At 70.2% G+C, this 56,086-nt stretch carries 51 protein-coding genes, 1 tRNA gene and 1 pseudogene (1 of these 53 running past the window's edge); 14 read left to right on the top strand and 39 right to left on the bottom strand.

What is annotated here, in order from left to right; all coding sequences use genetic code 11:
• On the top strand, positions 1-2,026 hold the 3' portion of the coding sequence (locus JJQ90_RS27540) for an ATP-binding protein (RefSeq protein WP_216878422.1). The gene continues 971 nt to the left of window position 1, outside the view; 2,026 of the gene's 2,997 nt are visible here — the last part of the coding sequence; the start codon falls outside the window, past its left edge; the stop codon is at positions 2,024-2,026.
• 56 nt (positions 2,027-2,082) lie between these two features.
• Positions 2,083-3,093: a MerR family transcriptional regulator gene (locus tag JJQ90_RS22030; protein ID WP_216878421.1), complete on the top strand. Its 1,011-nt coding sequence runs from the start codon at positions 2,083-2,085 to the stop codon at positions 3,091-3,093.
• Positions 3,094-3,223: 130 nt separating this feature from the next.
• Here the strand turns inward: JJQ90_RS22030 and JJQ90_RS22025 are convergent, their stop codons facing one another.
• The gene (locus tag JJQ90_RS22025; RefSeq protein ID WP_216878420.1) at positions 3,224-3,856 is read right to left on the bottom strand and encodes a TetR/AcrR family transcriptional regulator; all 633 of its coding nucleotides are present in this window, start codon (positions 3,854-3,856) and stop codon (positions 3,224-3,226) included.
• Between the two features lie 88 nt (positions 3,857-3,944).
• On the opposite strand from JJQ90_RS22025, the gene JJQ90_RS22020 reads away from it, so the two are divergent.
• From JJQ90_RS22020 to JJQ90_RS22000, 5 genes are all read left to right on the top strand, one after another.
• Positions 3,945-4,367: an ABA4-like family protein gene (locus JJQ90_RS22020; protein ID WP_216878419.1), complete on the top strand. Its 423-nt coding sequence runs from the start codon at positions 3,945-3,947 to the stop codon at positions 4,365-4,367.
• Positions 4,364-5,137: a hypothetical protein gene (locus JJQ90_RS22015; RefSeq protein WP_216878418.1), complete on the top strand. Its 774-nt coding sequence runs from the start codon at positions 4,364-4,366 to the stop codon at positions 5,135-5,137. The genes JJQ90_RS22020 and JJQ90_RS22015 overlap by 4 nt, the downstream gene beginning before the upstream one ends.
• Positions 5,138-5,168: 31 nt before the next feature.
• The gene (mdoH, locus tag JJQ90_RS22010; RefSeq protein WP_216878417.1) at positions 5,169-6,881 is read left to right on the top strand and encodes a glucans biosynthesis glucosyltransferase MdoH; all 1,713 of its coding nucleotides are present in this window, start codon (positions 5,169-5,171) and stop codon (positions 6,879-6,881) included.
• Between the two features lie 169 nt (positions 6,882-7,050).
• Complete coding sequence (ahcY, locus tag JJQ90_RS22005; protein ID WP_216878416.1) at positions 7,051-8,460, top strand: adenosylhomocysteinase; 1,410 nt, start codon at positions 7,051-7,053, stop codon at positions 8,458-8,460.
• 172 nt (positions 8,461-8,632) lie between these two features.
• The gene (locus JJQ90_RS22000) at positions 8,633-8,956 is read left to right on the top strand and encodes a hypothetical protein (RefSeq protein WP_216878415.1); all 324 of its coding nucleotides are present in this window, start codon (positions 8,633-8,635) and stop codon (positions 8,954-8,956) included.
• A gap of 67 nt (positions 8,957-9,023) precedes the next feature.
• On the opposite strand, the gene JJQ90_RS21995 is transcribed toward JJQ90_RS22000, so the two are convergent.
• The 7 genes from JJQ90_RS21995 to JJQ90_RS21965 form a co-directional block, all read right to left on the bottom strand.
• Positions 9,024-9,887 carry a hypothetical protein gene (locus JJQ90_RS21995; RefSeq protein WP_230410882.1) on the bottom strand — a complete coding sequence of 288 codons (864 nt, stop codon included), beginning with the start codon at positions 9,885-9,887 and terminating at the stop codon, positions 9,024-9,026.
• A gap of 49 nt (positions 9,888-9,936) precedes the next feature.
• Positions 9,937-11,064, bottom strand: coding sequence for a glycosyltransferase family 4 protein (locus JJQ90_RS21990; RefSeq protein WP_216878414.1), 1,128 nt, complete (start codon positions 11,062-11,064; stop codon positions 9,937-9,939).
• Between the two features lie 22 nt (positions 11,065-11,086).
• The gene (locus tag JJQ90_RS21985; protein ID WP_216878413.1) at positions 11,087-12,769 is read right to left on the bottom strand and encodes a heparinase II/III family protein; all 1,683 of its coding nucleotides are present in this window, start codon (positions 12,767-12,769) and stop codon (positions 11,087-11,089) included.
• A complete protein-coding gene (gene rpe / locus JJQ90_RS21980) occupies positions 12,766-13,434 on the bottom strand; it encodes a ribulose-phosphate 3-epimerase (protein WP_216878412.1) in 669 nt (222 codons plus the stop codon). The genes JJQ90_RS21985 and rpe overlap by 4 nt, the downstream gene beginning before the upstream one ends.
• Positions 13,435-13,446: 12 nt before the next feature.
• Positions 13,447-14,541: an acyltransferase family protein gene (locus JJQ90_RS21975; RefSeq protein ID WP_268958691.1), complete on the bottom strand. Its 1,095-nt coding sequence runs from the start codon at positions 14,539-14,541 to the stop codon at positions 13,447-13,449.
• A gap of 64 nt (positions 14,542-14,605) precedes the next feature.
• Positions 14,606-15,073: an Lrp/AsnC family transcriptional regulator gene (locus JJQ90_RS21970; RefSeq protein WP_216878410.1), complete on the bottom strand. Its 468-nt coding sequence runs from the start codon at positions 15,071-15,073 to the stop codon at positions 14,606-14,608.
• An 86-nt stretch (positions 15,074-15,159) separates the two neighbouring features.
• A complete protein-coding gene (locus JJQ90_RS21965; RefSeq protein WP_216878409.1) occupies positions 15,160-16,485 on the bottom strand; it encodes an RsmB/NOP family class I SAM-dependent RNA methyltransferase in 1,326 nt (441 codons plus the stop codon).
• 49 nt (positions 16,486-16,534) lie between these two features.
• Between JJQ90_RS21965 and JJQ90_RS21960 the strand changes: the two genes are divergently transcribed.
• Both JJQ90_RS21960 and JJQ90_RS21955 read left to right on the top strand, forming a co-directional pair.
• Positions 16,535-18,214 carry an ArnT family glycosyltransferase gene (locus JJQ90_RS21960; protein ID WP_216878408.1) on the top strand — a complete coding sequence of 560 codons (1,680 nt, stop codon included), beginning with the start codon at positions 16,535-16,537 and terminating at the stop codon, positions 18,212-18,214.
• Complete coding sequence (locus tag JJQ90_RS21955) at positions 18,211-18,813, top strand: DedA family protein (RefSeq protein WP_216878407.1); 603 nt, start codon at positions 18,211-18,213, stop codon at positions 18,811-18,813. The genes JJQ90_RS21960 and JJQ90_RS21955 overlap by 4 nt, the downstream gene beginning before the upstream one ends.
• Here the strand turns inward: JJQ90_RS21955 and JJQ90_RS21950 are convergent.
• The 14 genes and pseudogenes from JJQ90_RS21950 to dnaK form a co-directional block, all read right to left on the bottom strand.
• Positions 18,761-19,111 (bottom strand): hypothetical protein, encoded by a 351-nt coding sequence (locus JJQ90_RS21950; RefSeq protein ID WP_216878406.1) that lies wholly within the window; start codon positions 19,109-19,111, stop codon positions 18,761-18,763. The two genes, JJQ90_RS21955 and JJQ90_RS21950, sit on opposite strands and share 53 nt — an antisense overlap.
• A 128-nt stretch (positions 19,112-19,239) precedes the next feature.
• Positions 19,240-19,578: a 30S ribosomal protein S15 gene (gene rpsO / locus JJQ90_RS21945; RefSeq protein WP_216878405.1), complete on the bottom strand. Its 339-nt coding sequence runs from the start codon at positions 19,576-19,578 to the stop codon at positions 19,240-19,242.
• Between the two features lie 21 nt (positions 19,579-19,599).
• Entirely contained in the window at positions 19,600-20,586 is a 987-nt protein-coding gene (truB, locus tag JJQ90_RS21940) for a tRNA pseudouridine(55) synthase TruB (RefSeq protein ID WP_329959496.1), read from the bottom strand.
• Positions 20,583-21,122, bottom strand: a complete 540-nt coding sequence (gene rbfA / locus JJQ90_RS21935; RefSeq protein ID WP_216878404.1) for a 30S ribosome-binding factor RbfA — start codon at positions 21,120-21,122, stop codon at positions 20,583-20,585. The genes truB and rbfA overlap by 4 nt, the downstream gene beginning before the upstream one ends.
• A 123-nt stretch (positions 21,123-21,245) precedes the next feature.
• Positions 21,246-24,227 (bottom strand): translation initiation factor IF-2, encoded by a 2,982-nt coding sequence (gene infB / locus JJQ90_RS21930; RefSeq protein WP_216878403.1) that lies wholly within the window; start codon positions 24,225-24,227, stop codon positions 21,246-21,248.
• A gap of 184 nt (positions 24,228-24,411) precedes the next feature.
• Entirely contained in the window at positions 24,412-25,083 is a 672-nt protein-coding gene (locus JJQ90_RS21925) for an RNA-binding protein (protein ID WP_216878471.1), read from the bottom strand.
• 196 nt (positions 25,084-25,279) lie between these two features.
• Positions 25,280-26,854, bottom strand: a pseudogene (gene nusA, locus JJQ90_RS21920) (transcription termination factor NusA); the annotation flags it as partial.
• A gap of 10 nt (positions 26,855-26,864) precedes the next feature.
• Positions 26,865-27,509 (bottom strand): ribosome maturation factor RimP, encoded by a 645-nt coding sequence (gene rimP, locus JJQ90_RS21915; RefSeq protein WP_216878401.1) that lies wholly within the window; start codon positions 27,507-27,509, stop codon positions 26,865-26,867.
• 263 nt (positions 27,510-27,772) lie between these two features.
• Positions 27,773-29,389 (bottom strand): imm11 family protein, encoded by a 1,617-nt coding sequence (locus tag JJQ90_RS21910; RefSeq protein ID WP_216878400.1) that lies wholly within the window; start codon positions 29,387-29,389, stop codon positions 27,773-27,775.
• Between the two features lie 200 nt (positions 29,390-29,589).
• On the bottom strand, positions 29,590-30,303 hold the full coding sequence (trmB, locus tag JJQ90_RS21905; RefSeq protein ID WP_216878399.1) for a tRNA (guanine(46)-N(7))-methyltransferase TrmB: 714 nt from the start codon (positions 30,301-30,303) through the stop codon (positions 29,590-29,592).
• Between the two features lie 124 nt (positions 30,304-30,427).
• On the bottom strand, positions 30,428-31,615 hold the full coding sequence (gene metK / locus JJQ90_RS21900) for a methionine adenosyltransferase (protein WP_216878398.1): 1,188 nt from the start codon (positions 31,613-31,615) through the stop codon (positions 30,428-30,430).
• Positions 31,616-31,750: 135 nt separating this feature from the next.
• A complete protein-coding gene (gene dapB / locus JJQ90_RS21895) occupies positions 31,751-32,524 on the bottom strand; it encodes a 4-hydroxy-tetrahydrodipicolinate reductase (RefSeq protein WP_216878468.1) in 774 nt (257 codons plus the stop codon).
• A 295-nt stretch (positions 32,525-32,819) separates the two neighbouring features.
• Positions 32,820-33,977 carry a molecular chaperone DnaJ gene (gene dnaJ / locus JJQ90_RS21890; protein WP_457851894.1) on the bottom strand — a complete coding sequence of 386 codons (1,158 nt, stop codon included), beginning with the start codon at positions 33,975-33,977 and terminating at the stop codon, positions 32,820-32,822.
• Between the two features lie 98 nt (positions 33,978-34,075).
• Positions 34,076-36,004, bottom strand: a complete 1,929-nt coding sequence (dnaK, locus tag JJQ90_RS21885) for a molecular chaperone DnaK (RefSeq protein ID WP_216878396.1) — start codon at positions 36,002-36,004, stop codon at positions 34,076-34,078.
• A gap of 260 nt (positions 36,005-36,264) precedes the next feature.
• Between dnaK and JJQ90_RS21880 the strand changes: the two genes are divergently transcribed.
• Complete coding sequence (locus JJQ90_RS21880) at positions 36,265-37,602, top strand: DUF3422 family protein (RefSeq protein ID WP_216878395.1); 1,338 nt, start codon at positions 36,265-36,267, stop codon at positions 37,600-37,602.
• Here JJQ90_RS21880 and JJQ90_RS21875 read toward each other — a convergent pair.
• From JJQ90_RS21875 to ribA, 4 genes are all read right to left on the bottom strand, one after another.
• Positions 37,568-38,164 carry a hypothetical protein gene (locus tag JJQ90_RS21875; protein WP_216878394.1) on the bottom strand — a complete coding sequence of 199 codons (597 nt, stop codon included), beginning with the start codon at positions 38,162-38,164 and terminating at the stop codon, positions 37,568-37,570. The two genes, JJQ90_RS21880 and JJQ90_RS21875, sit on opposite strands and share 35 nt — an antisense overlap.
• A 110-nt stretch (positions 38,165-38,274) precedes the next feature.
• A complete protein-coding gene (locus tag JJQ90_RS21870; RefSeq protein ID WP_230410880.1) occupies positions 38,275-38,781 on the bottom strand; it encodes a L,D-transpeptidase family protein in 507 nt (168 codons plus the stop codon).
• Positions 38,774-39,136 carry a hypothetical protein gene (locus JJQ90_RS21865; protein WP_216878393.1) on the bottom strand — a complete coding sequence of 121 codons (363 nt, stop codon included), beginning with the start codon at positions 39,134-39,136 and terminating at the stop codon, positions 38,774-38,776. Before JJQ90_RS21865 ends, JJQ90_RS21870 begins: the two co-directional genes overlap by 8 nt.
• A gap of 86 nt (positions 39,137-39,222) precedes the next feature.
• Entirely contained in the window at positions 39,223-40,410 is a 1,188-nt protein-coding gene (ribA, locus tag JJQ90_RS21860) for a GTP cyclohydrolase II RibA (RefSeq protein WP_457851893.1), read from the bottom strand.
• A 301-nt stretch (positions 40,411-40,711) separates the two neighbouring features.
• On the opposite strand from ribA, the gene JJQ90_RS21855 reads away from it, so the two are divergent.
• Entirely contained in the window at positions 40,712-41,431 is a 720-nt protein-coding gene (locus JJQ90_RS21855; protein WP_216878391.1) for a response regulator transcription factor, read from the top strand.
• 21 nt (positions 41,432-41,452) lie between these two features.
• Here the strand turns inward: JJQ90_RS21855 and JJQ90_RS21850 are convergent, their stop codons facing one another.
• The 10 genes from JJQ90_RS21850 to JJQ90_RS21805 form a co-directional block, all read right to left on the bottom strand.
• Positions 41,453-42,256: an undecaprenyl-diphosphate phosphatase gene (locus JJQ90_RS21850; RefSeq protein WP_216878390.1), complete on the bottom strand. Its 804-nt coding sequence runs from the start codon at positions 42,254-42,256 to the stop codon at positions 41,453-41,455.
• 103 nt (positions 42,257-42,359) lie between these two features.
• Positions 42,360-43,448, bottom strand: a complete 1,089-nt coding sequence (locus tag JJQ90_RS21845; RefSeq protein WP_216878389.1) for a TRAP transporter substrate-binding protein — start codon at positions 43,446-43,448, stop codon at positions 42,360-42,362.
• Between the two features lie 138 nt (positions 43,449-43,586).
• On the bottom strand, positions 43,587-44,006 hold the full coding sequence (locus JJQ90_RS21840) for a DUF4149 domain-containing protein (protein ID WP_216878388.1): 420 nt from the start codon (positions 44,004-44,006) through the stop codon (positions 43,587-43,589).
• A gap of 60 nt (positions 44,007-44,066) precedes the next feature.
• Entirely contained in the window at positions 44,067-44,849 is a 783-nt protein-coding gene (locus JJQ90_RS21835; RefSeq protein ID WP_216878387.1) for a succinate dehydrogenase iron-sulfur subunit, read from the bottom strand.
• A gap of 17 nt (positions 44,850-44,866) precedes the next feature.
• Positions 44,867-46,684 carry a succinate dehydrogenase flavoprotein subunit gene (gene sdhA, locus JJQ90_RS21830; protein ID WP_216878386.1) on the bottom strand — a complete coding sequence of 606 codons (1,818 nt, stop codon included), beginning with the start codon at positions 46,682-46,684 and terminating at the stop codon, positions 44,867-44,869.
• Positions 46,685-46,757: 73 nt separating this feature from the next.
• Positions 46,758-47,165, bottom strand: a complete 408-nt coding sequence (sdhD, locus tag JJQ90_RS21825; RefSeq protein ID WP_216878385.1) for a succinate dehydrogenase, hydrophobic membrane anchor protein — start codon at positions 47,163-47,165, stop codon at positions 46,758-46,760.
• 11 nt (positions 47,166-47,176) lie between these two features.
• Positions 47,177-47,617, bottom strand: coding sequence for a succinate dehydrogenase, cytochrome b556 subunit (gene sdhC / locus JJQ90_RS21820; RefSeq protein ID WP_216878384.1), 441 nt, complete (start codon positions 47,615-47,617; stop codon positions 47,177-47,179).
• Between the two features lie 163 nt (positions 47,618-47,780).
• Positions 47,781-48,803 carry an aspartate-semialdehyde dehydrogenase gene (locus JJQ90_RS21815; protein WP_216878383.1) on the bottom strand — a complete coding sequence of 341 codons (1,023 nt, stop codon included), beginning with the start codon at positions 48,801-48,803 and terminating at the stop codon, positions 47,781-47,783.
• A gap of 217 nt (positions 48,804-49,020) precedes the next feature.
• Positions 49,021-51,252 (bottom strand): HAMP domain-containing methyl-accepting chemotaxis protein, encoded by a 2,232-nt coding sequence (locus tag JJQ90_RS21810; protein ID WP_230410894.1) that lies wholly within the window; start codon positions 51,250-51,252, stop codon positions 49,021-49,023.
• Between the two features lie 289 nt (positions 51,253-51,541).
• Positions 51,542-52,534 carry a TAXI family TRAP transporter solute-binding subunit gene (locus JJQ90_RS21805; RefSeq protein ID WP_216878381.1) on the bottom strand — a complete coding sequence of 331 codons (993 nt, stop codon included), beginning with the start codon at positions 52,532-52,534 and terminating at the stop codon, positions 51,542-51,544.
• Positions 52,535-52,662: 128 nt separating this feature from the next.
• On the opposite strand from JJQ90_RS21805, the gene JJQ90_RS21800 reads away from it, so the two are divergent.
• Entirely contained in the window at positions 52,663-53,088 is a 426-nt protein-coding gene (locus JJQ90_RS21800; protein ID WP_216878380.1) for a DUF1489 family protein, read from the top strand.
• 181 nt (positions 53,089-53,269) lie between these two features.
• The gene (locus JJQ90_RS21795; RefSeq protein ID WP_216878379.1) at positions 53,270-53,779 is read left to right on the top strand and encodes a hypothetical protein; all 510 of its coding nucleotides are present in this window, start codon (positions 53,270-53,272) and stop codon (positions 53,777-53,779) included.
• 40 nt (positions 53,780-53,819) lie between these two features.
• Here the strand turns inward: JJQ90_RS21795 and JJQ90_RS21790 are convergent, their stop codons facing one another.
• Both JJQ90_RS21790 and JJQ90_RS21785 read right to left on the bottom strand, forming a co-directional pair.
• Positions 53,820-54,470, bottom strand: a complete 651-nt coding sequence (locus JJQ90_RS21790; protein WP_216878378.1) for a CoA transferase subunit B — start codon at positions 54,468-54,470, stop codon at positions 53,820-53,822.
• A 12-nt stretch (positions 54,471-54,482) separates the two neighbouring features.
• Entirely contained in the window at positions 54,483-55,304 is an 822-nt protein-coding gene (locus JJQ90_RS21785) for a CoA transferase subunit A (RefSeq protein WP_216878377.1), read from the bottom strand.
• A gap of 59 nt (positions 55,305-55,363) precedes the next feature.
• Between JJQ90_RS21785 and JJQ90_RS21780 the strand changes: the two genes are divergently transcribed.
• Positions 55,364-55,439: transfer RNA gene (locus JJQ90_RS21780), tRNA-Ala, on the top strand.
• Positions 55,440-55,782: 343 nt separating this feature from the next.
• Here JJQ90_RS21780 and JJQ90_RS21775 read toward each other — a convergent pair.
• A partial coding sequence (locus JJQ90_RS21775) for a hypothetical protein (RefSeq protein ID WP_216878376.1) occupies positions 55,783-56,086 on the bottom strand: 304 nt, incomplete at its 5' end.

The raw sequence follows: 56,086 nt of genomic DNA, 5'->3' as shown, positions 1-56,086 counted from the left end.
GGAGGGACTGCTCGCCTCGGTGCAGGAGGGGGAGGCGCGGCTGCGGCTGGCCGAACAGGCCGGGCGGATCGGGCTGTGGGACTGGGACCTGCGGGAGGGCCGGCTGGCCCTGATCGGAGATGTGTTCGGCGAATGGGGCCTGCGCACCCGCCGCCGCATCACCGCGCGCGCCGCGCTGCGGGGCGTGCTGGCGGAGGACCGGCTGGGCCTGGCCGCGGCCCTGACCGCGGCGGTGCGGGGCGAGGTGCCGCTGGAGGCCGAATTCCGACTGGCCCCCGCACGGCCCCCCGCACGCGCCCCCGCACGGGCCACGCCCAAGCCGGAACGGTGGATCGCGGTGCGGGCGGAGGTGCGGCGCGGGGTCGATGGCCAGCCGCGCCGGATGCTCGGCATCGCCCTCGATGTCACCGACCGGCGGCAGAAGGCGGAGGCGCTGGCGGAGGCGAATGCCACGCTGGAGCGCCGCGTGGCGGAGCGCACCGGCGCCCTGGCCGATGCCAATGCCCGGCTGCGGGAAGGGGAGGCACGCTTCCGCGGCATCTTCGATGCCACCTTCCAGTTCATCGGCCTGCTCTCCCCCGACGGCACGCTGCTGGAGGCGAATGACGCCATGCTGCGGCTGGCCGATGTGCGGGCGGACCAGGTGATCGGCCGGCCCTATTGGGACGCCCCCTGGTGGCCGGAGGAGGCCGGCATTCGCGCCGCCGTGCGCGACGCCGTCACCCAGGCCGCGGCCGGCCATTTCGTCCGCCGCGAACTGGCGATGCGCCGCCCGGATGGCGCCGCTTTGGCGATCGACTTCTCGGTGAAGCCGGTGCGGGACGAGGATGGCATCGTCTCCCTCCTGGTGCCGGAGGCGCGCGATGTCTCCCCCCTGAAGGCCGCCCAGGCGCAGCTGCTGGAGGCGCAGAAGATGGAGGTGCTGGGCCGGCTGACCGGCGGCGTGGCGCATGACTTCAACAACCTGCTGATGACCGTGCTGGGCAATCTGGCGCTGGCCCGGAAACGCATGGGGGAGGCCGCCTCGCCGCAACTGCTGCGCCACCTGGACGCCGCGGCGCTGGGGGCGGAACGCGGCGCGCAGCTCACCCAGCGGCTGCTGGCCTTCGCCCGGCGGCAGGACCTGAAGCCCCAGGCGGTGGATCTCGGCCAGCTCCTGGCCGGGCTTGGCGATCTGCTGGGCCGCTCCGCCGGGCCGCAGGTGCGGATCGAGGTTGCCGCGCCGCCCGGCCTGCCGCCGGCGCTGGTCGATCCGCATGCCCTGGAACTGGCGCTGATGAACCTGGTGGTGAATGCGCGGGACGCGATGCCGGAGGGCGGGCGGATCGCGGTGCGGCTGGATGCGCGGACGGTCCCGGGCGGGGGGGAGGCGCCGGCGGCACTGGCGCCCGGCGCCTATCTCCGCATCGCCGTCCGCGATACCGGCCACGGCATGGATGCCGCCACCCTGGCGCGGGCGGTGGAGCCCTTCTTCTCCACCAAGGGGCCCGGGCAGGGCACGGGACTCGGCCTGTCCATGGTGCATGGGCTGGCCCTGCAATCCGGCGGCGCGCTGCAGATCGACAGCGTCACCCGCCAGGGCACCACGGCGACACTGTGGCTGCCGGTCTCCACCGAGGCGCCGCGCGCCGCCGATGCGGGGGCGGAGGTGGAGGCGCCGCGTGGCAGCGGGCTGGTGCTGCTGGTGGATGACGAGCCGATGGTGCTGGAAAGCTCCGCCGCGCTGCTGTCCGACCTGGGCTATGAGGTGCGCACCGCCGATTCGGCCGATGCGGCGCTGGCGCTGCTGGCGGAAGGGATTGCGCCGCGCGTGATGGTGACGGACCACGCCATGCCCGGCATGACCGGGGCGGCGCTGGCCGCCCGCCTGGCGCGGGAAAGGCCCGGCCTGCCGGTGATCCTCGCCACCGGCCATGCCGGCCCCTGGGCAGAGGGGGAGGGTCCGCCGCGGCTGGCCAAGCCCTATACGCAGGTGCAGCTCGGCCGGGCGCTGGCGGCGATCCTGGCGCGGGCGGATGGGGCTTGACCCGGCCCAAGGGGCCGCCTGGATAAGGTGGGCGGTCCATTGCTTGAAGGTGCCGCATGAGTCCGTCCGACCGCTTTCTCAACCCCGCCGAGGCCGCGCGCCGGCTGGGTGTCTCCGCCAAGGCGCTGCGGCTGTATGAGCAGCGCGGGCTGATCCGGCCGGCACGTTCCGCCGCCGGCTGGCGCGCCTATGGCCCCGCCGAGATGGCCCGCGCGGTGGAGGTGGTGGCGCTGCGCGGCCTCGGCCTGAGTCTCGCGCAGGTGGCGCGCGTGCTGGGCGGCGATCCGGCCGGGCTGGAACCGGCGCTGGCGGCGCATCAGCGGGTGGTGGAGGCGCGGATCGGCGTGCTGGCCGAATCGGTGGGCCGGCTCGGCGCGCTGCGGGCGGAGCTGGCCCAGGGGCGGGTGCCGAGTGCGGGCAAGGTGGCGGCGCTGCTGGCGCCCCAGGCCCCGCCGATCCGCTTCGACCTGCCCTGGCCCTGGGGCGGCGAGGCCTTCGAATGGCCCGCCGCCCGGCCGCTGACCTGGATCATCGGCCCGCTGGGCAGCGGCAAGACAAGGCTGGCGATGCGACTGGCGGAGGCCGTGCCCGGCGCGGTCTTCCTGGGACTCGACCGGCGGGTGGCGGAGGCTGATCCCGCGCGGATCGCGGCGGCCCTCGCCTGGCTGGTCGAGGAGGGCGCCAGCGATTCGCCCGCGCTCCGCGCCCTGCTGGCGGCGCTGGAGGCACCCGCCACGCTGGTCGTCGACATGGTGGAACAGGGGCTGGACGAGGCGACGCAGATGGCGCTGGCCGCGCATCTGCGCCGCACCGCACGGGCCGAGCGGCCGCTGTTCCTGATGACCCGATCGAGCGCCATGCTGGATCTGGAGGCGGTGGGGCCAGGCGAGGCCCTCCTGCTCTGCCCCGCCAATCACAGCCCGCCGCGCGAGGTTTTGGCCTTCCCCGGCACCCCGGGCCATGAGTCCGTGGCGACCTGCCTCGCCCCGCCGGAGGTGCGGGCGCGGACCGAGGGGGTGGTGGCCCGGCGGCCGGAGGCGGCTCATACCAACGGCCCTATCGCGTGACCGCTCCGGGCCGCCCTCAAACGCCGGGCGGAAACCTACGGTTTCCTTGGCTTCGCGGCATAAGCCGCGGCGCCCGTTCGGGCGCTCGGACCGGTCAAGAGACCGGTCCGCCGATATCAGCCGGCCGTTCTCACCCCGGACCCGGTGGCAGGCAGGCGGCGACGAGCAAGGCGAGCAGATCGGCCTCCACCTCCGCGCCGCGCGGTTCGGGATGCCAGAGGTCGCTGCGCGGGGCCTCCGCCCGCAGGGTGCAGAAGCCATGCACCCCGGCCCAGGCCAAAGCGATGCGCGCGCGCAGGGCGCGGGCGTCGGCGGCCGGCGCGACCGCCTGCATCGCCGCGTCCAGCGGTTCCCGCGCGCGGCGCGCGGCCTCGGACCAGGCCGGGTCCTCGGGGTCGATCAGGTCGGTGCGGAACATCAGCCGGAAATGCGCGGGGTTCTGGCGCGCGAAGGCCATGTAGCCGCGCCCGGTGGCCGCCAGGCGCTCGGCCGGGCTGGCCCCGGGCGGCAGGGCGGCCAGCGCGTCCTCCATCGCGGCGCGCAGGCGCAGCGATTTCTCCGTGGCGAAGGCCGTCATCAACCCGCGCTTGTCGCCGAAATGGGGCGTGGCGGCGGAATGGGAGACGCCGGCGCGGCGGGCGCATTCGCGCAGGGAGACCGCCTCCGGCCCCGATTCCTGGACGATCTCCGCCACCGCATCCAGCAGGGCGCGACGCAGGTCGCCGTGATGGTGGCGGCCACGGGTCTTCGGGGTGACGGACATGGGCGTAAGTCTGCGCCGCGCGAATGAACTTGACAATGGTCAGATCGACTTGCGAGAAACTGACCATCGTCAAGTTTGAGGTCGCGCCATGACGCTCGAAGCCATCTTCTCCGCCGCCGGCAGCCTCGCCATAGCCGGCTGGCTCGCTTTGCTGGTGGCGCCGCGACGACGCTGGGCGAACTGGCTTGTCGCCGGCCTTGCCATCCCGGCGCTGCTGGCCGCGCTCTATAGCGTGCTGCTGGCCTCGCATTGGGGCGGGGCGGAGGGCGGCTTCGGATCGCTGGCGGAGGTGGCGGCGCTGTTCCGCACGCCGGGCCTGTTGCTGGCCGGCTGGGTGCATTACCTGGCCTTCGACCTGTTTCTCGGCGCCTGGATCTGCCGGCGTGGCGCGGCGGAGGGGATGAACCCCTGGCTGGTCCGCCTCTGCCTGCCGCCCACCTTCCTGGCCGGGCCGGCCGGGCTGCTGCTGTTTCTCGGGATGCGCGCCGCCTTGGGGGCGGTGCGGCGATGAGCGCCCTTGTCGCGGAGCTGCACCGGCGGCAGCGGGCGCTGGCCTGGGCCGGCTGGGTGGCGCTGGGCTGCCTGCTGCTCAGCCTGGCCGCCATGGCGGTGGACTCCCGGCAGATCTACGGCGTCTCCGTCTGGACCAAGCCGGCGAAATTCGCCGCCTCCTTCATCCCCTGGTTCTGGACCCTGGCCTGGGCATGGGGGGTGCTGGCGCCCGCGGCGCGGCGGGGTGCGCTGGCCGGGCTGGTGCTGTGGGGGACGCTGGCGGCCGCCCTGTTCGAACAGGGCTGGATCAGCTTCCGCGCCGCCGCCGGCCTGCCGAGCCATTTTGCTGGCGATCCGCTCGGGCAGGTCATGTTCACGCTGATGGGGATCGGCGCCACGGTGCTGGTGGCGTTGGCCGGGCTGCTCGGGCTGCTGGTGCTGGCCCGCGGCGATGCGGCGCAGCCGCGGCCCTGGCGGCTGGCGGTCGGGCTGGGACTGTTGGTGGCCGGGGTGCTGGGCGGCGTCACCGGCTTTGCCATGGGCAACGCCGGCAGCCCGCTGGTCGGCGGCAGCGGCATGCCGGGCTTTCCGCCGTTCTTCTGGTCGCGCGATGGCGGCGACCTGCGGGTGGCGCATTTCCTCGCCATCCACGCCATGCAGGCGGTGCCCGGATTCTGGCTGCTGACCCGCGCCGGGGCCTGGCCGGTGGGGCTGGTGGCGATGGGCTGGACTGGCGTTTCGGTGGCGGCGCTGTGGCTGGCGCAGGCGGGCGTGCCGCTCTCGCCGTAAGCGCGCCATCTTCGGGCGTCATGGGGGGCGGGTGACCCATGAATCGTCCCCTGAATCGCCGGTCCTCCGCCGGTCCCTTTTCGCCCTGCTGGTGGCGGCGCTGGCCGCATTGCTGCTGGTGTTGCTGTGGCGGGCGCTGGCGCCCGGGGGCATCGGCGCGCTGGAATGGGCGATCCTGGCCTGTGTTGTCCTGACGACGCCCTGGGCGGCGCTGTCAGCGGCCAATTCCCTGGTCGGGCTGGTGATCCTGCTGCGCGCCGCCGACCCGCCCGCCGCCGTGCTGCCGGCCCTGGCCCAGGCGCGCCCCGGCCCCCCCAAGGCCCTGACCGCCCTGCTGGTCTGCCTGCGGAACGAGCCGATGGAGGCCGTGCTGCCGCCGCTCGCCACGCTGCTGCAGGGCCTGGAACAGGCCGGCGCCGGCGACCGATTCCGCCTGTGGCTGCTCTCCGACACCCAGGACCCGGCGGCGGTGGCGGCGGAGGAGGCGGCGATCCGGGCCTTCCTCGCCGCGCACCCCAATGCCCGCTACCGCCGCCGCGCCGACAACACCGGCTACAAGGCCGGCAATGTGATGGAGGCGCTGGACCATCACCTGACGGAGGAGGCATTCTTCGTGACGCTGGACGCCGACAGCGTCATGACCCCGGCGGCGATCCTGCGCCTGGTCGCGGTGATGGAGGCCGATCCCAGGCTCGGCATCGTGCAGCAGCTCATCGTCGGGCGGCCCGCCACCGCCGCCTTTCCCCGGCTGTTCCAGTTCGGCATGCGCGCCGGCATGCGCGCCTGGGCGACCGGCCAGGCCTGGTGGCAGATGGATGCCGGCCCCTATTGGGGCCACAACGCCATTTTGCGGGTCGCCCCCTTCCGGGATCACGCGAAGCTGGAGGCGCTGCCCGATGGCAGCCGCATCCTGAGCCACGACATGGTGGAATCGGTGCGGCTGCAATCCGCCGGCTGGGCGGTGCGCTGCCTGCCGGCAGAGGATGGCAGCCAGGAAGCCAACCCCCCTGCCCTGCCGGAATTCCTGCGCCGCGACGAACGCTGGGGCGCAGGCAACATGCAGTATTTCTGGCTGTTCCGTCTGCCGGGGATGACCTGGCTGGGGCGGCTGCAACTGGTGCAGGCGATCCTGCTGTTCCTGGGCGCGCCGCTCTACGTGCTGGCCCTGCTGCTGGCGGCGGCGAATGGGCTGACCGGCGGCGGCGCCGGCACGCCGATGGGGGCGCTGGCCCTGGCCATCCTGGCGCACTGGCTATGCTACTTCGCGCCGAAGCTGGCGGGCTATGCGCAGGTGCTGATCCAAGGCGAGGCCGCCGCCCGCCATGGCGGCCGCGCCGCCTTCGCCCGCGGGGCGCTGGCCGAACTGCTGTTCACCCAGTTGTTCGAACCCCTGTCCAACCTGAACAAGGCGATCTTCCTGGCCCGGCTGCCCTTCGGCGCCCGGCCGGGCTGGCTGCCGCAGAACCGGGCCGACCGGGGCGTGTCCTGGCGCGACGCCACCCGGCTGCTCTGGCCGCATACGGTGACGGGCCTGCTGCTGACGGCCTGCTTCGCGCTGGTCTCCTGGCCCGCGCTGCTGCTGGCGCTGCCCTTCACGGCCGGGATGATCCTGGCCGTGCCGCTATGTGTGGCCACCGCCGATCCGCGCCTCTCCGCCTGGCTGCGCGGCAGGGGCATCGCGGCGGTGCCGGAGGAGCTGGCGGCTGCCTCGGCGGACATCGCCGCCACCCCGCGACCGGCATAGCCAAGTTTTTTGCCGCTACCTGGATATATAAAGATATCTTTATAGATATGCGAATATCTTGGCTGGTGGAGATGCCGGTGCTAAGACGCCGGGCCAGATCACGACCGCAAGCGCGGCCGGGACGAATCAATCTTGTTTCTTCCCCAGGCCGAATATCAGAGGATTCCCCATGCCCGACGCCGCCGGCCAGGACTTCATCGTCAAGGACCTTTCCCTCGCAGCCTGGGGCCGCAAGGAAATCAACATGGCCGAGGATGAGATGCCCGGCCTGATGGCCGTGCGCGCCGAATACGGCGAGGCCCAGCCGCTGAAGGGCGCCCGCGTCGCCGGCTGCCTGCACATGACTATCCAGACCGCGGTGCTGATCGAGACGCTGAAGCATCTCGGCGCCGATGTCCGCTGGTCCTCCTGCAACATCTTCTCCACCCAGGACCACGCCGCGGCCGCCATCGCCGCCGCCGGCACGCCGGTCTTCGCCATCAAGGGCGAGACGCTGCCGGAATACTGGGACTACGTGCAGAAGACACTGGAGTGGGGCGATGGCGGCACGCCGAACGTGCTGCTCGATGACGGCGGCGACATGACGCTGCTGGTGCATTACGGCCTGCGCGCCGAGCAGGGCGACGTCGCCTTCCTCGAGAAGCCGACCAATGAGGAAGAGGAAGTCTTCTACGCCCTCATCAAGAAGCTGGTGAAGACGAAGCCCGGCTGGTTCGCCGAGCTGGCGAAGTCCATCGTCGGCGTCTCCGAGGAGACCACCACCGGCGTGCACCGCCTGTATGTGATGGCCAAGGAAGGCAAGCTGCTGTTCCCGGCGATCAACGTGAATGACAGCGTCACCAAGTCGAAGTTCGACAACCTGTATGGCTGCCGCGAATCCCTGGTGGACGCGATCCGCCGTGGCACCGACGTGATGATGGCCGGCAAGGTCGCGATGGTCGCGGGCTTCGGCGACGTGGGCAAGGGTTCGGCCGCCAGCCTGCGCAATGCCGGCTGCCGCGTCATGGTCTCCGAAGTCGATCCGATCTGCGCGCTGCAGGCGGCGATGGAAGGCTACCAGGTCGTCACGATGGACGATGCCGCGCCGATGGCCGACATCTTCGTCACCGCGACCGGCAATGTGGACGTCATCACCGCCGACCACATGCGCGCCATGAAGCACCGCGCCATCGTCTGCAACATCGGCCACTTCGACAGCGAAATTCAGGTCGCCGCGCTGAAGAACTACAAGTGGGACAATGTGAAGCCGCAGGTCGATGAGATCGAGTTCCCCGACGGCAAGCGCATCATCCTGCTGTCCGAGGGCCGGCTGGTGAACCTGGGCAATGCCACGGGCCACCCCTCCTTCGTCATGTCCGCCTCCTTCACCAACCAGACGCTGGCGCAGATCGAGCTCTGGGCGAATCCGGGCAAGTACGAGAAGAAGGTCTATGTGCTGCCGAAGCACCTGGACGAGAAGGTCGCCGCGCTGCACCTGGCCAAGGTCGGCGCCAAGCTGACCAAGCTCTCCGCCCAGCAGGCCGGCTATATCGGCGTGCCGGCGCAGGGTCCCTTCAAGGGCGAGCAGTACCGCTACTGAGGACGACGGCGGCGCCGCACGGCGCCGCCACAGTCCCAAAAAATCCGTCAGGGCGCAGGCCCTGGCGGATTTTGCTTTTGCGGGCACACCGCAAAGCCCTTGCACGCCCGCCTGCCCTGGCCGCAAATGCGCGGCAACCGCATGATGCGGTATCGGTCAGGGGTAGAGCGGCATGTGGGTCTGGATCGTCATCGCGGTGCTGTTCATCTATCTGTTCGCCAGGACGGTGCAGGAGAATGCCAGCAGCACGCGGTCGCCCGCCGCCGCGCTGATCGGGTCCATCGCCGATGGGTTCGGGCTGATCGCGCTGACGCTGGGGGTGTTCGGCCTGCTGATGGCCCTGGTGCTGGGGGTGCTGGTCGATGTGGGACCGCGCCTGGCCGGCGAGAGCCTGACCGCGACGCTGCTGTGGAGCGCCGCGCTGATCGCCATCGGTGTCCTGCTGATCTTCGCCAGCGGCGGCATCCGCCGTATCGGTGGGCGCGCGCGGGCCTAAACCCTGATCGCGCCTGCCCAGGAAGACTGCGGCGCCATCGCCATGCGATGACGCCGCGAACCCCTGTTCAGGCCGCGTAGCGGCGCGCCAGCAGAAGCGTCTTCCGCGTGCCGGCCTTGGCACCGAGCACGGAGGCCGCCGCACCCAGCAGCAGGGTGGCGAACAGCCAGAAGGCCCCGATGGAAGCGGCGCGCGCCGCGGCATCGGCAGCCTGCCGTGCCTCCGTCTCCGCCGCCTGGGCCACCCGGGTCGCCTCGGCCTCCAGCGCGGTGATGCGCTGGTTGGCTTCCTCCGCCGTGATCTCGAACTCGGCCGCGGCCAGCGCCGCCAGACGCTCACGTGCCGCGGGCGGGAAGTTGCCCGCGCGGGCGCGCTCACCGATCAGCCGGGCCATCTCCGCGCGCCGCTGGTCCTCGGTCAGGTTCGCCGGATCACCGCCGCCCTGAAGGCTGGCCTGGAGACGCTCCACCAGCGCCTCCGGATCGCTGATCTCCGGAACCGCATCGACGGCGGCGGAGGTCACGGCCTCCGTCGCGCCCTGCATCAGCCCGCCCACGCCGCGCGCGGCGCCGGAGACGACATTGCCGAGCAGCACCGCGGAGACCAGGAAGGCGATGGCCCAGACGGACAGGCCGTGCAGCACGCCGTCCGTGTCATCGGCCGTGCCGGACAGCCGCGCCGCGACATAGCCGCCGCAGGCCAGGCCCAGAAGATTGGCCACCAGCAGCCAGATGGCGCCGGCCACGCCGAAGCTGCCCGCTTCCGGCGTCTCGCCGACCACCAGCGGGTCGATGGTGCTGGCGCCGATGGCGACGCCGAGGATGTTGAACATGGCGCCCACCGCGACGGCGACGAGGCCGCCGGCAAGGATGGCGCCCCAGGAAACGCGGGAAGGCACTTTATCGGTGGAGACGGCAATGGCCTGCGACATGTCTTGATACTCCGGAGACGCCGCCTCAACGCCCGGAAGTGTTTGAAGTTCAGGATAAAACCGGGGGCGATTCCAATAGCGCGATGGTCCGCCGCAGCACCTTCGCCTCATCGAAGCGCATCAAGGCCCGCGCCCGGCCGGCCACACCCATCGAGCGCCGCAGCGCAGCACTTCCGGCCAGGCGGGACAGGGCCGCGGCCAGGGGCTGGACCTGCATCGGCGGCACCAGCAGCCCGGTTTCCTCCGGCACCACCTGTTCGCGCGGGCCGCGGATATCGGTGGCCACCACCGGCAGCCCGGCCAGCATCGCCTCGATGATCGACATCGGCAGGCCCTCGAAATGGGAGGGTAGCGTGAAGACATCGGCCGCCGAGAGCAGCGCCGGCACATCCTCCCGATAGCCGAGGCGGACGAGGCGCCGGCCGAGCGTGGTGGCGGCGCGCTCGAAATGTGGTTCCAGATCCTCGCCGTGGTCGCTGGCCAGCCTTTCGCCCGCGACCCAGAGCACGCAATTCGGCGGCGTGTCGGCCATGGCCGCCAGCAACTCGCAAAATCCCTTGTGGCGAACGAGGCGGGAGATGGCGATCACCACGCAATCCCCCTCCCCGGCCCCGAGTTCGGCACGCAGCCGGGTGCGGGCCGCTGGATCATGGGCGAAACGGCCAGGGTCGCGGCCATTCAGCACGGCGACGGGGCGCGGATGGATGCGCAGGCGCTTCGCATCCGCCGCCTCCTCCTCGCTGACCGTCAGATAGGTGTCGGTGATGCGCCCGGCGGCGCGTTCCAGGGTCAGCGCCAGGCGGCCGCGCCAGGCGGGGCCGGGCTGGTTGAACAGGAAGCCGTGGCAGGTATAGGCGATGCGCGGCACCCCGGTGATGCGCGCCGCCGTGCGCGCCAGCAGCCCGCTGATCGGCATATGGGCATGCACCATGTCGGGTCTTTCGGCCCGCATCAGCGCCACGAGCTGGGCCAGGGCACGGGCCTGGCGCAGCGGGTGCAGGCTGCGCGACATGGCGATGGGCTCAATGCGGAAGCCCTCGGCGCGCGGCGCTTCCAGCAAGGGGCCTTCGGCACAGGCGCCCACCACCTCATGCCCCCTTGCCCGCAGGCCGCGCATCAGCGGCAGCAGGAAGTGGCGCATCGCGAAGTCCACATTGGTGACTTCGAGAATCTTCATGCGGCGGCGGGCGGGCCGGCGATCACCCCGGCTGGGGCTCTGTCGTGGGCGCCGGCTGGCCGATGCGCGACAGCGCCCAGTTCACCGTGTCCACCCCGGCTTCGACATGCAGCGCCACCTGCTGGCTGCGGCGCGGCTCGCCGCCCAGATAGATGCTTTCCTCGATCGCCACCCGCACATCCCGCCCGGCGCGCAGCCGCCAGCCGGCGCCGGACGGCAGGCGCAGCAGCGCCCCCTGCTCATCCTGCTGGAGGCTGGCAGTCACGGAAGGATGCAGGTGGAAGCGCAGGGTGCAGCCGGGCAGCGCCGCTTCGCGGGTGGTCTCCAGCAGATCCTCCCCGATCAGGCTGTCGCCGGATTCGGACAGGAACAGGCGGCGGCGATGGCGCAGGCCGAACTGCTTCACCCAGCCATCATGGGTCGCATCCAGCCAGAGCTTGCCGTCCTCCTCGAAGCGATCGGTCGTCACCCCCTCCACCCGACGCCCCAACCCCTCGGGTCGGAGTTCGGAGGAGTTGGTATCGGCCAGCACCAGGGTGGAATGGGCCGCGGTGGCGCGCATGGCATCGCGCCATTCGCCCTCGGCCGCCGGGGCGGCGCCGCAATTGACGATCAGCCGTTCCCGGCCCACCGACATCTCGAAGGCCAGGGTGCCGGCATGGGCGTTGCGGTCGGCGCCGCGGGGCAGGCCACCGGGCGCGGCATCGCGCCGCGCGGCCGGCGGCGCGCCGCAATCCATCAGCACCAGGGTCCGGCTGGCGGCAAGCCGGTGAAAGCCCGTCTCCGGCAACTGCATGGGCGCGCGGCCGCGCGACTGGCCCTGGGTCAGCACCAGGTCGATGAAGGAGGCCGGCTCGTCCCGCGTGCCGTTGAACAGCGCGAGTCCGCCATCGGCATGGCGCAGCATGCGCAGCGCCGGCGCCACGCGGTCCAGCGTCGCGGCGAGCTGCGGCGGCGCCTCCACCCCCGCGCCATGCAGCAGGTTGCGGATCTCGATCAGGTCCTGGAGCGCGGCGAGCTGCACGCCCGGGCTGCGTTCCACATGGCCGCCATCGGGGCGGAACTGCCGTTCCAGCTCCTGCGGCAGGAAGCGCACGCAGCGGGCGAGCCAGGTTTCCTCCTCCAGCGCCACGGCGCCGGCCATGCCGCCCTTCAGCGCCACCAGCGCGCCGCGATGCGCGGCCTCCGCCGGCAGGCCGGCCACCACGCCGCGGGCATCCTGCGCCAGGCGCTGCATCAATTGCCGGCGAAAGCCGTCCTCGGCCGTCGCGGCCAGGAAGTCCCAATGGCCGAGCCAGGCGGAAATCCGCGCCCCGGCGACTTCCGGCGCCTCCGCCAGCGGGTCATGCGCGCCATGCGCCAGCCAGTCGGCGGCCAGCGCCCGGCCGCGCAGCCGGGCGGCGTCGGTGCCCAGGGCGCGCAGGTCGCGAAGCCAGGCGAAGCCATGCGCGGCGGCATACCAGGCCTGGCTGCCGCCGGGCTGGGCCGGGGTCCAGTCCGTGCGGGTGGGCGCCGCATCCCCCTCCGGCGCGCGCAGCGGGCGCGTGGTGCCGAAGGCCTCGAACTCGCCGCGCAGCAGCCGCGCGCCGCGCGCCGCATCGCCGGGCCAGAGGTCGCGGAAGGAGCGTGCCGGCCCGTCCGGCACCTTGATCGGCTTGAGGTTGGCGAGGATGCGGCGTGCGCCGCGCAGGACCCCCTCGATCATGCGCGCGCCCCCCCGCCCCGCAGCGCGGCGATGGCCGCCGCATAATCCGTGGCGCCGAACACGGCGGTGCCGGCCACCAGCACATCCGCCCCGGCCGCCAGGCAATCCGGCGCCGTGGCGGCGGTGACGCCGCCATCCACCTGAAGCGCGATGCGCCGGCCGCTGGCATCGATCATCGCCCGCAGCGCGGCGATCCTGGCCAATTGGCTGCGGATGAAGGACTGCCCGCCGAAGCCGGGATTGACCGACATGACCAGCACCAGGTCGCAGAGATCGAGCACCGGGGCCACAACCTCCAGCGGCGTGCCGGGGTTGAGCACCACGCCGGCCTGCTTGCCCAGCGCGCGGATGGTCTGGAGCGAGCGGTGCAGATGCGGCCCGGCCTCGGGATGCAGGCTGATGAGCTCGGCGCCGGCCTCGGCGAAGGCGGCCAGGTAGGGATCGGCCGGGGCGATCATCAGATGCACGTCGAAGAACAGCTTCGACTTCGGCCGCAGCGCCTTCACCAGGGCCGGGCCGAAGGAAATGTTGGGCACGAAATGCCCATCCATGATGTCGAGATGGAGCCAGTCGGCCCCGGCGGCCTCGATGGCGGCGACTTCCTGGCCGAGCCGTGTGAAATCGGCGGCGAGCAGGGACGGGGCGATGCGGATCTGTTCGGACATGTCCCCGCGGTTCTAGCCGCCACCGCCCCCCTGGGGAACAGGGGTTGCGACCACGACATGCGAATGGCGGCCTGCGGAGGGCCGATTCAGCAGCGCCCGCACCGGCCGTTCGAACAACAGGAAGACCGCGACCGACAGAAGCACGGCCGCGAGCACCGCCAGCGGCAGGGCGATGGCGGCGCCCAGCCCCGCCAGCAGCGGGTCGATCAGCCGGAACAGCATGTGATGCGTCATGTACAGGGCGAAGGAGGCCTCCCCCAGCAGCACCGGCAGGGGCCGGGACAGCAGCCGGGTCAGCGGGCCGTCCCAGGCGAAGCCCAGGATCAGAAGGCCGAAGGGCGCCAGCAGCAGCAGGTTGCGCAGATGCGGCGGCATGGCCGCGCTGGCCGGAACCAGGGCCAGCAGCAGCAGGATGGCGCCGATCTGCGTGATGGTGGCCACCCGCTCCCCCGGCCGCCAGTGCCGCCAGACAGCGTGCAGCGCCATGCCGACGGTGAATTCCAGCAACCGCCCCAGCGGGTGGAAATGGAAAGATCCCGGAAAGGCCCTTTCCAGCCCCGCCGCCGCCGCATCGGGCAGCAGCAGGACCGCCAGGGCGCAGGCCGCGAAGACCCCTATGGCCCGCCCGCCCACCAGCAGCAGCGGAAACAGTGCGTAGAAGACCAGCTCGACCGAGATGCTCCAGGACACCGCATTGTAGCCCAGGGTGTAGAGCGGGCCGCTGAACAGGGCATGGATCACCAGGAGATTGGCGACACCGCTGTTCACCTTCTCGCCCAGGCTGTTGCCCCAGCTCGCGAAGAACAGCCAGGTCCAGAGGATCAGCGTGGCGTAGTGCAATGGCAGCACCCGCGCCGCCCGCCGCCGGTAGAAGGTCAGCGGGCGAAAGCCCTCCGGCGCATGGGCGTGGCGCAGGATGAAGCCGGAGAGCACGAAGAAGAAACTGACCCCGAGCGCGCCCTCGGACAGCGGAACCAGTCCGACGGAGGCCGGTAATACATAAGGCACATGAAACAGAACCACCGCGGTTGCAGCCAGAAATCGCAGGGACGTCAGCGCGGGAAGCTGGACCGCGGGCGGATTCTTCTCACGCTTTGAAAATGACATCCCTGCGGCATTGGACCGTTGCCCGATGAAGGGCAATCAACTTCCATGTCATCGGCATATTTGATCAAATCGGCAGGGCGGTGGTGCTCTTCACCCGTTCCATGGCGAAACGCCCGGTGACCTTGCGCAGCGACGGCACGGCGGCGACGAAGCGGCGGTAGAAGGCGTCGTAGCCCGCCATGTCCGGCACCACGACGCGCAGCAGATAATCGACGTCGCCGCCCAGCCGCCAACACTCCACGATCTCCGGCAGGCTGGCCACGGCCTCGGCGAAGCGGGCGATCCACTCGCCGGAATGGTCGCCGGTCTCCACCGCCACGAAGACCGAAATGGGCAGGCCGACCAGCGCCGGATCCACCAGGGCGACCCGGCCGGTGATAACGCCCGCCTCCTCCATCCGCCGGATGCGCTTCCAGCAGGGGGTCGGGGTCAGCCCCACCTCCTGCGCGATCTCGGCGAGGGAGCGGGCGGAATCCCGCATGATGAGGCGCAGGATTTCGCGATCGATACGGTCGAGTTCAGCCACAGCCATGGTGAGGACATCCCGATTATACGGAATGTCTAGCACAATCCTCTCCGCCGCCAAGGCAGGGGCGGCGCTGGCGAAAAACCCTTCCCTCACGCCTTCCGGAAGCGCGCCGCGAAGAAGCCGTCGATGCCGCCCTGTTCGGCCCACATGTCGGGGCGCGTGCGCATGGTGCCGCCGCGGATCAGGGCGGTGCGCAGCCCCGGCAACTCGGTCGGCGCGATCGGGTCGGGCAGCAGGCCGAGCGCGGCGGCGCGGGCGACATGCGCCTCCCCCTCCTCCGGCTGCAGGGAACAGGTGGCCAGCACCAGCCGCCCGCCGGGCCGCAGCAGCTTCGCCGCCTGGGCCAGCAGCCGCGCCTGTGCCTCCACCAGCGGGGCGATGTCCTTCGGCCGCTTCAGATGCGGGATGTCGGGGTGCCGGCGAATGATGCCCGTGGCGGAGCAGGGCGCGTCCAGCAGCACAGCGTCGAAGCCGGCCTCGGTCGGCATCCAATGCGCGGCGTCGGCTTCCTCCACCGTCACCGACAGCTTCAGCCGGGCGAGGTTCTCGCGCAGCCGGGCGGCGCGCTTCGGGTCGCGCTCCACCGCCGTGACGATGCCGCCCGCCGTGGCGAGCTGCGCGGTCTTGCCGCCCGGCGCGGCGCAGAGATCGGCCACACGCTCCCCGGGCTTCACGGCCAGCAGCCGCGCCGGCAGGGCGGCGGCGGCGTCCTGCACCCAGAAGGCGCCCTCGGCCAGTCCGGGCAGGTCGGTCACGCGGGTGCCGGCGGGCAGGCGCCAGGACCCGGTCGGCAGCTCCACCGCGCCTTCGGGCGGTGCGGCGCCGGGGGCCAGGGTCAGGTCGAGCGGCGCGGCCGATTGATGCGCCCTGGCGATGGCGCGCACGCCGGCCGCGCCATAGGCGGCGTGCCAGGCGGACCAGAGCCAGGGCGGCGTGTCCAGCCTCTCCCGGTCCAGGCTTTCGTAGATCTCCGCCCCCTCGGTTGCGACCTTGCGCAGGACGGCGTTCACGAGGCCGGCGAAGGGGCGCGGCACCACGGCGACGGTCGCCGCCACCGCCGCATGGGCCGGCGTGCCGAGCACCAGAAGCTCCGCCGCCCCCATCCGCAGCGCGGCGCGCACCACCGGCGGCGGCTCCCGCCGCAGATGCGGCTCCAGCACGGCGTCGAGGCTTCCGGCATGGCGCAGCACGGCGGCGGCCAGCCGATGCGCGGCGGCGCGGTCGCGCGGCTCCAGCGCCGCAGGAAGCTGGTCCAGCGCCTCCTCCAACGGCCGGCGGCGGTCGAAGACGGCGGCCAGCAGCAGCAGCGCGGCGGAGCGCGTGCCGGGCGGCGGCGCGCCACGATGGGCGCGGGCGTTCGGGGGCTTGGCGGTGACCCGCTTCGTGGCCGGATCGGAGGGATTTGCAGGGGGCATGTGGCCGGGTTTATGGCCGCCCGCCGCGCCACATGCTAGGGCCACGCGCATGCAGGCGCTCCGCGATTTCCTCGACCGGCTGCCGGAGACGCGGCGTCCGCTTCCCTGGCTGGCCTTGCTGTGCCTGCTGCTCTGGCTGCCGGGCTTCTTCGCCTTGCCGGCCGGCGACCGCGACGAAAGCCGTTTCGCCCAGGCCAGCCGCCAGATGGTCGAGACCGGCGACCTGGTCCGCATCCGCTTCGGCGAGGTCGAGCGCAACAAGAAACCCGCCGGCATCCACTGGCTCCAGGCCGGATCGGTGCGGGTGGTGGAGGCCTTCCGGCTCGGCGATCGCGGCGACATCTGGGCCTATCGCATTCCCTCCCTGGCCGGTGCCTTGCTGGCGGTGCTGGCCACGGCGCATTTCGGCCGGGCGCTGGTCGGGCGGCGTGCCGCCTTCCTCGGCGCGGCCATGCTGGCGGGCTGCTTCGTGCTCGGTGTCGAAACCCATATCGCCAAGACCGATGCGGCGCTGCTCGGCGCCATCGTGGTGGCCATGGGGTTGATGGGGCGCGCCTATGTGGCGCCGGCAGGCTTTGGCGCCGGGGCGGCCGCCACCTTCTGGCTGGTGCTCGGGGCGTCGGTGCTGCTGAAGGGGCCGATCGGGCCGCTGGTGCCGCTGCTGGCGGGCCTCACGCTGTTCGCCGCCGACCGGGGCTGGAAGACCGGCGCCCCCTGGCTGCGCGCGCTGCGCCCGGGCTGGGGCGTGCCGCTGATGGTGCTGGCCGCCGCCCCCTGGTTCATCGCCGTGACCATCGCCACCGAGGGCCGTTTCCTGACCGAGGCACTCGGCGGCGACATGCTGAGCAAGGTGGGCGGCGCCGATGAGAACCACTGGGGACCGCCCGGCTACTACCTGCTGAGCTTCGGCATCGCCGCCTTCCCCGCCGCCTTCCTGGTGCTGCGCGCCGCCCCCGGCGCCTGGGCGGACCGCCTGCAACCCGGCACGCGCTTCCTCCTCGCCTGGGCCGTGCCGGTCTGGCTGATGTTCGAGGCGGTGACCACCAAGCTGCCGCACTACGCCATGCCGACCTATCCGGCGCTGATGCTGCTGGCCGCCGCCTGGGCGCTGGACCCGCTGCGCCAGGCGCCGCCGCGCTGGCTGGCCTGGCTTTCCAGCTTCGGCGCGGTGCTGACGGCCGCCGGGCTCGGCATCGCCTCCGCCCTGCTGCCGGTGCTGGCGGATGGGCACGTCGACGCGCTGGCGCTGCTCGGCCTGCCGGCGGCGGCGATCTTCGCCTGGGGCCTGCTGCGCATGCTGCGGGAAGGCGCGCCGGCCCGCGCCGCACTGCTCGCCGTGCTGCTGGCGGTGCCCTTGCAGGCGGTGGCGCTGGGCGCCGTGCTGCCGCGGCTGGAGGCGCCGTGGATTTCCCCCCGCCTCGCCGCGCTGGTGCGGGACAGGGCGCCGGGCCTGCCGGATGCGCGCTTCGGCGTGGTCGGCTATCACGAACCCTCTCTGCTGTTTGCGCTCGGCGGCGACATCCGGCTGCTGCGCGACGGCGCGGCGGCGGCGGCGTTCCTGGCCGATGAGGCGGGGCGGGTGGTGGCCATCGCCGACCGCCAGGAAACCCCCTTCCGCGCCGAGGCCACCACGCGCGGCCTGCCCCTGCGCGAGCTGGGCATGGTGGCCGGCTTCAACTATTCCCGCGGCCGCAGGGTCGCGATCACGCTGTACGGGATTGAGCCATGATCGAATGGGTGACGGGCGTGGTCGCCGCCGGCGGCTGGCCGGGCGTGCTGGCGCTGATGTTCCTTGAGAACCTGTTCCCGCCCATCCCGTCGGAGGTCATCATGCCGCTGGCCGGCTTCGTCGCCGCGCGCGGGCAGATGTCCCTGACCCTGGCGCTGATCGCCGGGGTGGTGGGCACGCTGCTGGGCAATGTTTTCTGGTACGAGCTGTCCCGCGCCATCGGCGCCGACCGCATCCGCCCCCTGGTCGGCCGTTACGGCCGCTGGTTCGCGGTCGGCGAGGAGGATCTGCGCAAGGCGGAAGCGACGCTCGAAAAATACGGCCCCTTCGCTTTGTCCTTCGGCCGGCTGCTGCCGGGCATCCGCACCGTCATCTCGATCCCCGCCGGGCTGATCCGCATTCCGCGCGCGGTGTTCTACCTGTGGACCGCGCTGGGCAGCGCCGTCTGGATCACCTTCCTGACCTTGGCCGGCTATTTCATGGAAGACCGCTACGACCAGATCGAGGGCTGGCTGGAACCGCTGGCCTATGTCGTCGTCGGCGGCTTCATCGCGACCTACGTCTGGCACATCTGGACCACGCGGGTGCGTAAGCGCTGAGCGGTCCGGCAACCCAGAGGTTTGGTATCCCCCGGCCGCGCGGCGGTGGCCTGGGCGGTGCCTCCGCCATCAGGGCGATGGCCACGCCGATCTGCACGGCGGTGAAGGTCGAGCCCAGAAAGCCCCAGAGCAGCACCACCGGCCACCAATGCCCGGCCGCGCGCAGCAGCAGCGCCCGCGCATCGCCCGGGTCGGCGACCAGAAGGCCCAGCACGGCCAGGCCGGCAAGGCCGAAGCCCACCAGCATCTGAACCAGCAGAAAGCGGATCAGCCCAGGCAAGCCTTGCCAGTGTCGCATGGCGGGCGCCTCCGTTGGCGAGGGTCAGCCCGTCCAACGCCGCGCCCCGGGCGGCGGTTCGGCCCGCAAACGAAAAGGGCCAGGGAGTTTCCTCCCTGGCCCTTTCGCAGGCGCGATCTCGCGAAAGATCAGCGGCGCAGGCCGAGGCGCCCGATCAGGGTCTCGTAGCGCTTCTGGTCCTTGCGCTTCACATAGTCCAGCAGGCCGCGGCGCTGGCCAACCAGCACCAGCAGGCCACGCCGGCTGTGGAAATCCTTCGGGTGGGCCTTCAGGTGTTCCGTCAGCATGGTGACGCGGGCGGAGATCAGGGCGACCTGAACCTCCGGGCTGCCCGTATCGCCCGGCTTCGTGGCGTATTCCTTGATGATCGCGGCGCGCGCCGCATTGTCCGTCGCCGCGATGATCTTGGGCGCGGGCTTGGCGGCCGGCGCGGCGGCGGGCTCGGTGGTCTCGGTCGTCGTCGACATCATCTATCCTCCGGATCGGGGTTAAGCCACGTCCGCGGTCAGTTGCCCGGAATCGAGCTGGATCAGCCTTTCGGGCTGCATCCAACCATTCTCCAGCCGGCACAGGCCGAGCAGACGCTCCCCCGCCATCGCGCGCAGCAGGCCCCCTTCGGGATCGGCTTCACGGGGAACGCGCCCCATCAGGTCCACAAGGCTGATCGCCTGGCCCTGATGAAGGCGTGCGGCCTCCTCTGCCGTGACGGCCAGTGCCGGGATGTCGGCCAGCGCGGTCGTCACCGGAAGCAGGAGGTCCGGGGAAGGGGGAGGCGTATCGCCGGTTACGAGCAGCGAGTCCAGGGGAATCGCATGTTCCTCCCGGAAAGGCCCGACCCGCAGGCGACGCAGGGCTGTGATATGGCCGACCGAGCCCACCGCCTTCGCCACGTCCCGCGCCAGGCTGCGCATATAGACGCCCTTGCCGGATTCGACGTGGAAGATGGCGGTGTCCGCATCCGGGCGGCTGATCAGGTCGAAGCGGTCGATCCGCGCCGGGCGGGCGGCGATCTCGAAGACCTGGCCCTCACGCGCCAGGTCATAGGCCCGCTCCCCGCCGATCTTGATGGCGGAATAGGCCGGCGGCACCTGCATGATGTCGCCGCGGAAGCCGGGCAGCACGGCCTCGATCTCGGCATCGGTCGGGCGGACATCGCTGGTGGCCACGACCTGGCCATCGGCATCGTCGGTGTCCCGCGCCTCGCCGAATTTCAGCGTGAAATGATAGGTCTTGGTGCCGTCCATCACATAGGGGACGGTCTTGGTCGCGGCGCCGAAGGCCACCGGCAGCAGGCCGGTCGCCAGCGGGTCCAGCGTGCCGCCATGCCCCGCCTTCTGCGCATCGAAGGCGCGCTTCACCTTGTTCACCACATCGGTGGAGCCGATGCCGGAGGGCTTGTCGACGATCAGCCAGCCATCCAGTTCGCGGCCCTTGGGCTTCTTGGAACGATGGCGGTGGCGGTTGGGCTGGTTCACGGTTCTTCGGAGTCCTTGGTGGCTTGCGCGGTCCCCGCGGGGGTCGGTTCGGCAGGGGTCGGTTCCGCGGGCTTCGCCAGATCCTGCTGGACCACGGGTTGCTGCATCACCTTGCTGATATGCATGGCGTATTCGAGCGCGGTGTCGGGTTGGAAATGCAGCTCCGGCGCCGTGCGCAGCCGCACGGCCTTGGCCACCTGGCTGCGCAGGAAGGGCTGGATGCGCTTGAGGCCGGCGAGCTGCGCCGGCGACAGGTCGCGTCCCAGCCCGCTGACGAAGGCGGTCATGTGCTGGAGGTCGGGGGAGGCGCGCACCTCCGTCACCGTCACCTTCAGATCGAACAGGTCGGGGTCGCGAAACTCCTCCCGCGCGAAGATGGCGGACAAAGCGTGGCGGATTTCCTCCGCCACGCGCAGTTGGCGCTGGCTCGGCCCCTCCGCGCCGCCCTTGCGGGGGGCGGACTTGGTGGCGCGAGGCAGCGCGGGTTTCTTGTCGCGCCGCGGGGCATCCGCGGCATCGCGGGTCTTGCGGGCCATGTCGGGCAGTTCCTTGGATCGCGTGATTCAGACTTTTCGGTGTGTCCACCTCAAGTCATCACGCTTTAACGAGAAAGGGGCGCGGCCTGTCGGCCGCGCCCCCCATCTGCGGCCAGTGGAGCGTCAGAGCGTGCCGGCGACCGTCTCGGTCTCGTAGCACTCGATCTGGTCGCCGACGCGGATGTCGTTGTAGTTCACGAAGGACATGCCGCATTCGTAGCCGTTGGTCACTTCCTTCACATCGTCCTTGAAGCGACGAAGCGTGGAAAGTTCGCCCTGGTGGATGACGGTGCCGTCGCGCAGCAGGCGCACGCCACAGCCCCGCTTCACGACACCCTCGGTCACGCGGCAGCCCGCCACATTGCCGATGCGCTTGACCTCGAACACCTGGAGGATCTGGGCGTAACCCAGGAACTTCTCACGCTGCACCGGCGCCAGCTTGCCGCGCACCAGGTCCTCGATGTCGTCCGCCACCTCATAGATGATGGAGTAGTAGCGGATTTCCACGCCGTCCCGCGTCGCCAGGTCGCGCGCCTGGGTCGTAGCGCGGACGTTGAAGGCGACGATGACGGCGTTGGACGCCTTGGCGAGCTGGATGTCGCTTTCGGTGATCTGGCCGACCGCCGAATGCAGCATGCGCACCCGCACCTCGTCATTGCCGAGCTTGCCGAGCGTGACGGAAATCGCTTCCGCCGAGCCCTGCACGTCCGCCTTGACGACGACGGCCACTTCCTTCTGCGCGCCCGCCTGGATGCGGGCCAGCATGTCGACCAGGCTGCCGCGGCCGGCGGAAACCGCCGCCACCTGCTTCTCCCGCAGTTTCCGGGTCCGGAACTCCGAGATTTCGCGCGCCTGCGTTTCGTCCTTCACCGCGACGAAATTCTCGCCCGCGGTGGGAACGCCGGACAGGCCAAGCAGCTCGACCGGCAGGGACGGGCCGGCTTCCTTCACCTGGCGGCCCTTGTCGTCGAGCATGGCGCGAACCTTGCCCCACTCGGCGCCGGCCACGACGATGTCGCCGGTCTTCAGCGTGCCCTTCTGCACCAGCACGGTGGCCACCGGGCCACGCCCGCGGTCCAGCCGGCTTTCGATGACGGTGCCCTCGGCCGCACGGTTCGGATTGGCGCGCAGGTCGAGGATTTCGGCCTGGAGCGCGATGCCTTCCAGCAGCTTGTCGAGGTTGAGCTTCTTGGTCGCGGAGACCTCGATCTCCTGCGTCTCGCCGCCCAGGCTCTCGACCACGATCTCGTGCTGCAGCAGTTCCTGCTTCACGCGCTCCGGCCGCACGCCTTCCTTGTCGATCTTGTTGATCGCCACGATGATCGGCACATTGGCCGCCTTCGCATGGCTGATCGCCTCGATCGTCTGCGGCATGACGCCGTCATCGGCCGCCACCACCAGCACCACCATATCCGTCACGCTGGCGCCACGGGCGCGCATGGCGGTGAAGGCGGAGTGGCCCGGCGTGTCGATGAAGGTGACCTTCTGCCCATCGGGCAGCGTCACCTGATAGGCGCCGATATGCTGGGTGATGCCACCGGCTTCCCGCGCTGCCACATCGGCCTTGCGCAGCGCATCCAGCAGGCTGGTCTTGCCGTGGTCGACATGGCCCATGATGGTCACGACCGGCGGACGCGGCAGCATGTCGGTATCGACATCCACCTCGCCCTCCAGGCCGATTTCCACGTCGCCTTCCGCCACGCGGCGGATGCGGTGGCCGAATTCCTGCACCACCAGCTCCGCCGTATCGGCGTCGATGGACTGGGTCAGGGTGGCCATGACGCCCATGCGGAACAGGGCCTTCACCACTTCGCCGCCACGCGCGGCCATGCGGTTCGCCAGTTCCTGCACGGTGATGGCTTCCGGCACCACCACGTCGCGCACCACCTTCTCGGCGCCCGAACGCAGGCGCTGCAGCTCCTGCTGCCGGCGCTCACGTTCGCGGGCACGGCGGACGGAGGCGATGGAGCGCGTGCGCTCATCCTCGCCCTCGATCGCGGCGGAGACGTCGATGCGGCCGTCGCGGCGACGATCGCCACCCGGCACCAGCGACTTCTTGACCGGCGGCATGACCGCCTTCTTCACGGCACCGGCCGGGCCGGGCATGCCCGGGCGGCGCACGACGCCGCGCGGCGCCTCCTCATCCTCGGCGGAAGGCGTGCGGGCCTTCAGCGTCAGCTTGGCGGCAGGCGTATCGCTGGCCGGCGCGGCGGCCGGCTTGGCGCTGGCCACGGCGCCCGGCGGACCACCGGCGGCACCCTGGGGCGCGGCGGCGGGCGGCGGGGCGGCGCGACGCGGGGTGAGCGCGGTCGGCACCGGCCCGGGGCGGCCGCTGCGCAGCGGCTGCGCCATCGGACGCGGCAGCACGGGCATGCCCGGCCGACCGGCCGGCCGCGCCGGCTCGGCGGCGCGGGGCGCATCCGGGCGGCGCTGCGGCGCGGGCGCCTCGGCCCGCACCGGCGGGGCGGCAGGCTGCGCCGTGACGGGCGCGGCGGGCGGCGCGGGCTCCGCGGCCTCGATGGCCGCCGACTCCTCAGCCTCCACGGCCGGCGGTTCGGCCTTCGGCGCGTGCCGGGCTTCCTCGGCGGCGCGGCGCGCGGCCTCGGCGGCGGCTTCCGCGGCCTCCTCGGCCTCACGGCGCTCATCCTCGGCGCGGCGCGCGGCTTCCTCGGCGGCGGAGCGGAGCTGAAGCGCCTGGCGCTCGCGCTCATCCCGCTGGCGCTGCGCCTCGGCGCGGCGCTGCTCCTCGAGCACCCGCTGGCGGGTGGCGAGTTCGGCCTGGGTCAGCGGCCGTCCCGCCGCGGCAGGCGGCTTGCCCGCCGGGCCGGAGACCTGGGGCCGCAAGGTGGCGCCCGCGGGGCGGGGCGCACCAGCGGCGCGCGGCGCGCCGGGGCCTGCCACACCGGGCTTGGCCGGTGTCGGTGTCGCCGCCGCGGGGGCGGGCGCACGCTTCTTCAGGACCTCGACCTGCACCACCTTGCTGCGGCCATGACTGAAGGACTGGCGCACACTGCCAGCATCCACCGTCTTGCCCAGTTCCAGGCGCCCCCCCGGTCGGAGGGAAAGCCGGCCCTTGGCCGCATCCTGGTCGTTCTGGTCGCTCATCCGCCGATCCGAACCTGATCTTTCGTCCGTCATGTCCAGCCGCGCATTAAACGCGACACCCTGTGCTGCCGCGCGAACGCGGGTGAAGTCGTAACCGCACCCCGTAACCGTGGAGCACAGCGATCAAAGGACCCTTGGCCAAGACCAAGCATCCATCCCCGGTCGCCGCCGGGGGGCGGTCCGCCTAGGGCAGCGCCGGAGGAACTCCCCCTGCTGGCGCCCTGCCCTTGCTCCCGGCTGCGGCGGCGACGCCCGCGAGCCGTGCGGCTTCCGCCGCGATCGCCAGCGCCAGTTTCCCTGGCGCCACCGCAACATGCACCGCCTGGTCGCGCCCGAACAGCGCCCCAAGCTCCGCGCCGGTCAGCGGGGTTACCGCTGGCACCTGCCGGAGCCCCACCAGACGGGCCCTTTCCGCCGCGCTGCCGTCCGAAGCCTGGACCAGCAGCGCCACGCGCCCCTTCTGCAGCCATTCGAGGGCTGCCTGCCACCCGCTCACCGCCTGACCGGCACGCCGCGCCAGACCGACAAGATCGCGGACCCGCCCCTGCAGGCCGGTCTCGATTCGCGCGCGAAGGTCGGGGGGCACGTGCACCGCACCACGCGCGGCCTTTGCGAAGGCCCCACGGGTTGCGGCACGTTCTAACACATCGGCCCGGGCGCTCAACCACATTCCCCGGCCGGGCAGCCTTGCGCTGAGGTCGGGGACCACTTCACGCGCCGGCGACAGCACGAAACGCAGCATCACTTCCTTCGGCAACCGCTCCCGCGTCACCATGCAGCGGCGCAGCGGGCCGGTCTCCGGCTCCTCCACCGCATCCTCGGCCCCGTCCGCCTCATCCAGCGGCGCGGCCGGCAAGGGCCGCAGCAGGGTCGCGATGTCGGGCGCGGGCGGCTGTGCGGGCGCGTCAGGTGCGGGCTGCGTCGTCCGGCTCTCCCCCGGCTTCGCCAGACTCCGCTTCGCCAGACTCGACTTCGCCGGATTCGCCTTCGGCTTCGCCGAGGGATTCCGCCGCGTCTTCGTCGCCTTCGCCCTCGGTCCCTTCTGCGTCGTCAGCCGCTGCTTCTCCATCTTCGTCATAGCCATCCTGCGCGGCGGCCAAGGCGCCGACCACATCCTCATCGCCGAACCAGCCGGCGGATTGCCGCGCGGCGAGGATCACGGCATTCGCCGTATCCTCATCCACCGCGTCGCTGCCGAGGATTTCCACCAGCTCGTCACCGGCCAGGTCCGCGAGGTCCTCCAGCGACTTCACACCCTTCTCGCCCAGCGCCACCAGCATGGCGGGAGAGAAGCCGCCGACCTCGGCCACCGCATCCTCCACGCCCAGCTCGCGGCGCTTGTCGTCCATCTCGCCTTCGCGCTTGTCGAGGAAGGCCTGGGCGCGGCGCTTCAGCTCCGTCGCCACATTCTCGTCGAAGCCCTCGATCTCGGCGAGTTCCTCATCATCGACGTTGATGATGTCCTCGATCGAGCCGAAGCCCTCGGTCACCAGCAGCCCGGCGATGACGTCATCGACGTCGAGGCCCTCGACGAACAGCCCGCTGCGCTTGCGGAAATCTTCCTGCCGGCGCTCCGATTCCTCGGCCTCGGTCAGGATATCCACATCGTAGCGCGTGAGCTGAGATGCAAGGCGCACATTCTGGCCGCGGCGGCCGATGGCCAGCGAGAGCTGGTCGTCCGGCACCACCACCTCGACGCGCCGGGCGTCGTCGTCCAGCACCACCTTGGTGACCTCGGCCGGGGCGAGCGCGTTGACGATGAAGGTGGCCTGGTCGGGCGACCAGGGGATGATGTCGATCTTCTCGCCCTGAAGCTCCTGCACCACCGCCTGCACGCGCGACCCGCGCATGCCGACGCAGGCGCCGACGGGGTCGATGCTGCTGTCGCGGGAGATCACGGCCATCTTGGCGCGGCTGCCGGGGTCGCGCGCCACCGCCTTGATCTCGATGATGCCGTCATAGATTTCCGGCACTTCCTGCGCGAACAGCTTGGCCAGGAAGCCCGGATGCGTGCGGGACAGGAAGATCTGCGGCCCGCGCGGTTCCTCACGCACGTCGTAGATATAGGCGCGCACCCGGTCGCCATTGCGAAAGGCCTCGCGCGGGATGGTCTCGTCGCGGCGCAGCAGGGCCTCGGCCTTGCCAAGCTCGACCATCAGGTTCCCGTATTCGGTGCGCTTGACGACGCCGTTGATGACCTCGCCGACGCGGTCCTTGTATTCCAGGTACTGCTTGTTGCGCTCCACCTCGCGCACGCGCTGCACGATCACCTGCTTGGCGGTCTGCGCGGCGATGCGGCCGAAATCGATCGGCGGCAGCGGGTCGATGATGAATTCGCCGGTCTTGATGCCCGGCTTGATCTTCTGGGCGATACGCAGGCTGAGCTGCGTCGCCTCATTCTCCACCGGCTCGGCATCGACCACTTCGGTCCAGCGGGAGAGCTTCACCTCACCGCTCTTGCGGTCGATGACGGCCCGGATGTCCTTCTCATGGCCATACTTGGCGCGGCCGGCCTTCTGGATGGCCTGCTCCATCGCCTCGAGCACCTCGTCGCGCTCGATCATCTTCTCGCGGGCGACGGCATCCGCCACCAGCAGCAGTTCCGGGCGCGCGATCGCGACATCCATCGCCATGGCGTCAGTTCCTCTTCGGGGTTGAGCGGCGCCGGGGCGGGGCGGGCGGGGCTTCCTCCTCCTCCACCTCCGGCACTTCAGCGGAATCATCTTCCAGAACCGGCGGCTCCAGCGCCGCGCGGCGGGCATCGGCGACGGCGGCGAGCGCCGCGCTGTGCTCGATCAGCGCATCGGTCAGCACCAGCTTGGCACGGCGGATATTGCCCCGCGGCACCACCACCTCCGTGCCATCCTCCAGCCGGAGGCGGGCCTCATTGGCATCGGCGCCGAGCACGATGCCGCGCAGCCGCCGGCGATTGTCCTGCGGCACCTGGAGATCGACGCTGGCGAGCTGGCCGGCATAGCGGTTCCAGTCCTTCGCCCGGGTCAGCGGCCGGTCGATGCCGGCGGAGGAGACCTCCAGCGACCATTCGCTGCGAATCGGGTCCTCGACATCCAGCACGGCGCCGACGGCGTGGCTGATGATCTCGCAATCCTCGACCCGGAACGTCGCCTCATCGGCCCGGTCGGCCATGATCTGCACCACCGGCCGTTCCTTGCCGCTGACCTGCACGCGCACCAGCTCATAGCCGAGCTGGCCCAGCGTGGGCAGGATCGCCGTGGCGATGCGGGCCTCAAGGCCCTCGTGATGGGGTTGGTCGTCGTCCATTGGGTCGGTTCCAGGCCGACGAGCCCGGGGGCCGGGGAGCGGCCAACAAAAAAGGCGGCCCGGTTAGGGGCCACCTCCCGGACAGGTCGGAAAGCGATCTCGTGGTTCTCATATAGCCGCCGGCCTGGGTGGCTGCAAGCGGAGTCAGGCCAGCCAAGACGGGGGCAAGGCCGGGGAGAAGGTATTCTCCCCGTACCCCTCATCTATTTTTGTGGATTGCGGCGGAAGATCCACCAGATGGGTGGCGCGCGGCCTGGGGAACGTCACGCCTCCTTCCCCCGTTTGCGCTGCGGCTCCAATGACATCGTGTGCCAGCCGCGATCGCCCCAGGCGAAGCCGGGGCCGGTGATGCCTTGCGCAACCATTGCCTCCCGCAATGCATTCGAAACCCAGATCGGACCGCCGCCGGGCAAGCGGCGGTCACGGAACAAATGCGTGCTGTCGGGCAGCACCTCGTCCCGGAGAAGATAGCGGGGCACATCGTTCCCGTCGGGCTTGGTCCATTCCAGGCGGAGGACGCCTTGCCAGCCAGATATCCAACGCCAGCCGCTGACCTCGAGGTCCACGGCCGGGATGTCGCGCGTGGCCTCGAACAGGTGGAAGCTGCCTTCCAGCACCACCTCTCCCGTCGCGAGCGTGATTTCAACGGGATGGGTATCGACGCCCTCAGGCTCGAATTCCCGCATCAACGCCGCGGCCTTGTTGGAGACGATCACCATGGTCCCAAGGAATGTGGACCCTATGACATCGCCTATCTGCTCCGCCCTACGCGCGCGGGACTGAAAGCGGATGGGCGTACCCATGGCCTCTGGTGTGCGCAGCCTGTCCCAGCCCCGCCCGCCGCCCCATCCGGCCTCTCCAAAATCACCACTCAACGGCGGATGCGCCGGGTTGGCGCGAGCCGGGTAGGTCAGCGCCGGCTTGTCGCCGCGCAAGCAGGTTGAAGAAAGCGAGACGAGCATTTTGGAATAGCGCCGCATCGCCGTGCCGGCATGGCGTGCATCGGCTGCGGCCCGCTCTGCTCGGTACGCGACGCCCGGGTTGGTCGAGGCGGTTGCAGTCGTCGCGGTTGGCTTGGCCTCATCCACCTCCATCGTCAGGCGATAGACCAGTCCAGGCATGCCGGGCCAGGCGCCCAGCCGGACCCGGCCGCGCTCCGTCTCGCTGAACCCCACGATATCTCCATCCCGCAAGGTCGGTATCTGCCGCATCAGACGGTCTGCAACGTGCATCGCCCGCCAATGCAGGTCTTCCGGTGGCACGACATTGGTTGGCTCTACCACCAGATCATGCCCGATAAGAGCATCCAGCCCGCGCAATACGATCCCAAACGCCTGTCCGGGTCCGCCGAACAGGTGCGGGTGTAGCCAAAGCCTATTGTAGGCCAAGGCTCCTACAAAATCCGCCGCCCTTGCCGCGGGCTGAAGGACGCCGGAGGTCGGCCAGTAGACGGCGATTGCGCTCGGCATCGCGGCAACCACGGCCGCGGCGATCTCGGTCAGCGTGAAGGCGACGGTAAAGCCGTCTCCACGGGGGCTCTCATCGGTGGGCTCGACGGGGGCGATGATGAGGTGCGCGGCGTGCCGTCGGGTGGCCTTACCCGCCTCCGGCCACCAACTGGCTTGCGCGGCAGCGGCCTCGATGACGCTGTCGGGCACCGGGTGGTCCACACGAAGGATCGTGTATGGGATATTCATGTATAGAAGGACGAGGGGATTGCCAGATTTCCGCGTGCCTGGAGCAAGCCTGGCTGGTCGGCCATTGCGGAAAGAAGACGTGATCCGCCCCGCCGGGAGGCTGGCTGTTGGCTCGGACAAGATCACTACGGCGTGGATGCGGAACATGCGTCGTCGATCTTCTTGCCCATCAGGCGCCGACATCAGACGGTGCTTATACGGAACATTCGACATCATGGGGCAGCGCTACGGCGGCGTCGACACCCCGCCATGGACTGACCCGCCGGCAGCCATGCTCGTGGAGCGGCAGCTCTCCTCAAGCAGCCAAAGATCCTAGGCCGGCGCCCCGTCGCAGCTTGCAGAAGCGAGCGGTGAACGTGGGCCAATGGCAATCGCCGCGCTGCTCAGACCCTCTGGAAAATCCACCAGATCGGCTGCCGACCCTCGCGCCGCGCCTTCGCCTCATACCGCGTGCCAGGCCAGCCCGCCGGCCGTTCCGCGTCGTGGCGCTCCGCCTGGGTGAACAGGGACTGGTCGGCAAAAACCTCCGTCACCCAGGCCTGGTAGGTCGGGTCGTCGCTGGCGATGCGCCATTCGCCGCCCGGGCGCAGCACGCGGGCGACCAGCGGCAGCATCTCGGGATGCACGAAGCGGCGCTTGGAGTGCCGGGATTTGGGCCAGGGGTCGGGGAACATCAGCATCAGGCGGTCCAGCGCGCCCTCCGGCAGCAGGCCCAGCAGGTGGCGCGCATCCTGCGGCCACAGCTTCAGGCTGGGCGGCAACGGCCCGGTCGCCTCCTCGCCATCCGGCACCAGCCGGGTCAGCAGGGAACACAGCCCGTTCTCAAAGACCTCCGAGGCGATGTAGGCCACATCCGGATGCGCCCGATGCTGCTCGAGCGCATGCTCGCCGCCCCCGAACCCCACCTCCAGCCACAGTTTCGCACCCGGCATGCCGAAGGCGGCCAGGGGGTCGCTGGCCATCTCGGGCAGCAAGCGCAGCCGCGGCAAGGTGGCGTCCAGCAGCAATTGCTGGCGCGGCCGCAGCTTGTGGCCGCGCTGGCGGCCATAGAGCCGGTCGGGCACGCCCTCGGCCAATGGCGGACGGTCTGCGGTCATCGGGGCCTCAAACGAAAAGGGGCGACGGGCCTGCGCCCGCCGCCCAACAGACAAGACCGGCCGCGCCAAGGCGCGGACGGGGCAGGCAGGACCGGCCCACGCCAAAGCGCGGGCCGGCCGAAAGTTACCGGTTGAAGGCGCGGCGGATCTCGTCGGCGAGGTCCGTCTTTTCCCAGGTGAAGGTGCCCTTCTCGGCATCCGGCGTGCGGCCGAAATGGCCGTAGGCGCTGGTCACCGCATAGATCGGGCGGTTCAGATGCAGATGCTCCCGGATCCCGCGCGGGGACAGGTTCATCAGCCCGTCCATCACCTTGGCCAGCTTCACCTCGTCCACATCCTTGCCCGTGCCATGCAGGTCGAAATAGACCGACAGCGGCTTGGAGACGCCGATCGCGTAGCTCACCTGGATCGTGCACTTCTCCGCGAGGCCGGAGGCGACGACGTTCTTCGCGACGTAGCGCGCCGCATAGGCGGCCGAACGGTCGACCTTGGTCGGGTCCTTGCCGCTGAAGGCGCCGCCGCCATGCGGGGCCGCGCCGCCATAGGTGTCGACGATGATCTTGCGCCCGGTCAGGCCGCAGTCACCATCGGGGCCGCCGATGACGAAGGTGCCGGTCGGGTTCACATACAGCTCGTTGTCCGGGCACATCCAGCCCTTGGGCAGGCTGCTCTCGATGATCGGGCGGATCATCCGCTTGATCTCGGCCTGGTCGAGGCGTTCCTCGTGCTGGGTCGAGACGACGACGCTGGTGGCACCCACCGGCTTGCCGTCGACATACTTCAGCGTCACCTGGGACTTGGCGTCCGGCAGCAGCCCTGCCACGGCCACGTCACCGGCGCGGCGCATCTCGGCGATGCGGCGCAGGATCAGATGGGCGTAGTACAGCGGCGCCGGCATCAGTTCCGGCGTCTCGGTGCAGGCATAGCCGAACATGATGCCCTGGTCGCCGGCGCCCTCATCCTTGTTGCCGGCCGCATCCACGCCCTGCGCGATATGCGCGGACTGGGCATGCAGGTGGCATTCGATGTTGGCGTTCTGCCAGTGGAAGCCGTCCTGCTCATAGCCGATGTCGCGGATCGCCATGCGCGTCAGATGCATCAGCAGGTCGGGGGTGACGCTGCCGGGGCCGCGCGTTTCACCGGCCAGCACCACGCGGTTGGTGGTGACCAGCGTCTCGCAGGCCACGCGGGCATAGGGGTCGGCCGAGAGATAGGCGTCGAGAACGGTATCCGAAATGCGGTCCGCCACCTTGTCCGGGTGGCCTTCGGAGACGCTTTCAGACGTGAAAAGGTATTCGCCCTTGTCGCGCATGGCGTGGTTCGGCCTCTTGTCGCGTGAGGGCCGGTTCGCCCCGGCCTGGCTCGTTCGACCCGGCGGATCCGGGATAGGGCCGTATTGCAGTGCGGTGTGGCGGGGTCAAGGCAGACGGTTACTGGCGTCCCGCCTTCAGCGCATCCCCAGCACATCCATCATCGAATAGAGCCCCGGCGCCCGCCCGTGCAGCCACAACGCCGCCCGGATGGCGCCGGAGGCATAGGCGCGACGGTCGAAACTGCGATGGGTGATGGCGATCTGCTCGGTGCCGGCGGCGAAGATCAGCGTATGCTCGCCCACCACCTGGCCGCCACGCAGCGCGGCGAAGCCGATGGCGCCGGTGGCGCGCGCCCCTGTATGGCCATCCCGCCCACTTTCCATGCCAGCCGCTTCCAGCGTCGTGCCCCGGCCCTTCGCCACCGCGCGGCCCATGGCCAGCGCGGTGCCGGAGGGGGCATCCACCTTCTGGCGATGATGCATCTCGACGATCTCGGCATCGTAGCTCTCGGGCGGCAGGGCGGCGGCCAGCTTCTCGGCCAGGGCCAGCACCAGATTGACGCCGGGCGCGAAATTCGCGGCATGCAGGATCGGAACGCGCGCGGCGGCCTCCGTCACCGCCCGTTCCTGTGCCGGCGAGAGGCCGGAGGAACCGAGCACCAGCGGCTTTCCGTGGCGCAGCGCGCAGGTGGCATGGGGCACCGCCTCATCGGCGTGGGTGAAGTCGATCACCACGTCACTGGCGGCGAACAGCGCATCGGCATCGGGCAGGATGGAAAGGCCCAGGGGTGCCGCGCGGGTGCTGCCCGGGCGGAGTGTACCACCCGCGAGGCTGGCACCGGCCTGGGCAACTTCCCCCACCAGCAGGCTGCCCATGCGCCCGGCCATGCCGGCAATGCCGATTCGGATCATACCGCCCCCCACGCGAAAAACCCGGACGCTGCGCGCAGCATCGGGTCAAGGTCAAGATTGAAGGAGGGGGGCAGGCGGCCGCGCGGATGGGACCTTGGGGGGGGTAACGCGCCGCCGCCTGCCTCTGGCCGATCGCAGGGGGGGACTTGCGATGGGTTGCAGGACAAACGGCGCGCACCTGCCCGGGTTCCTGGCGGGGATCAAAAAAACCGGGACTGTTGCCGCGGCGCCGCTTTTGGCGCCCTGCCCGCCCCATTCGCGGCACCTCGCAGCGATTGGGGCGGACAGGCTCCTAGCGGCCCAGCCCGTCCCAGAACTCCTTCACCTTGGCGAAGAAGCCCTCCGTTTCCGGGTTGGAACGGCCGGTCTTCTCGCTCTCGGCCTCGAACTCGGCCAGCAGTTCCTGCTGCTTCTTCGAGAGGTTCTGCGGCGTTTCCACCGCCACCTGCACATACATGTCGCCCCGCGCGGCGGAGCGGAGGACGGAAAAGCCCTTGCCGCGCAGGCGGAACTGGTCGCCGGTCTGCGTGCCGGCCGGGATGGTGACGCGCGCGCGGCCGCCATCGATCACCGGCACCTCCACCCCGCCGCCCAGGGCCGCCTGGGTCATCCGCAGCGGGACGCGAACGAAGATGTTGGCGCCATCGCGCTGGAAGATGGCGTGCTGGCGCACTGCCACATCGACATAGAGGTCGCCGGAGGGCGCACCGCGCAGCCCGGCCTCCCCCTCGCCGGACAGGCGGATGCGCGTGCCGTCCTCGACGCCCGCCGGGATGGTCACGGCCAGGGTGCGGTCGCGCTGCACCCGGCCCTGGCCGGCGCAGACCTTGCAGGGGTTCTTGATGATCCGCCCGCTGCCGGAACAGGTGGGGCAGGTGCGCTCGATCAGGAAGAAGCCCTGCTGCGCCCGCACCTTGCCAGCGCCGTTGCAGGTCGGGCAGGTCTGCGCGGCCTGCGCCGCCGGCCCTTCGCTGCCGGTGCCCTTGCAGGCCTCGCAGACGACCGATGAGGGCACGCGGATGGTCTTCTTCACCCCCGCATAGGCCTCCTCCAGCGAGACCTCCACCTGGTGGCGCAGGTCGCTGCCACGGCCGGCGGCGGCACGCGCGCCGCCCCGGCCCCGGCCCAGGCCGCCGAACATCTCCTCGAAGATATCCTCGAAGGCGCCGCCGAAGGGGTTGCCGCCCATGCCGGCGCCCCCGCCGCCGCCACCGCCGCCCTGTTCGAAGGCGGCGTGGCCGAAGCGGTCATAGGCGGCGCGCTTCTCGGCGTCCTTCAGGATGTCGTAGGCCTCGTTGGCCTCCTTGAACTTGGCCTCCGAGCCCGCATCGCCCTTGTTGCGATCCGGATGATGCTGCATGGCGAGCTTGCGGTAGGCCTTCTTCAGGTCCTCCTCGCTCGCATCCCGGGCGACGCCCAGAACTTCGTAATAGTCGCGCTTGGCCATGATCCCGTGGGTCCTCGCGGGGCGGCGTGGTCAACATGGCAGCGCCCGGCTTCTTGCGAAGCCGGGCGCGCCGCTCAATCAGATCCGAAGAAGACCTGGCGTCAGGAAGGCTTCTTCTTGGTCGGGTCGACTTCCTCGAACTCGGCGTCCACCACCTTGTCGTTCGGGTTGCCGCCCGGGCCGCCCGCCGCGCCCTCGGCACCGCCGCCGGCCTCGGCCTGGGCGGCCTGCGCCTTGTAGAGCGCCTCGCCCAGCTTCATCGAGGCCTGGGACAGGGTCTCCTGCGCCTTGGTGATGGCCTCCACATCCTGGCCTTCCATCGCGGTGCGGGCGGCGGCGATGGCCGATTCGGCCTCCGCCTTCTCGGCCGCCGGCAGCTTGTCGCCATTCTCGCGGATCGTCTTCTCGGTGGCATGCACCAGGGCGTCCAGGCCGTTGCGGGCCTCGACCGCCGCGCGGCGCTGCTTGTCGGCCTCGGCATTCGCCTCGGCGTCCCGCACCATCCGCTCGATATCCGCGTCCGACAGGCCGGACTTGGCCTGGATGCGGACCTGCTGCTCCTTGCCCGTCGCCTTGTCCTTGGCGCTGACGGAAACGATGCCGTTGGCGTCGATGTCGAAGGTCACCTCCACCTGCGGCACGCCACGCGGCGCCGGCGGCAGGCCGGTCAGGTCGAACTGGCCGAGCAGCTTGTTGTCGGCGGCCATCTCGCGCTCGCCCTGGAACACCTTGATGGTGACCGCGGACTGGTTGTCGTCGGCCGTCGAGAAGACCTGCGACTTCTTCGTCGGAATGGTGGTGTTCCGGTCGATCAGCCGCGTGAACACCCCGCCCAGCGTCTCGATGCCGAGGCTCAGCGGCGTCACGTCCAGCAGCAGCACATCCTTGACGTCGCCCTTCAGCACGCCGCCCTGGATCGCGGCGCCGATGGCGACCACCTCATCCGGGTTGACGTTGCGCGCGGGCTCCTTGCCGAAGAACTGCTTCACCAGTTCGATGACCTTCGGCATGCGGGTCATGCCGCCGACCAGGATCACCTCGTCGATCTCGCCGGCGGTGACCTGTGCATCCTTCAGCGCCTGCTTGCAGGGCTCCAGCGTCTTGGTGATGAGATCATCGACCAGCGCCTCCAGCTTCGCGCGGCTCAGCTGCATCACAAGGTGCTTCGGCCCGGAGGCGTCGGCGGTGATGAAGGGCAGGTTCACCTCGGTCTGCTTGGAGGAGGACAGCTCGATCTTCGCCTTCTCGGCGGCTTCCTTCAGGCGCTGCAGGGCGAGCTTGTCGCCGCGCAGGTCGATGCCCTGCTCCTTCTTGAACTCGTCCGCCAGGTAATCGATCACCCGGGCGTCGAAGTCCTCGCCGCCGAGGAAGGTGTCGCCATTGGTGGACTTCACCTCGAAGACGCCGTCGCCGATCTCCAGGATCGAGACGTCGAAGGTGCCGCCGCCGAGGTCGTAGACCGCGATGGTGCCGCCCTTCTTCTGGTCCATGCCATAGGCAAGCGCGGCCGCGGTCGGCTCGTTGATGATGCGCAGCACCTCGAGGCCCGCGATCGCGCCGGCTTCCTTGGTCGACTGGCGCTGGGCGTCGTTGAAATAGGCCGGGACGGTGATGACCGCCTGCGTGACCTTCTCGCCGAGATAGGCCTCGGCGGTCTCCTTCATCTTGGTCAGGATGTCGGCGCTGATCTGCTGCGGCGCATAGGCCTTGCCGTCTGCCTCGACCCAGGCGTCGCCATTGGCGGCGCGCACAATGGAATAGGGCACCAGGCCCTTGTCCTTGTTCACCATCGGGTCGTCGAAGCGGCGGCCGATCAGGCGCTTCACGGCATAGAGCGTGTTGGTCGGGTTGGTGACGGCCTGGCGCTTGGCGGACTGGCCGACCAGACGTTCCCCGTTCTTGGCGAAGGCGACCATGGAGGGGGTGGTACGCGCACCCTCGGCGTTCTCGATGACCCTGACGTCCTTGCCTTCCATGATGGCGACGCAGGAATTGGTGGTGCCGAGGTCGATGCCGATGACCTTGCTCATCCGAGTCTATCTCCTATGCGGCGGACGGGGGCGGCCCATGGATCGAACGACCCTTCGGCACCGCACCCGCCCCCTGATCCGTGACGGATGCGGGTTGGGTGGTATTGCGGCCAGACCGGGGACGCCCCGGAATTCCGCGCAACCGTCATGTATTCAGGCGGAGCGGGGTGGACAAGACCCGAGGGCGATCCGCGCCCTGGAAAGACTCGGCTTTTTGCCCGAGGCATCGGGCGGGCTTTGCGGTAGGATGCGCCAGCGACATGATCCAGCACCTCCCCCCCCATCCGCAACGCGACCTGCTGACAGGCGAATTGCATGCCCGCCCAGCCCTGCCACTCGCCACGCCCGTGGCGATCAGCCGGCTTGCCATGGTGGGGGCGCCGGGCGGGGATCGGGGCGCGGCCATCGCCCATCTCGCGCTGCTCTGCCGGCGCTATGGCGTCACCCCGCCCGCCGTGGGGGCCGATTTCGTGCTCGCGGATTTCGGCGCCTTCCGCCTGCGCTATGAGCGCCACACCGAATTCGACGGCTGGACCTTCCTGCGCCCAGTCTTCGAACGCCCGGTCTTCGAGGCGGAGGCGGAGGATCCCTTCGCCACGACCGCCATCGCCGCCGTGCCGACCGACTGGCTGGCCGCCCTGCCCGGCCACACCCTGGTTGCCGCCCATATCGCCGTGCTGCGCGGCGATGCGGCGCCGGAGGCGCCGCCCCCCGGCTGCTTCACCGAGGACAATCTGGCAGGCGCCGCCCTGGCCGGCGGGGCCGCCACCGCCTGGACGGATTTCCGCGCCGGGCCGGACGGCTTCAGCCGCATCCTGCTCCAGGACCACGGCCTGACCCCGGCGCTGGCGGGCCGCCTGGCCCAGGCGTTGTGGGAGATCGAGACCTACCGGCTGCTCGCCTTGCTGGCCCTGCCCCCGGCCCGCGCCGCCTCCGCCGAGCTGGGCCGCGCCTCTGAACGCCTGGCAGCGCAGACCGCCCGCCTCTCCGGCCTGCATGAATTGCAGGCGGAGCGGGAGGCGCTGGAGGAACTCAGCGAACTCGCCACCGGCATCGAGCAACTGGCCGCCGCCACGGCGGATCGCTTCTCGGCCTCCCTCGCCTATCACGCCTTGGTCGGGCAGCGGCTGCAGGGATTGCGGGAGGAAAGGCTCGCCGGGCTGCCGACGCTGGCCGAATACCTGGAACGCCGGCTGGACCCCGCCCTGGCCACGGTCGCCGCCACCGGGACGCGGATCGCCAGCCTGTCGGTGCGCTGCGGCCGGGCGGTGGACCTGCTGCGCGCCCGCGTCGCCGTGGCGCAGGAGGCGCAGACCCAGAAGCTGCTCGCCGCCATGGCGGAGACCGGCCATGCCCAGCTCCGGTTGCAGGAGACGGTGGAGGGGCTGTCGGTGGCCGGCATCAGCTATTACGTGCTGTCGCTGGCGGCCTATGCCCTGAAGCCGTTGCCCTGGCCGATCGGCAGCGTGCAGGTGGAGCTGGCGCTGGCCGTGCTGGTGCCCGTGGTGGCGGCTTTGGTCTGGCTGCGGATGCGCCGGCGGCGCCGCGGCGGGGCGGCACCGTTCAGCGCAAAGTCATCCGCAGCCCGAGACCGATGAAATCCGACCCGCTCCGCTGCGGGGCGATGACGCCGAAGATGCCGGAGCGATGGTGCAGCCGCGGCACCAGGGCGAGATCGGGCAGGGCGGCATGGGTGAATTCTGCCTCGAAGGCCAGGTAGTTCAAGAATTTGCGCCGGCGCAGCCCATTCACCGCCCCCTCATGCGCCGGGCGCGCCAGGGCGTAGGAGACACCTTCCGCCACCGCCAGATTCAGCCGCATCGGACCGGGCAGCGACAGGTCCGGCGAACGCCAGGCCAAGGCGAGCGTCGCCTCCGTGTGATGTTGCAGGCCGGCATGCAGGCCGAGCTGGCCCTCCAGCTCCAGAGACCCGCCATCCAGAAGCCGGCCCAGCAGCGGCAGATCCAGGCGCAGTTCCGGCAGCAGCACATGGCTGACCGCCAGCGAGGTGAAATGCGCGTCCTGCACGTCGAAATCGCCGCCGATCAAGCCGCGGGGCGACATCCATTGGCCGCGATAGGCCGTGACGAACCAATCGCGGTCCCTGGTAGTCATGGCCGCCGCCGGCGCAGCCGCACCGAGCAGGGCCGCGAGGCTCACGCCCATCACCCCAAACCGCACCATGCCACCCCCTGCCCCATCCCGATGACAAAGTCTGGGATGGCCGGGGGTCGCAGCGGCGATCTTCACCTGTCCGCGAGCAGGGGGCGCTACAGGACCGCGATTCCCCGCAGGCCGCGCGCCAGCACGGCCCGCAGGTCCCGCCCCTCCAGCGCGACACAGCCCTCGGTCGGGGAAAAATCCGGGCGGGCGAGATGCAGGAAGATGGCGCTGCCGCGGCCGCGCTCCACCGGCTCGTCATTCCAGCCCAGCACGCCGATCACGTCATAGACCGCATCGTCGCGCCACAGCACCTCATGCCGCCCACTGAAGGGCAGGCGCACCGGGCGGTTATAGGCGCGGTCGGCGGCGTCGTCGCACCAGCCATCGGCCGGGTCCAGCGGCTCCACCGCCACGGCGCAGGCCGGCGCCGGGCCACGATCGGCGCGGTAGAGCACGCGGCGCAGGGGCAGCCGCGCCGCCGGCGTCGCGCCATCGCCTTCCTGCTTGCGGGTGGCCGGCACCACGCCGCCCTTGCCGAGCGCGCAGCGCAGCGTCTGTCCCTCGAACCGGAAATGGCCTTCCGGCGTCACCACGGCCCAGCCGGCGTCATCCAATGCGAGAGGTCTCCGTAGCGCCCTGGGCGGGGCTGCGATTGGCGGCGGTGAATTCCTCCAGCGCCGCGAAGACCGCGGTGGAGAGCATGCCGATGGGCCCACCCAGGACGCCCGCGCCCAGCACGCGCAGGGCTGGATTGACCTGTTCCCCCGTCACGGCCCGGTAGATCGTGCCGACCACGGGCAGATGCTGCAGGGGGTTCAGGGCATTGAGCATCTCCTGGAAGCTCAGCGTGCTGGGCACCGGGACATGTTCATCGGGCCCCAGGCGGGGCAGGATATCCTGCTCGGCCGCAGGGCGGGCGGCGGCGGATCGCGTGGTGGGCGGCGAGGTGGCGAGGGGGGTGACGGTCATGGCGGCCGATCCTTCGAGGTCGCGCGAAGCAGGTTCACGCGAAGCCCAGCAAGCACCGTGCCGCAAGCACCGTGCCGCGCCCGAGGTCAGGTCAGCAGATGGCCGAAGCGGCGGGCCTTGGTCTCCAGATAGCCGTCATTCACACCGTTCGCGTCGAATTGATGGGCCTCCCGGCCCTCCACCTCGATGCCGCAGGCGGTGAGGCCGGCGATCTTGTCCGGATTGTTGGTCAGCAGCCGCACCCGCCCCACGCCCACGGCGCGCAGCATTTCGGCCGCCACCCAGAAATTCCGCTCATCCGCGCCATAGCCCAGCGCCCGGTTGGCATCGAGCGTATCGAGCCCCTGATCCTGCAGGGCATAGGCCCGCAGCTTGTTGACCAGGCCGATGCCACGTCCTTCCTGCGCCAGATACAGCAGCACGCCGCCAGCCGGGTCGGCGGCCATACGCTTGATCGCGCCGCGCAACTGCGGGCCGCAGTCGCAGCGCAGGCTGCCCAGCAGGTCGCCGGTGAAGCATTCCGAATGCACCCGCACCAGCGGCACCAGGCCGGGTTCCGGCACGGTGCTGTCCACCAGGATGGCCAGATGCTCGATCCCGCCATCGGCGGCGCGGAAGGCGATGATCCGCGCCTCCGGCGCATCCTCCAGCGGGACGCGGGCCTCCGCGACCCGGGTCAGGCTGGTGGCGGCGGCCACCGGGTAGTCGAGCACATCGGCCGCGGCGACGGACAGCAGGCCAAGACGCCGCGCAACGGCCTCCGTCGCCGGCGCCACCACCAGGGCCGGCAGCAGGCGGGCCAGCTTCGCCAGGGCAATGGCCGGAAGGGCGCATGGCGGCATGGCCGCGCGCTCCGGCTGTTCCGGCAGCAGTCGCTCCGCGGTCGGATCGGCCAGGGATTTCAAGGCGGCCGGGTCGAGCAGGGCAGGCGGCAGGCGCAGTGCGACCGCTCCCATCTCCGCCGCGCCGGTGCCAATGGCGGGCGCGCCGAGGCCCTGCGGCACGGGCCGCTGCAGGACCGCCGCCGCCCGGACCGGCGCCAGCAGCAGCACCGGCGTGGCGCGCGCCACCTCCTGCAATTCCAACAGGCTGCGCGCCGAGACGACCTCGGCCGCCGCGACCACCAGCGCACCTTCCGGACCGGTCAGCAGAACAGGTGTGCCGCGCCGCAACTCGCTGGCGGCGCGGTGCACGGACCGCAAGGCCTGCACCCGAAGGTCCGGCAGAGCGGCATCATCCGCGCCGGCGGGGCGCTTCGAAGCGAGGGGGGCCATGTTGCTCATTCTGGTTCTGGCGTTCCGTAGGCTGCCATTGACGAAGCCGAATGTGGCGCGCCAAAGGCGTTTGAAAGGGGGGGCCGCCACAAGAAAAACCGGATCGCCCGGCAGAACCCGCGGCGGCATTGCAAATCGTCACCGCGGCACTGCGAGGGTTGCTGGCAGCGATGACCCTCGGCAAAATCGCTTGTCGGGGTCGGTCCGTTCCGCCATCTATCTTCACGGCAGCGGCACCGGCCGATGAAACCGATCCGCCTCGGCTCCGTTGTGACGGTGCCTCACAGATATGGGAGCTACCATGGCCGGTCCTCGCCCCGTCCTCGTCGTGGATGACGACGAAGCCCTTCGGCAGACGCTGGCGGAGCAACTGGCGCATGACGGCGAGTTCGCCGCCACCGAAGCCGGAACCACAGCCGAAGCCCTGGCGCACCTCAGCGCGGAGGATGCGCGGTTCGACGCGATCGTGCTCGACATCGGCCTGCCCGATGGCGACGGGCGTGATCTGTGCGCGAAGCTGCGCAAGCAGGGGCTGCGCATGCCGATCCTGATGCTGACCGGCGCCGATGGCGAGCAGGACATCATCCGGGGACTGGATTCGGGCGCCAATGACTACATCGCCAAGCCGTTCCGCGTCTCGGAACTGATGGCGCGGCTGCGCGCGCAACTTCGCGTGTTCGACAATTCCGAGGACGCGGTCTTCAGCGTCGGCCCCTACACCTTCCGCCCCTCCGCCAAGCTTCTGCTGGATGCGGCGCGCAACCGGAAGATCCGGCTGACGGAGAAGGAAGCCGCCATCCTGAAGTATCTCTACCGCGCCAATGGCCGGCCGGTCGGGCGGCAGATCCTGCTGAACGAGGTCTGGGGCTACAACAGCGCGGTCACCACCCATACGCTGGAGACCCATATCTACCGCCTGCGCCAGAAGATCGAGCCCGATCCCGGCAATGCCCGGCTGCTGGTGACCGAGGGTGGCGGCTACCGGCTGGACCCGACCGCGGGCCGCGCCCAGGCGGCCTGAATCGGGGCGGCCTGAGCCGCGTCAGCGCAGGACCAGGAAGGCCAGCATCGCGGTGCCCAGCGCGATGCGGTACCAGCCGAAGGGCGTGAAGCCGATGCGGGAGATCACCTGCATCAGCCAGCGCACCACCACCAGCGCCACCACGAAGGCGGTGACGAAGCCGATGCCGATCTGGCCCAGATCGGACATGTCCAGCTCCGCCCGCGCCTTGTACAGGCTGTAGGCGGTGGCGGCGATCATGGTCGGGATCGCCAGCACGAAGCTGAACTCCGCCGCCGTCCGCCGTTCCACCCCCACGAGCAAGGCCGTGATGATGGTGGCGCCGGAGCGGGATGTGCCGGGGATCATCGCCAGCGCCTGGCCGAAGCCGATCAGCAGCGCCGCCAGTGGCCCCATCTGCGGGACCGAATGGATGGAAGGCTCCGGCCGCCAGCGCTCGATGGCGATGATGACGATGCCGCCCAGGATCAGCGCGAAGCACACCACCCAGGGGCTGAACAGCAGCCGTGTGATGGTGCCGTGGAAGCTGGCGCCGAGGAACGCGGCGGGCAGGAAGGCCAGGATCAGGTTCTGGGCGTAGAAGCGTTCCGGCCCCGGCCGCCAGGCCAAGGTGGCCAGCCGCCACAGCGTGGCGCGGAACAGCACGATCACGGCCAGAACGGCGCCGAGCTGGATGCAGATCTCGAAGGTTTTGCCGGGCGGGCCCTGGAAGCCGATCATCTCCCCCAGCAGGATCAGGTGACCGGTGGAGGAGATCGGCAGGAACTCGGTCGCGCCCTCGACCACGCCCATGGCCAGGGCAGACAGCAGCGTACCGAGATCCATCAGCGCGTCATCCGTGTCGGTTCGCGCAGGCTATAGGGCAGGCAGTGGCGCGCCGCCCATAGCCAGCGCGGCCCGCCACTGCGGATGGCCGCGATTTTACCCCTCAGCGCACCGTCTGGGCGGCAGAGAAAGCAAAATTGTCGTAGCTGTTCTCGGCGATGCGGAACCACTGGAACTGCTCCGTCCGGAAGCGGCCGTAGCTTTCCATGATCTTGGCGAAGCGCGGATTGCCGCGGGCGAGGTCGGCGTTCATCTCCTCATTCGCCTTCCAGGCGGCTTCCAGCACCGGGCGCGGCCAGAAGCGGAGCTGGGCGCCGGCGGCGACCAGGCGGCGCAGCGCCTGCGGGTTCATGAAGTCGTAGCGCGCGGTCATATCCGCATCCGCCTCGCCGCAGGCCACTTCCAGCGCCGCCTTGTACTGGTCCGGCAGGGCGGCCCAGGCGCGCGCATTCGACATGAAGTGCAGCCGCGCGCCCGGCTCCCAGAAGCCCGGGGCGTAGTAGTAGCGGGCGACGCGGACGTAGTTGGCACGCTCATCGTCATGCGGGCCGACGAATTCCGCCGCATCGATCACGCCGCGCTCCAGCGAGGGATAGATATCCGCCGGGGCGATCAGCGTCGGCGCGGCGCCGAGGCGGGTGAAGAGCTGCCCGGCGAGACCCGTGATGCGGAACTTCAGGCCGCGAAGCTGCTCGACGCCGGTGATCTCGTTGCGGAACCAGCCACCCATCTGCGCGCCGGTATCGCCGCAGGTGATGCCGTGGATGTTGTAGTCACGGAACAGCTCCGCCGCCAGTTCATTGCCGCCACCATAGCGGAACCAGGACGTCATCTGGCGGGTGTTCAACCCGAAGCACATGGCGGTGAAGGGCGCGAAGGCCGGCTCCTTGCCGATGTAGTAGTAGGAGGCGGTGTGGCCGGCCTCGATGGTGCCGGCCTGCACGGCATCCAGCACCTGCAGCCCGCCGACGATCTCGCCGGCCGGGAAGGTCTGGATGCGGAACTTGCCCTCCGTCAGCTGCGCGACGCGGGCGGCCACCTTCTCGAAGGTGCCATAGAGCACATCGAAGACGCGGGGGAAGGAGGAGGCGGCGCGCCAGCGCACCTCCGGATTGGCCTGGGCCAGAGCAGGGGTGGCAAGGGCGAGGGGCGCGGCCGCGGCGGCGGCGCCCAGCATGGCACGGCGGTTCATGGAACTTCCTCCCGGATCGGGCGCGCGGGCACGGTCCCGCTTCTGGCAGCAGCAGTAATCCATCCCAGAGCGGCCGGAAAGTGGTGCTTTGCTACGAAATTTCGGCGCCGGGGGACCGATCCTGGCGGCGCGGCTGCTTCAGGTCAGAAAGCCGGCCAGCACGGCCCCGGCCGCCACCAGCTGCAGCAGGTTCGCGGCTACGGACAGGCGGTGGGTGAAGGCGAAGCCGCGCGCGGCCTCGGCATCGCCGGCCTTGGCGCGGTCGGACAGGGCATTGATGCGCGGCATCAGCACCTGGCGCAGCCAGAATGTCAGGGCGGCGATCGCCGCCATGATCCCGGAATCGAGCTTGGAGAGGGGAAACAACGCCACGCAGGCGGCGGCGGAGGTGCCAAGCACCCAGAGGTAGTAGCGGGGGAAGATCCCGCGCAGGAAATGCCCGGCCTGTTCGGCCGGCAGCAGCCGGAACACCAGCGGCGCCAGGACGGCGGCGAAGAAGGCCATGCCGCCGAACAGAAGCGCCGTGGCGAACAGCGCGATGAGGAGAAGGGCAGTCATGCCGGCTGGATGTGGGAGGCATTGCGAAGCTGCAAAGCCCCCTCACCCAGGCCGTCCGGGTCACACCACCCGTTCGGCCAGCATCTTCTTGATGTCGCCGATGGCCTGCGCCGGGTTCAGGCCCTTCGGGCAGGTCCGGGTGCAGTTCATGATGGTGTGGCAGCGATAGAGCTTGAAGGGATCCTCCAGCGCATCCAGCCGCTCACCGGTGTGCTCGTCGCGCGAGTCGGCGATCCAGCGATAGGCCTGGAGCAGCACGGCCGGGCCGAGATAGCGGTCGCCATTCCACCAATAGGAGGGGCAGGCGGTGGAGCAGCAGAAGCACAGGATGCACTCCCACAGCCCGTCGAGTTTGGCGCGCTCCTCCTTCGACTGGAGGCGCTCGCCATCCGGCGGCGGGGGCGTATCGGCCTTCAGCCAGGGCTCGACGGAGCGAAGCTGGGCGTAGACCTGCGACAGGTCGGGCACCAGGTCCTTCACCACCGGCATATGCGGCAGCGGATGGATGCGGACCTCCGCCTTCACATCCTCGATCGGCTTCAGGCAGGCCAGCGTGTTCAGCCCGTCGATGTTCATCGAGCAGGAGCCGCAGATGCCCTCCCGGCACGAACGCCGGAAGGTCAGCGTGCTGTCGACCTCGTTCTTGATCTTGATGAGGGCGTCGAGAACCATCGGCCCGCACTGGTCGAGGTCGATGTCATAGGTATCGGTGCGCGGATTCTCGCCGGAATCGGGGTCCCAGCGATAGATCTTGAAGGACCGCACCTTCGTCGCGCCGGCCGGCGCGGGAAAGTGCTTGCCCTTGGAGATCGTGGAGTTCTTCGGCAGCGTGAAGGTGGCCATGGCTCTGATCGGGGCTCCTAGTACACGCGGGCCTTGGGCGGGAAGACCTGGACCTCGTTGGTGAGGGTCCGCATCTTCACGTCCCGGTAGTCCAGCTTGACGTTCCGCTTGTCATCCACCCAGGCGAGGGTGTGCTTCATCCAGTTGGCATCGTCGCGGTCCGGGAAATCCTCATGCGCATGCGCGCCGCGGCTTTCCTTGCGCGCCTCGGCGCCGTGGATCGTGGTCAGCGCATTGCCGATCAGGTTGTCCAACTCCAGCGCCTCGACCAGGTCGCTGTTCCAGATCAGGCTGCGGTCGGCGATCTTGATGTCGTCATAGCTCGCCGCGACCTTGCCCATCTTCGCCACGCCTTCGCGCAGCAGGTCGCTGGTGCGGAACACCGCCGCATGTTCCTGCATCGTGCGCTGCATCTGCAGGCGGACATCGGAGACGGTGGAGGAGCCCTTCGCGTTGCGCACCTTGTCGAAGCGCGCCCAGCTGGACTCGCCCGCGCCCGGCGGCAGCGGCGCCTGGCTGGCGCCCGGCTTGATGGTCTCCGCCGCGCGATGCGCCGCGGCCCGGCCGAACACGACCAGATCGAGCAGGGAGTTGGTGCCGAGGCGGTTGGCGCCGTGCACGGAGACGCAGGCCGCCTCGCCCACCGCCATCAGCCCGCGCACCACCCGGTCCTGGTCCTGCGCCGTGGGGTTCAGGACTTCCGTGTGGATGTTCGTCGGGATGCCGCCCATGTTGTAATGGACGGTCGGCAGCATCGGGATCGGCTCCTTCGTCACATCCACGCCCGCGAAGATTTTTGCCGTCTCCGAGATGCCAGGAAGGCGCTCGTGGAGAAGATCGCCGCCGAGGTGTTCCAGGTGCAGGTGGATATGGTCCTTCAGCGGGCCGACGCCGCGGCCTTCGCGGATTTCCACCGACATGGCGCGGGAGACGACGTCGCGCGACGCAAGGTCCTTCGCCGTCGGCGCGTAGCGCTCCATGAAGCGCTCGCCCTCCGAGTTCGTCAGGTAGCCGCCCTCGCCGCGCGCACCCTCCGTCACCAGGCAGCCGGAGCCGTAGATGCCGGTCGGGTGGAACTGCACGAATTCATTGTCCTGCAGCGGCAGGCCCGCCCGCAGGATCATGCCGCCGCCGTCGCCGGTGCAGGTATGGGCGGAGGTGCAGGAGAAATAGGCGCGGCCATAGCCGCCGGTCGCCATCACCACGCTCTGCGCGCGGAAGCGGTGCAGGCTGCCGTCTTCCAGGTTCCAGGCGGTCACGCCGCGGCAGACGCCCTCATCATCCATGATGAGGTCGAGCGCGATGTATTCGACGAAGAACTCGCAATTGGCCTTCAGCGCCTGCTGGTACAGCGTGTGCAGGATGGCGTGGCCGGTGCGGTCGGCGGCGGCGCAGGCGCGCATCGCCGGCGTCTTGCCGTAGTCCTGCATGTGCCCGCCGAAGGGGCGCTGGTAGATCTTGCCATCCTCGGTGCGGCTGAACGGAACGCCGTAGTGCTCCAGCTCGATGATCGCGGGGATCGCCTCGCGGCACATATATTCGATGGCGTCCTGGTCGCCCAGCCAGTCCGACCCCTTCACGGTGTCGTACATGTGCCAGCGCCAGTCATCCTCGCCCATATTGCCGAGCGCGGCGCCGACGCCGCCCTGGGCCGCCACGGTGTGGCTGCGGGTCGGGAAGACCTTGGTGATGCAGGCGGTCTTGAGGCCGGAGGCCCCCATGCCGAAGGTGGCGCGCAACCCCGCGCCGCCCGCGCCGACCACAACCACATCATAGGTGTGGTCAACGATCCGATAGGCTCCGCCGCCGATCGCGGGCTTGGAGATGGCGTTCATCTGATCTGCCGTCCATCCGTGTGGCGGGGCGAAATGGCCCGCGCCGTGGTGCTACCGAGTTTGGTGCGCGGTCTCAGACCGCAAGGCGAATCACGGCCAGCGCGGCGGCCAGGGCCAGCAGCGTGCAGACCGCCTTCACCGCGAGCACGCTGGTGATCTTCACCCATTCCGGCTTGGCGTAGTCCTCCAGCACCACCTGGAGGCCGGCGGCGGCGTGGTGGAAGGTCAGGCCGATCAGCGCCAGCAGCAGCACGGCATTGAAAGGGTGGCCGATCCAGGCCACCGCTTCCGCATGGGTCATGCCGGCGGAGGTGGCGAGGGCGACGATGAACCAGATGGTCAGCGGCAGCAGCGCGATGGAGGTGACGCGCTGCATCCACCAGTGATGCGTGCCGGATTTGGCGGAACCGGAACCGCGCACGCGGCCGAGCGGCGTGCGGAGGATGGTCGGACGGGCGGCTTCGCCGGCGGGGTTGGCCATCTTCTCGCTCCTTACCAGGACAGCAGCAAAGCGAGCCAGGTCAGCGCCGTCAGCACCGCGGTGCCGATCAGCACGGCATGGCCGGACTTGTACATGGTCGGGATGTCGTAGCCATGGCCCGCATCCCAGACCAGGTGGCGCAGGCCGGACAGGGTGTGGAACCAGGCCGCGGCGGTCAGCCCCATCAGCATGATGATGCCGAGGAAGGAGCCCAGGAACCACTGCACCCTGTCGAAGGCCTCGGGGCCGGAGGCGGCGGCGACCAGCCACCAGACCATCACGGCGGCGCCGCCGGTCCAGATGATGCCGGTGGCGCGATGGGTGATGGAGATCGCGCTGCTCATCTGCATCATGTCGTAGACCTGCAGATGCGGCGAAAGCGGCCGGCGCACCGGCGTTCCATCCGTCCGGCGCCCCAACATGGTCGCCTCCCGTGCATCCTGGATTGACATGCGGTGCCCGCTCCTCAAGGCGCGCCATGCCCCGGGCGCGCCGCACACTGTTGACAGGGTTTTATGGTGCAGCGCGCCATAGCGTCAACGCAGGCAGGCGCGAATAGGGGAACGAAGCGGGACTTTCCTGCCCCGGAGGACAATTTCCTCATCCACCCCGGCGCTATCCCCCCAAAAGTCCCTGCGCCACCACTTCCTCCGCGATCTGCACCGCGTTCAGGGCCGCGCCCTTGCGCAGATTGTCGGTCAGGCACCAGAAGGCCAGGCCATGCGGCACGGTGCCGTCGCGGCGCAGGCGGCTGACATAGACCGCATCCTCGCCGCCGATCTCGGCCTGGGTGGTGTAGCCGGCATCCTCCCGCCGATCGAGCAGGATCATCCCCGGCGCCTCGCGCAGCGCCTCCCGCGCCTGATCCTCCGTGATCGCCGCCTCGAACTCCGCATGCACGGCGGCGGCGTTGCCGATGAAGACCGGCACGCGGACGCAGGTGGCGACCAGCGCCAGGTCCGGGCTCAGGATCTTCCGCGCCTGCAGGGCCATCGCCGCCTCCGCCCGGGTCGGGCCATCGGGCAGGATGGAATCGACCTGGGGGATGCAGTTGAAGGCGATCTGCTTCGGAAACTGCTCGGAGGGCGGCGTCTCGTTCACATAGACGCCGCGGGTCTGCGACCACAGCTCGTCCATCGCCTCCCGCCCCGCGCCGGAGACGGCCTGGTAGGTGGCGACCACCGCGCGGCGGACCGGCGCCAGGTCGTGCAACGGCTTCAACGCCATCATCACCGGAATGATCGCGTCCAGCGGATTGGCGATGATCCGCCGCTTGCGGGATCGCGCCAGGGCCTGGGGATTCACCTCCGGCACCACCAGCGGCACGTCATGTTCCATGTCGAAGGCGCCGCTGCCATCGATCACCAGGCAACCGGCGGCGGCGGCGCGCGGCGCATGCAGGGTGCTGACACCGGTGGTGCCGACGAAGAAGACGAGGTGGGTGCCCTTGAAGTCGAAGCTGTCCAGCGCCTTCACCGTCAGCACCTGGTCCTCGCCGAAGGAGACCTGGCTGCCCGGGGACCGGCCGGCGGTCAGCGCCACCATGGCATCGACCGGAAAATGGCGCTCCGCCAGGGTCTTGAGGATTTCCCGACCCACCGCCCCGGTGGCGCCGACCACGGCCAAACGATAGCCCATCCTGCCGCTCCTGCGCTTGCTGTGGGGGCGGCTTAGGCGCTTCGCACCCGCCCCGGCAAGCGCCGGGGCGGGTGTATTATACCAACGGCCCTTCCGCGTAACCGCTCCGGGCCGCCCTCAGACGCCGGGCGGAAACCTCCGGTTTCCTTGGCTTCGCGGCATAAGCCGCGGCGCCCATTCGGGCGCTCGGACCGGTCAAGAGACCGGCCCGCTGCCATCAGATGGCCCGCACGGCGCGCAGGAAGTTGTCGGTCTTTTCCTGCAACTGCCGGGCCTGGCCGGCCAGGGCGCCGCTGTCGTCGCGCATGGTCCCCGCCGCTTCGCCGGTCGCTTCCGCCGCGCCGCGCACACCCTCGATGCGCTGGGCCACCGTCTGGGTGGCATCCGCGACCTGGGAGGCGCTGCGCGCGATCTCCTGCGTCGCGGCGCCCTGTTCCTCCACCGCCGCGGCGATGGCCGTGGCGATCTCGCTGGTGCGCTCGACCGTGGCGCCGATGCCGCGAATGGCGGTCACCGCCTGGGTCGTGGCCTGCTGCATCTGGCCGATCTGGGCCGCGATCTCCTCCGTCGCCTTGGCGGTCTGGCCGGCCAGCGACTTCACCTCGCTGGCGACCACGGCGAAGCCCTTCCCGGCCTCGCCGGCCCGCGCCGCCTCGATGGTCGCGTTCAGGGCCAGGAGGTTGGTCTGGCCGGCGATGTCGCCGATCAGGCGGACCACGTCGCCGATGCGGGCCGCGGCCTCGGAAAGGCCCTGCACGGTGGCGTCGGTCGCCCGGGCTTCCTCCACCGCGCGGCTGGCGACCTGCGCGGCCTCGCCCACCTGGCGGGCGATCTCGGTGACGGAGCTGGCCATCTCCTCGGCCGCCGCCGCCACAGCCTGCACATCGCCCTGCGCCCGGCCACCGGCCGCGGCCACCGCGGCGGCTTCGCGCCCGGAGGTCTGGGCGGTGCCGGAGAGTTCCTCCGCCGACTGTTGCAGGCGCGCGGCCGATTCCGCCACGGCGGCGACCACGGCGCCGACCTCGCTCTCGAAGGTATCGGCCAGGCGCACCTGCTCGGTCGCCAGGGTCCAGGTCAGCATGGTGGCGGCATAGGCCCCGGCTGCGTCGCGGATGGCGGAGACCCGCAGTTCCAGCACCTCGTTGCCCAGCTTGATGCGGGCGGTATGCGGCAGGCGCGCCGGGTCGGACAGGATGTCCATCTGATGCGCCGCATCCCTGTGGAAGATGTCGATCGGCTGGCCGATCATCTCCTCCGGCCCGCAGGGCAGCAGCTTGCGGAGCTGGGTCAGCAGGCGGGTGCTTTCCGCATTCATATAGGTCATGCGGAAGCCGTTCTTCGGATCGGCGCTCATCACCGCCGCCGGCAATTGCTCGATCATCTGGCCCTGGGAGAAGGCGCGGTCCACGGTGCTGCGCAGGCCTTCCAGGGCCTCCGCCATCGCGCCGATCTCGTCGCGGCGGCCGCGATCGGGCACGGCGATGTCGGATTGGCCGCCGGCGATGCGGGCCATCACGGCGGAAAGGCGGCGCATCGGGGCGCCGATGCCGCGCGCCATGGCGAAGGAAGACAGCAGCAGCACCAGGGCGATGGCGACGCCGGACCACATGGCCGTGCTGCGCACAAGTTCCGCACGGTGCTGCACCTGTTCGCGCTGGGTTCCGGCCAGCGCCAGGCCGGCGCTGGAAAGGCCGTGCGCCGCCTGTTCCAGCGCCTCGCGCGCCGGCGTCACCTCATCGCGCCGCAGCTTGGCCACTTCCTCACCGGCATCGAGGATCTTGCCAGCCGCGAGGCCGATGGCCTGGGCGCGCTCGGCCAGGCGGCCCACATCCTCCTTCAGCCGTGCCGGCGCCTCGACCGACAGCAACCCGCGGCTATGCACCCGGGCCTGGGCGATGCCACGCCGCACGCGGCGGTTCTGCGCCTCGTCGCCCGTCGCCAGCAGCCGCTGCACGCCGATCCGCACCTCGCCCACCGCGTTATGCACCGTCTGCAGACGGTAACGGGCGTCGTCCTGCTGGTCGGCGGGCAGGTCGAAGCCGAAGCTGGCGGACACCGCCTCGTACAGGGAGTCATATTCGCCGGAGAGCGGGAACAACTCGCGGTCACGGGCCACGACCATCAGCGCGCGCTGTTCCGCCACCTTGCGCAGTGCCTCGCGATAGCGCTCGGCCGCATCAGCCAGGGCCGTTGCCCCCTCCATCAGCCGTGGATCGCCGGAACCCGCGGCCGCGTCGCGGGCCGCCGTCGAACCCTGGGCGATCGCATTCTCGATCGCCTGCCAGGCCGGCGCCTGGCCCGCCTCATCATGGGTCAGCAGCAGGTCGCGTTCCATGACCGCCACGTCCATGAGGCGCTCGATGCCGTTGTCCATGGCATCCATTGCGGTCTGCACCCGCGCCGCGACGGATTGCTGGGCGATGATCTGGGAGGTTTCGCGCCAAGTCATCGCCACGAGCCCGACGATCATCAACAAGGCAAGGGCGGCGGAGGCCGCCAATTTTCGGCTTACTGACAAGTCCAGGAGAAAACGCATGGGCCCGGCTCCACGGCATTGAGGCCGTCAACCTGCCACCCGGGGCCTTGCCATCCCGTGAAGATGCGCCATGGCGCGCGACCCAAGCCTTCACAGAAGCGTGAGGTTTGTCCAGTACACGGGATCATATGAATAAATCAAGACAGTTCTCAAAATTCGAAACAGACCCCCGGCGCATCGCGCTGCGCCGGGGGCCTTCCGCTCAGGCCATCACCAGATTGTCGGGGATCTGCTGGCCGACCTCGCGCAGGTAGCGCGCGGCGCCGGGGTGGAAGGGCAGGAAGGTGTTCTTGTTCCAGTTCGCCGCCACCGTCTCCGACGCCGCGGAGATCGCCGCCTTGAAGCGGGAATTCTGCGACAGCACCGACTTGGTGATCTCATAGGCCAGGTCGTCGGCGATCGACTTGTGGGCGATGGCGAAGTTGTACATCCCGACGATGCCGAGCGGCTGCTGCTGCGTGCGATAGGTGCCCATCGGCAGGGACCCGGCGGCGAGTTCCGGATACTTCGCCGTCAGCTTGGCGATCTCCGCCTGGGTGAAGTCCAGGAAATTCACCTCGGCCTGCACCTCGATCTCGCTGAAGGCGGGCACCGGCACGCCGGAGGCGAAGAGGAAGGAATCCAGCAACCCGTCCTGGATCTGGCCCACGAGGTCGGAGGCCGAGCCGTAGCGCACGGCCGAGGGGGCGATGCCCAGTTCCTGCAACAGCAGCGGGTAGTAGGTGCCCGGCGTGCCGCCACGCGGGCCGACGCCGACGCTCTTGCCGGCCAGATCGGCATGCTTGGTGATGCCGGTGCGCTTCAGCGCGATGCCGTGGAAGGGCGTGTCATACATGGGGAACAGCGCGCGGATATCGCGGAAGCGGTTGCCCTGGGTCCAGGCGCCGACCCCATTCCAGGCCTGCAGCGCCACGCCCATGGTGGCCATGCCCAGCTCGATTTCCTTGCGGTTCACCAGGATGATGTTCTGGTTCGGGCCCTGAGTGGTGCGGTAGGAAATCTGCACGCCCGTGGCTTCCTGGGCGATCTGGCCCCAGGCCGGCCCATACAGCGCATAGGTGCCACCCGGTGCGGCGGTGCCCATGTTCAGCGCCCGCGGCCAGGCGGCGTTGCGCGGCTGTGCGATGGCGGGGGTGAACAGCGTCGGTGCGGCGGCGCCGAGCACGGTGGCGGCCAGCAGGTTCCGGCGAAGCATGCTTTGTCTCCCTTGGACGGTTTCGTTGCACCGGGTTTATCCCCGGATCGCCGCCGGGGGCAAGCTTGGATAGGCCGCGGCGCGGTTTGGGCTTGTGCGGACTCGGCCGGTGGCTACATCCATCCCGCATGCTGCATCTGCTGAAACTCTGCGTCGGGCCGAAGGAGGTGGCGGAACTCGCCGCCGGCCAGACACGGCGCGCGGCGCTTGATCCGCCCCTGCGGCACCAGACCCGCATGGTGCCGAAACGGGCGGCGGAGCTTGTGGATGGCGGCTCGCTCTACTGGGTTCTCGCCGGCCTGATCCGGGTGCGCCAGCGCATCCTGGAGGTGCGGGAGGAGCGCTGGGACGATGGCACCGCCTGTGCCGGCCTGGTGCTGGATCCGGAACTGGTGCTGTTGCAACCGCGCCCGCAAAAGCCCTTCCAGGGCTGGCGTTATCTGGACTCCGCGGCAGCGCCGCCGGACGCGCCACGTGGCGCCCAGGCCGCCGATGGGCTGGAGGCCCTGCCGCCCGCGCTGCGGCGCGAGCTGGAGGCGCTGTGCCTGCTGTGACGCTTCACCGCTGAAACCTCTCGCAGCTCAAACCTAGCGCAGATCAAACCTCTGGCAACTCAAACCTCTGGCACGTCGCGTTTTTCAAAGCTTGTGCGACGCGGCGGGGCCGTTCATCTTCGTCCACGAATCCGGGGCCGGGCCACCCGCCCGTTGTGCCGCCAATGTGGGACCCCAGCCGATGCGCCGCTTTGCCCTTCTCGCTCTGCCTCTGGGCCTGTTGCTGATCCAGCCTGCCGCCGCGCAGCACTGGAACGATTCCGGCCCTGGCCGTGACCTGCTGAGTTCCACCGTCACCGATTTCGAGAACTTCCGGCAGCGCACGCCGGCGCCGCCCAGCTTCTCCTCCGGCGCATCCGCCACCGTCGCCCCGGCGGAGGCCCGCGGCCCGATTCCGCTGCTCGACTGGGTGCCGCCACCGCCCGTGCCGGTCGCCACACCGACCACCACGCGCCGGTCGAGCTCGGCCCGCCGCGTGCGCCGCGCGCCGGTGCGGCGCAATGTGGTGCGCGACACCGCCCCGCTGCCCGCCGCCCCGATGACCGCAACGACGCGCGCCAGCGCGCCTACCGCGGGCGGGGACTGGGAACGGTCCCTGGCGCAGCGGGAACAGGAGCTGGAACGGCTGCGCCGGGTCCTGGAGGATGACCGCCTGCGCTACCAGCAGGGTCGCCAGCCGCAGCTTCAGTAGATAGGGAACAGGGCGGGGCCTCGCACCCCGCCCACCGGCATCAGGCGTTGACCAGCGCGAGCTCGTAATCGGCCTCGGTCTTCTCCCGGATCTCCGCCTCGGTCACACCGGGCGCCATTTCCAACAGCCGCATCGCGCCGTCGCCAGCCTTGTCGATGGCGAAGACGCCGAGCTCCGTCACCACCACATCCACCACGCGGCGGCCGGTCAGCGGCAGGTTGCAGGCCTTCAGCAGCTTCGGCTTGCCGCCGGCGGTGTGCTCCATCAGCACGATCACCCGCTTGACGCCCGCCACCAGGTCCATGGCACCGCCCATCCCCTTCACCATCTTGCCGGGGATCATCCAGTTCGCCAGGTCGCCATTCTGCGCCACCTGAAGCGCGCCCAGGATCGACAGGTCGATATGCCCGCCGCGGATCATCCCGAAGCTCTGGGCGCTGTCGAAATAGCTGCTGCTGGGCAGGGCCGTGATGGTCTGCTTGCCGGCATTGATGAGGTCCGGATCCTCCTCCCCCTCATAGGGGAAGGGGCCGAGGCCGAGCATGCCGTTCTCCGACTGAAGCTGCACCGTCATGCCGGGCGGCACGTGGTTCGCCACCAGCGTCGGGATGCCGATGCCGAGATTGACGTAGAATCCGTCCTGCAATTCGCGCGCCGCGCGGGCGGCCATTTCGTCGCGGGTCCAGGGCATCGTCTTTTCTCCTCAGGCCTGCGATTCGGCGCCGGCGGCGGCGGCCGCGGGGCGCTTGCGCACGGTGCGCTGCTCGATCCGCTTCTCGAAGCCGGGCGGCAGGGCGATCATCCGCTTCACGAAGATGCCCGGCGTGTGGATGTGGTCGGCGTCGATCTGGCCATTCGCCACGATATGCTCGACCTGCGCGACCGTGACCTTCGCCGCGGTGGCCATCACGGGATTGAAATTCCGCGCCGTCTTCCGATAGACGAGGTTGCCCTCATGGTCGCCCATCCAGGCATGGATGATGGCGAGGTCGGCGAACAAGCCGCGCTCCATCACGTAATGGCTGCCGTCGAATTCCCGGGTCTCCTTCCCCTCCGCCACCGCGGTGCCGTAGCCGGTCTTGGTGAAGAAGGCCGGGATGCCGGCGCCGCCGGCGCGGATGCGTTCCGCAAGCGTGCCCTGCGGGTTGAACTCGATCTCCAGCTCCCCGGCCAGGTACTGCTTCGCGAAGGTCGCATTCTCCCCGACATAGGAGGAGATCATCTTGCGGATCTGCCTTGTGTGCAGCAGCAGGCCGAGCCCGGCATCGTCGACGCCCGCATTGTTGGAGATGACGGTGAGGCCCTTCACCCCACTCTCCCGGATCGCCTCGATCAGGACGGAGGGGATGCCGCCGAGGCCGAAGCCGCCGGACATGATGGTCATGTCGTCCCGCAGCAGCCCCGCGAGCGCCGATGTCGCGTCGTCGTAGATCTTGCCCATCGTCCTGTCGCCATCCTCCGGCCCGTCCTGCTGGAACCTATGCGGGTCCGGGGCGCCGTGAAAGGGGGCGCGCAAAACCGACATGAGGGTGTCTTGCGCACCCCACGACCGGCCGCTATACGCCCGGCCTCGCGACTGTGTGCGGGGCCATAGCTCAGTTGGTAGAGCGCTTGAATGGCATTCAAGAGGTCTGGGGTTCGACTCCCCATGGCTCCACCAAGTTTTCCGCCGGCTTCCGAGCAATCGGAGCTGGCGGCTTCATTTCAAGTGCAACCATGGTGCAACCACACGGCGTCGTTCTCTGGCTGAGGGGCCGCGCCCTGTCGCAGCCTGTCGCCCTAGGTTTGGTAGCGCTCTGAATGGTCGCGCTCCCGCGTGAGCTGCAATTGCGAAACGCGATCCGCTGCACGCCCTAGGTGGGCGGGTCCGGCTTCGGCCACAAAGGCAAATCCTCCGGAATTTTCATAGTCTCCGTGCGCACAGGCGCACAGGTAAGGGCGCGAACATTCCCGGGAGTGGGGGGTGAGGGGGTGGCGGGGGGGGCGCGCGAATGTCCACCAGATCAGCGCCAGCCCCTCCACCAGGGCGCGCGGCTCCACCAGCTCGGCGCCCGCCCCAAGGCTGGCAGCGCACGCCCCACCAGGGCGCGCAGCTTCACCAGCCCAGCGCCGGCCCCGAGGCCGGCAGCGCACGCCACCAGGTCGAGCAGCTCCACCAACTCGGCGCCGATCCCCGGGCCGGCAGCGCACGCCACCAGGGCGCGCGGCTCCACCAGCCCAGCACCGGCCCCGAGGCCGGCAGGGCACGCCACCAGGTCGGGCAGCTCCACCAACTCGGCGCCGATTCCTAGGCCGGCAGCGCACGCC

Source organism: Falsiroseomonas oleicola, from assembly GCF_019029495.1.
Lineage (GTDB): Bacteria > Pseudomonadota > Alphaproteobacteria > Acetobacterales > Acetobacteraceae > Falsiroseomonas > Falsiroseomonas oleicola.
The sequence above is the reverse complement of the archived record's forward strand: the minus strand, read 5'-3'. Positions and strand labels throughout refer to the sequence as shown.

What these genes read in the sequence shown, in the direction of transcription:
- JJQ90_RS22030 (WP_216878421.1), top strand. Translation starts at nt 2,083, where the DNA reads ATGAGTCCGTCCGACCGCTTTCTCAACCCCGCCGAGGCCGCGCGCCGG.
- JJQ90_RS22025 (WP_216878420.1), bottom strand. Translation starts at nt 3,856, where the DNA reads ATGTCCGTCACCCCGAAGACCCGTGGCCGCCACCATCACGGCGACCTG.
- JJQ90_RS22020 (WP_216878419.1), top strand. Translation starts at nt 3,945, where the DNA reads ATGACGCTCGAAGCCATCTTCTCCGCCGCCGGCAGCCTCGCCATAGCC.
- JJQ90_RS22015 (WP_216878418.1), top strand. Translation starts at nt 4,364, where the DNA reads ATGAGCGCCCTTGTCGCGGAGCTGCACCGGCGGCAGCGGGCGCTGGCC.
- ahcY (WP_216878416.1), top strand. Translation starts at nt 7,051, where the DNA reads ATGCCCGACGCCGCCGGCCAGGACTTCATCGTCAAGGACCTTTCCCTC.
- JJQ90_RS22000 (WP_216878415.1), top strand. Translation starts at nt 8,633, where the DNA reads ATGTGGGTCTGGATCGTCATCGCGGTGCTGTTCATCTATCTGTTCGCC.
- JJQ90_RS21995 (WP_230410882.1), bottom strand. Translation starts at nt 9,887, where the DNA reads ATGTCGCAGGCCATTGCCGTCTCCACCGATAAAGTGCCTTCCCGCGTT.
- JJQ90_RS21990 (WP_216878414.1), bottom strand. Translation starts at nt 11,064, where the DNA reads ATGAAGATTCTCGAAGTCACCAATGTGGACTTCGCGATGCGCCACTTC.
- JJQ90_RS21985 (WP_216878413.1), bottom strand. Translation starts at nt 12,769, where the DNA reads ATGATCGAGGGGGTCCTGCGCGGCGCACGCCGCATCCTCGCCAACCTC.
- rpe (WP_216878412.1), bottom strand. Translation starts at nt 13,434, where the DNA reads ATGTCCGAACAGATCCGCATCGCCCCGTCCCTGCTCGCCGCCGATTTC.
- JJQ90_RS21975 (WP_268958691.1), bottom strand. Translation starts at nt 14,541, where the DNA reads ATGTCATTTTCAAAGCGTGAGAAGAATCCGCCCGCGGTCCAGCTTCCC.
- JJQ90_RS21970 (WP_216878410.1), bottom strand. Translation starts at nt 15,073, where the DNA reads ATGGCTGTGGCTGAACTCGACCGTATCGATCGCGAAATCCTGCGCCTC.
- JJQ90_RS21965 (WP_216878409.1), bottom strand. Translation starts at nt 16,485, where the DNA reads ATGCCCCCTGCAAATCCCTCCGATCCGGCCACGAAGCGGGTCACCGCC.
- JJQ90_RS21960 (WP_216878408.1), top strand. Translation starts at nt 16,535, where the DNA reads ATGCAGGCGCTCCGCGATTTCCTCGACCGGCTGCCGGAGACGCGGCGT.
- JJQ90_RS21955 (WP_216878407.1), top strand. Translation starts at nt 18,211, where the DNA reads ATGATCGAATGGGTGACGGGCGTGGTCGCCGCCGGCGGCTGGCCGGGC.
- JJQ90_RS21950 (WP_216878406.1), bottom strand. Translation starts at nt 19,111, where the DNA reads ATGCGACACTGGCAAGGCTTGCCTGGGCTGATCCGCTTTCTGCTGGTT.
- rpsO (WP_216878405.1), bottom strand. Translation starts at nt 19,578, where the DNA reads ATGTCGACGACGACCGAGACCACCGAGCCCGCCGCCGCGCCGGCCGCC.
- rbfA (WP_216878404.1), bottom strand. Translation starts at nt 21,122, where the DNA reads ATGGCCCGCAAGACCCGCGATGCCGCGGATGCCCCGCGGCGCGACAAG.
- infB (WP_216878403.1), bottom strand. Translation starts at nt 24,227, where the DNA reads ATGAGCGACCAGAACGACCAGGATGCGGCCAAGGGCCGGCTTTCCCTC.
- rimP (WP_216878401.1), bottom strand. Translation starts at nt 27,509, where the DNA reads ATGGACGACGACCAACCCCATCACGAGGGCCTTGAGGCCCGCATCGCC.
- JJQ90_RS21910 (WP_216878400.1), bottom strand. Translation starts at nt 29,389, where the DNA reads ATGTCGGCGCCTGATGGGCAAGAAGATCGACGACGCATGTTCCGCATC.
- trmB (WP_216878399.1), bottom strand. Translation starts at nt 30,303, where the DNA reads ATGACCGCAGACCGTCCGCCATTGGCCGAGGGCGTGCCCGACCGGCTC.
- metK (WP_216878398.1), bottom strand. Translation starts at nt 31,615, where the DNA reads ATGCGCGACAAGGGCGAATACCTTTTCACGTCTGAAAGCGTCTCCGAA.
- dnaK (WP_216878396.1), bottom strand. Translation starts at nt 36,004, where the DNA reads ATGAGCAAGGTCATCGGCATCGACCTCGGCACCACCAATTCCTGCGTC.
- JJQ90_RS21880 (WP_216878395.1), top strand. Translation starts at nt 36,265, where the DNA reads ATGATCCAGCACCTCCCCCCCCATCCGCAACGCGACCTGCTGACAGGC.
- JJQ90_RS21865 (WP_216878393.1), bottom strand. Translation starts at nt 39,136, where the DNA reads ATGACCGTCACCCCCCTCGCCACCTCGCCGCCCACCACGCGATCCGCC.
- ribA (WP_457851893.1), bottom strand. Translation starts at nt 40,410, where the DNA reads ATGGCCCCCCTCGCTTCGAAGCGCCCCGCCGGCGCGGATGATGCCGCT.
- JJQ90_RS21855 (WP_216878391.1), top strand. Translation starts at nt 40,712, where the DNA reads ATGGCCGGTCCTCGCCCCGTCCTCGTCGTGGATGACGACGAAGCCCTT.
- JJQ90_RS21850 (WP_216878390.1), bottom strand. Translation starts at nt 42,256, where the DNA reads ATGGATCTCGGTACGCTGCTGTCTGCCCTGGCCATGGGCGTGGTCGAG.
- JJQ90_RS21845 (WP_216878389.1), bottom strand. Translation starts at nt 43,448, where the DNA reads ATGAACCGCCGTGCCATGCTGGGCGCCGCCGCCGCGGCCGCGCCCCTC.
- JJQ90_RS21840 (WP_216878388.1), bottom strand. Translation starts at nt 44,006, where the DNA reads ATGACTGCCCTTCTCCTCATCGCGCTGTTCGCCACGGCGCTTCTGTTC.
- JJQ90_RS21835 (WP_216878387.1), bottom strand. Translation starts at nt 44,849, where the DNA reads ATGGCCACCTTCACGCTGCCGAAGAACTCCACGATCTCCAAGGGCAAG.
- sdhA (WP_216878386.1), bottom strand. Translation starts at nt 46,684, where the DNA reads ATGAACGCCATCTCCAAGCCCGCGATCGGCGGCGGAGCCTATCGGATC.
- sdhD (WP_216878385.1), bottom strand. Translation starts at nt 47,165, where the DNA reads ATGGCCAACCCCGCCGGCGAAGCCGCCCGTCCGACCATCCTCCGCACG.
- sdhC (WP_216878384.1), bottom strand. Translation starts at nt 47,617, where the DNA reads ATGTCAATCCAGGATGCACGGGAGGCGACCATGTTGGGGCGCCGGACG.
- JJQ90_RS21815 (WP_216878383.1), bottom strand. Translation starts at nt 48,803, where the DNA reads ATGGGCTATCGTTTGGCCGTGGTCGGCGCCACCGGGGCGGTGGGTCGG.
- JJQ90_RS21810 (WP_230410894.1), bottom strand. Translation starts at nt 51,252, where the DNA reads ATGACTTGGCGCGAAACCTCCCAGATCATCGCCCAGCAATCCGTCGCG.
- JJQ90_RS21805 (WP_216878381.1), bottom strand. Translation starts at nt 52,534, where the DNA reads ATGCTTCGCCGGAACCTGCTGGCCGCCACCGTGCTCGGCGCCGCCGCA.
- JJQ90_RS21800 (WP_216878380.1), top strand. Translation starts at nt 52,663, where the DNA reads ATGCTGCATCTGCTGAAACTCTGCGTCGGGCCGAAGGAGGTGGCGGAA.
- JJQ90_RS21795 (WP_216878379.1), top strand. Translation starts at nt 53,270, where the DNA reads ATGCGCCGCTTTGCCCTTCTCGCTCTGCCTCTGGGCCTGTTGCTGATC.
- JJQ90_RS21790 (WP_216878378.1), bottom strand. Translation starts at nt 54,470, where the DNA reads ATGCCCTGGACCCGCGACGAAATGGCCGCCCGCGCGGCGCGCGAATTG.
- JJQ90_RS21785 (WP_216878377.1), bottom strand. Translation starts at nt 55,304, where the DNA reads ATGTCGGTTTTGCGCGCCCCCTTTCACGGCGCCCCGGACCCGCATAGG.